Origin of the sequence: Idiomarina abyssalis (assembly GCF_900116625.1) — a bacterium.
GTDB classification, from domain to species: Bacteria; Pseudomonadota; Gammaproteobacteria; order Enterobacterales; family Alteromonadaceae; genus Idiomarina; species Idiomarina abyssalis.
On record NZ_FPBE01000005.1, the window covers coordinates 56,807 to 114,477 of the forward strand.

Here is a 57,671-nt window from a genome sequence, read left to right on the forward strand (position 1 = left end):
GAAAAAAACCGCCAACGCGACTTCCAGCACGGAAGCCCCAAAGCCTACATAATCATTGGCGTTATTCTTACCATTTTGTTTGTACTTGGTTTAGTTGGCCTCGTCAATATTGTGATGGCGAACGTAGCCTGACGTAAATAACACCAGGCTACGGCATGACACTTCATTTACGCAGCTTTAATGCCGCTATGTCTTAGCAACGGCTCGACGCTGGGTTCGCGACCACGAAATTCCTGAAATAAGTCAGCAGCTTTACGACTGCCGCCGCGCTCCAGAATAACTTGCAGGAAGTCGCGCCCGGTTGCGGCACTGAAAATGCCTTCTTCTTCAAAGCGTGCGAATGCATCTGACGACAATACTTCCGCCCATTTGTAGCTGTAGTACCCCGCAGCATAACCACCGGCAAAGATATGACCAAAGCTGTGCTGGAACCGATTGTACTCCGGCGGAATACGTACAGAGGTCTGCTCGCGAACTTCACTCAAAATTTCGCTAATATGCGCGCCTTTGCTTTCATCAAACTCGTGGTGAATGCGCATATCAAATAACGAGAACTCTAACTGACGCATCATTTGCATCGCCGACTGGTAGTTACGTGCCGCCAGCATTTTATCCAGCAGTTCCTGTGGTAATGGTTCGCCGGTTTCATAATGACCAGAAATAAGCGCCAGTGCCTCCGGCTCCCAACACCAGTTCTCTAAAAACTGACTTGGCAGCTCTACGGCATCCCATTCAACACCGTTAATACCAGAAAGCCCTGCCGTATCGACCTGTGTCAGCATATGGTGCAGACCATGGCCAAACTCGTGGAATAACGTCAGTACTTCGTCGTGAGTAAAGAGCGCAGGCTTACCACCCACTGGTTTACTGAAGTTACAGGTTAAAAACGCCACAGGGTTTTGTAGCTCACCGTCGGCATGAACCCGACGCCCAACAAAGTCCGCCATCCAGGCGCCGCCGCGTTTACCCTGGCGGGCATACAAGTCTAAATAAAAGCTGCCACGCAAGTGACCATCGGCGTCATGAATGCGGAAAAAGCGCACATTCTCATGCCAGGTTTTCACGTCTTTCTGCTCACTCACCGTCATGCCGAACAAGCGCTTAACCACTTCAAACAGACCATTTAACACTTGTTGTTCCGGGAAGTACGGGCGCAGTAACTCATCGGAAATGGAGTAGCGTTGTTGCTTCAGTTGCTCACTGAAATACGGCACGTCCCAGGCTTCCATTTTCTCAACGCCCTGCTCTTTGGCAAAGGCTTCCACCTCAGCGTATTCTTCTTTTGCCTGCGACATCGACTTGTCAGCTAAGTCTTTCACAAAGCCCAATACCTGCTCTGGTGACTCTGCCATTTTTGTTGCTAGCGACATTTCGGCGTAGTCATTAAAGCCAAGCAACTTAGCCATTTCATGGCGCAAAGCCAGGGTCTCATCCATCACTGCCGAGTTATCGAACTTACCACCGTTAGGCCCAGTTTCTGACGCTCGGGTTACAAATGCCTGATACATGTCCTTGCGAAGCTCCCGGTCTTCGGCATACAGCATCACTGGCAAGTAACTGGGGATATCCAGGGTAAATAACCAACCTTCTTTTTCCTGATCGGCCGCTGTTTCTTTCGCCGCTTCTTTAATGCTGTCAGGCAGTCCGGCTAAGCGACTTTCGTCCGTAATTAAGCAAGTCCAGGCGTGAGTCGCATCCAGCAAGTTGTTGCTGAACGTCGACGACAAGTCAGATAGGCGAGAAGAAATTTCAGCGTAGCGTTTCTTTTTGTCCGCGGGTAAATCGACACCCGACAAACGAAAGTCACGCAAGGTATCGTTAATGAGCTTCTGCTGAGCTTCGGTCAGTTCGGCAAATTCATCACTGTTACGCAGCGTTTCGTAGGCATCAAACAAGCCTTTGTGCTGACCAACATAAGTTGCATAGTCAGACAGCAACGGCAGGCAGCTGTCATGGGCTTCACGCAACTCAGGCGTGCTGACAACCGAGTTTAAATGCGACACCGGCGCCCACACGTGCTCTAACTTTTCATCAGCGTCGGTTAAAGGCTCAATTAAGCCGTTCCAGCTGAAATCTCCTCTCGCAAGCACGTCATCAATCGTCTGCCGGGCATGCTCTATGCACTCTTTCAAAGCTGGCTGAATGTGCTCAGGTTTAATTTGCTCAAAGTCAGGAAGCTGGCTCTTTTCTAATAACGGATTACGGCTCATTGTTACCTCAATTTTTTCAAAATGCTTACAGTGGATATTGGGGCTTTAGGCTAGTCTTCAACCACGCTTATGTGGTTTCCTGCGTTTTTTACGGTATTATCAAATCGTTAATAAATCAGAATAAAGGTAAATGTCATGTCTGACACCTCTTTTCGCTCTTTGCGTTTAATGGCAGCAGTTACGGCCATTATCACCTTAAGTGCCTGTAGTAACCTGGGTGGCACACAACCAGACGATGAATCTAAACCGGCTGAAGTTACCGGCACTAGCCAGCTCACACCTGAAAAGATCTTTGCCAGCGACACCTTTAGCATTGATCGCCCCGCCCCTACGCGTTGGCTGGAAGACGGCTCAGGTTACACCACCCTGGAACAATCTGATTCAGCCGATGGTCGCGATATTGTGCGCTATCATCCGGAGACTAACGAACGCACCGTGTTAGTCAGCGCCGAGCAGCTTACGCCACAGGGTAGAGATAAAGCACTGCATATTGCTGACTACGTCTGGTCCGACGATGGCGACAAAGTATTAATTTTCACCAATACCAAACGCTCATGGCGTACTCACACTTTAGGCGACTACTGGGTACTAGACCGCAGCAACAACGAACTGCGAAAGCTCGGCGGTAATGCTCCCGAGTCGACCCTTCAGTTTGCCAAGTTTAACCCGCAGGGCACCAAAGTCGCCTATGTGATGCAGAACAACATTTACGTGCAGAACCTTCGCAGCTTTACAATTAATGCCCTGACCAGTGACGGTAACGAAACCATTGTAAACGGCACCTTCGACTGGGTGAATGAAGAGGAATTCTTCCTGCGTGACGGTTTCCGCTGGAGCCCCAATGGCAAGCACATTGCTTACTGGCAGCTGGACACAGAGGGTACGCCGGTATTCACCATGATTAATAACACCGACGAGCTGTACCCTACGCTTAAAGAGTTTCCTTACCCGAAAGTGGGTGAAACCAACGCTGCCATGCGCATTGGCGTTATGCCAGCCAGCGGCGGTAAAACTCAGTGGATGGATATTCCAGGTGATCCGCGTCAACATTACCTGGTGCGTATGAACTGGGCCGGGAACAGCGAGCAGCTGTTAATTCAGCAACTGACTCGCAAACAACACATTAACCGCGCCTTTATCAGTGACATTGAAACGGGTCGGAGTCAGGAGCTGTTACGGGAAAATACCGACTCGTGGGCCGAGTATGTAGACGACATTCACTTTTTAAATGATGGTCGCGAATTTACCTGGCTAAGCGAGCGCAGTGGTTACCGCCATATTTACCGTGTGCAACGCGACTCGGGCAGAACCACCGCCGTTACCCGCGGTAACTGGGACGTTGTTGAAGTGCTGCGTGTCAACGAAGATAACGGTTGGGTCTACTTTATTGCGTCACCTGAAACACCGTTAGAGCGTTATTTGTTCCGCGCCAGCCTAGACGGCAGTGGTCGCTTAGAACGTCTGACGCCAGATATGGAAGGTACTCACAGCTACAGTATTTCGCAAGACGCCAAATACGCAGAGCACACCTTTCACTCTGTGAATCAGGTGCCTGTAACCAAGATGATTTCTTTGCCAGACCATAAGGTTATTCGTACGGTCGTCGATAACACTGACGCCCAAAAAGCGGTCGAAAACGTCGAGAAACAACCGGTTGAGTTTTTCCGTGTTGAGGCGCGCGACGGCCTTGAACTGGATGGCTACATCATGAAGCCAACCGACTTTGACTCGAGCAAAGAATATCCTATTTTGTTCTACGTTTACGGCGAACCCTGGGGACAGACTGTGGCCAATAAATGGGGTGGCTCGTTGTATTTGTGGCACACCATGCTGACACAACAGGGCTATATTGTTGCCTCCATTGATAACCGGGGCACTAAGTCACCACGCGGCTTTGACTGGCGCCGTTCTATCTACAAAAACCTGGGCGTTGTCACCGTACGCGACCAGTACGACGCACTGCAACAAATGCTGGAACGCTGGGACTTTATTGATGAAAGCCGTGTTGGTATTTGGGGACACAGTGGCGGTGGTTCACAAACCCTGAATGCGCTTTTCCGTTATCCGGACGCCTACAACATGGGCATGGCGCTGGCACCAGTACCCGACTTAACCTTGTACGACACCATTTATCAGGAGCGTTACTCCGGGTTATTGCCGGAATCAGCAGAGCGCTACAAAGAGACCTCGGCAATTACACACGCCGAGAATCTGGAAGGTGACTTATTGTTAGTGCATGGTACAGGCGACGACAACGTCCACTTCCAGGGCAGTGAGCGCTTAGTTAACGAACTGATTAAACACGGTAAGCAATTTGAATTTTTTGCTTACCCGAACCGCTCGCATGGTATTTACGAGGGTGAAGGCACCACTTTGCACCTGCGCACCATGATGACCGAGTTCGTCAAAGAAAACTTACCGGCAGGTGGTCGTTAAGAACAGTGCTGTAAACTGATCTTTCGATTGCCACTATCGGTATTAAAAACATGACAACCCCGTGTCTTTATTTGCAAGATACGGGGTTTTTATTCAAGATATGCGCAGTTTTTGAATTAAGCACAGGAGTTAAGCAGTATGAGCAGACATTATGACTATCTGGCGATAGGTGCCGGCAGTGGCGGTATTGCCTCAGCCAACCGTGCCGCCATTCGTGGTGCAAAGGCCGCCGTTATTGAAGCAAAATTCGTTGGCGGTACCTGCGTAAACGTGGGTTGTGTACCTAAGAAAGTCATGTGGTATGGCGCTCATATTGCAGAAGCTATCAAGTATTCGCCGTCCTATGGCTTCGACCTTGAACAAAAAGGTTTTGACTGGGCAACCATGGTTCATAATCGCGAAGCGTACATAGAGCGCATTCATGGCGGTTATCACCGTGGTTTCCAAAGCAACGGCGTTGAATTTATTGAAGGCTTTGCCAAGTTTGTCGACCACAAAACCGTTGAAGTTAACGGTGAAGAAATTACTGCGGACCATATTACCATTGCCACCGGCGGACGCCCGATGATCCCTGAAATTCCGGGCGCTGAACATGGTATCGACTCTGACGGCTTTTTCGCATTAACAGAGCAACCTAAAAAAGCGGCTGTCGTTGGCGCTGGTTATATTGCCGTTGAAATTGCCGGTGTGTTCCACGCGTTAGGAACGGACACACACTTACTGGTACGTCGTGATAGACCACTGCGCACCTTCGATAAAGACATTACTGATGGTTTGCTGGAACGCATGAAGCAGGATGGTCCTGAACTTCATACAGAAACCACCGTTCGTGAAGTGATTAAGCAGGACGATGGTACCTTAACGTTGCACTTTGAAGGCGGCAAAACCATGGACGGCGTAGACTGTCTGGTGTGGGCTATAGGCCGCGTGCCGTCCACTGACAACATCAACCTGGAATGCACCGGTGTTGAACTGGATAACGAAGGCTTCATTAATGTCGATAAATTCCAGAATACAAACGTACAGGGCATTTACGCTGTTGGCGATAACACCGGTGCAGCCGCGCTCACACCTGTTGCCATAAAAGCTGGACGCCTACTCGCAGAACGCTTATTTAACAACATGCCGAACGCACACATGGACTTTGAAAACATTCCAACCGTTGTATTCAGCCATCCAACCATTGGCACTGTTGGTTTAAGCGAAGAAGACGCAAAACTGAAATTCGGTGAAGACAACATTACCGTGTATAAGTCTTCGTTCGCGGCTATGTACAATGCCGTCACTCCGCACCGCGCCCTCAGCTACTTTAAGCTGGTTTGCCACGGTAAAGAGGAAAAAGTGGTTGGCATTCACGGCATTGGCGAAGGCATGGATGAAATTTTACAAGGCTTCGCCGTTGCTCTGAAAATGGGGGCTACAAAGGCTGACTTAGACTCGACTGTAGCTCTGCACCCGACCAGCGCTGAGGAGTTTGTCACGCTTCGCTAGTCTGCGACTCTAAGCCTTCTGAATGAATCAGGGGGCTTTCCAACCGGCGGCTATTATTGCCATACCGGTTAAAGTAAAAGCAGCACCCACAGCATCGTACATAGACAGCGACGCCCCTTCCACAGCCTTTAACCAGAGCAGTGCAGTAACCACATACACACCTCCATAAGCTGCATAAACGCGACCACTTTCCGCCGGATGCAAAGTAAGAAGCCAGGCAAACAGCGCCAAACTAATTGCCGCAGGTATCAATAACCATGCGCTTCCATCTTTTTTCAACCACAGGTAAGGTAAGTAGCAGCCTATAATTTCAGCAATAGCGGTTATAAAAAACAGTCCGAGCGTTTTGGCTATTAATAAAAGGGACATATTCAAAACCTTAATTTAGCGGGAGAATGACATTATGCAGTCTACTATAAGTGAGCTAACTCTTCGGGGCTCACTATTTTTGAGTTTTCTGTTAGCAACTATTGCCTCACCTTTAAGCTTCGCAGAGGACAAGAATAGACTGCAACAGTCATGCACCTATAACGAAAAAGCAATGATGGAACTGTCTCCTCGCGAGTTTGATCAGAACTTTGAAAACGGTTGGCGAGTAGTTGCTAAAAATAATGACTGCCTTGAAGTCGCAGCCAATCTCATCCGTACCTACTATACAACCAATGAAGTTTCTGCTGGCGCTAAGAGAACCTTTGTTTGGCACGAAGGGCAACTTCGAGCGGAAATAGGGCAATACCGCCAAGCTATTCAACTTATGGAACAAGCTGAGAAACCAGTACAAAGGGATATTTCAGGCTGGAATCATTATGTCGCCGCGACCATTGCTTTTTTGCAGTCAGACATGGAAAAACTAAGAATACACCGAGAAAAACTCGCTGCGGTTCCGAAGCCGGAAAACTTTAATCCGAAAGACGCTGACGGAAACCCTATCGAAATAGACTGGCCACTTAACTTAAATATTGTGGATAAGTTTATCAGTTGTTTCGGCCAGACTTATGCTGAAGTTTACAGTGGATGCACACAAGAGAAACAACCTTAAACGAAAAGCTTTATGCATTATTTACTGCAGTACCAGATCTCTGATGACTATCTGGAAAAAAGAGCGGCTAAGCCGCTCAACATCTACATATCATCCGGAATATCGGGTTCTACAAGCTGTGCTAATTGGCTTAATGTCTCCTGCCAGCCTAGATAGCAAGCTTCACTGGGAATTACGCTCGGAATACCCTCCTGAACAACGTTTAAGTCTGTCCCGCATGACACACTGTTAAGTTCAACCGTGGTTATCATAGTGCCTGACAGATCCGGGGCATCAAACTTATCGGTATAGCGCAGCTTTTTATTCGGCACTAACTCGAGATACTCACCACCAAACGCATGGCTACTCCCCGTAGAAAAGTTCGTAAATGACATTTTGTAAGTGCCACCAACACGAGCGTCTAGTCTCTCAATATTTGCCGTGAAGCCGTGTGGTGGTAGCCATTTGGCCAGAGCATCAGAATTTAAAAACGCTTTATAAATGCGCTCCGCCGGTGCCTTAATAACTCGATGTAAGCGAATCGTATTCGACATAGCTTTCCTCCATTAAATAAATGAGTAGATGGCTTCAACTAATCGAATAGGTGATTTGAATTTCGACAGAAAATTCCAAATTAACCGTTTTACTCTCACAATCTGTTACAAATTAGTCAACAAATAATTAACAGGGCCGCTTCAATTACACCATTACTCCTAGGTATGATGTGGCTATAACTTGTTAAAGGAAAATATTGTATGAAAAAGTTACTACTCGCAACCGCTATTAGCTCCGCCTTATTAGCCGCAGGCTGCAGTCAACCAGCGACCGAAACCAGCACACAGCAAAGTGCTATTGCCGGGGAAGTTATTAAAAGCCCAAACGATCAGCGTGAGTATCGTGTATTAACTCTGGATAACAATATTGAAATTATGTTGGTGTCTGATCCTAATACGGATAAGTCTGCCGCATCGTTAAGTGTTGGTGTCGGCTTACTGCAGGACCCTGAAACACAACAGGGCATGGCGCACTATCTGGAGCATATGCTGTTCCTGGGCACCGAGAAATACCCGGACACTAATGGCTACAGCGAATTTATGAGTAATAACGGTGGTAGTCAGAATGCTTACACCTGGCTGGATATCACCAACTACATGTTTAAAGTCAATAACGATGCCTACAATGAGGGCCTGGATCGCTTCTCGGACTTTTTCAAAGCTCCTAAGTTGTATCCAGAGTATGTCGACAAAGAACGTAATGCAGTTAATGCCGAGTGGTCTATGCGCCGTGAGATGGACTTTTTTGGTCAGTTCAAACTGGGCCGACTGCTTTTGGGCAAACACCCGTCTAACCGCTTCCTTATCGGTAATCTGGACAGCTTAAGCGACAAAGAAGGCAGCGAGCTTCATCAGGAAACTGTGGATTTTTATAACCGTTTTTATTCTTCTAATATCATGAAAGTTGCCATGATAAGCAACCGTTCGTTAGAAGAAATGGAAGAGCTGGCTCGCAAGCATTTTGCCAGCATTGAAGATGACGGTATTGAAGAGCCTGAGGTTACTGCCCAAATTAACTTCGACGATGTGGGCAAAAAACGCATTCACTATGTGCCGAATGAAGATGTTAAACAGCTGAAGCTTGAGTTCATTATTAACGACAACCAGGACCAGTTCGCGGTTAAACCAAACCGCTATGTCAGCTATTTGCTTGGCTCTGAAATGCCGGGCACACCAGCACAGCAACTGAAAGACGCCGGTCTTATTGCCAATTTGAACGCATCGGCACAGCCTACTTTCTACGGCAACTACGGCGTTCTGGCAATTGACGTTGAGCTAACCAATGCCGGTATGAAGCAGCGTGAAGAAATTGTTGCTCTCATTATGAAGTACATTGATAAAGTTCGTGCTGAAGGCGTTGATGAGAAGTACTTTAACGAAATTAAAACCAGCCTGAGCAATCGCTTCCGTTTCTTAGAAAAAGGTGACGAATTCAGTTACGTTTCTAACCTGGCTGAAGCCATGCAAAATTTCCCGGCTGAATACGCTATCAGTGCACCTTACGAGTATCAGGAGTTTGACCCCGAAGCCATACGCTCTGTTTTGTCTCAGCTAACTCCGGAGCATTTGCGTGTTTGGTATATCAGCCAGGATGAACCGCACGACAGTCAGCTCGACTTTTACGAAGGTAAATACAAAGTTGTCGATATACCGCAAGAGGAAATCGCAAGCTGGGACCAAGAGCCAAAAATGGCGATTAATCTGCCTAAGGTGAATACACTTTTACCTGAAAACTTTGCCATTAAACAAAATGACGCTTTTGATAAACCCCAGGTGGTTATTGAAGAAGACGGCATTCAGGTGTGGCAATACCCAAGTCAGTTATATAACGACCAGCCACGTGGCGTGTTCAACATTCAAATTAATAATTCCGCCCCGCTTGAAAGTGCAAAAGCGAATGTTTTAACCGCTCTATGGCGCGACTTATACAATATGAATGTTAGCGCGCTTGATACCGAAGCAAATATTGCCGGTATGAACCTAAACCTTAGCGACAGCACCGGTCTGACGCTGACGGTATCGGGTTTCACCGATAAACAGCCTCAGCTACTTGAGCGAGCTATTGATAACTTAAGCTTTACGGTTGAGCAGCAAGCCTTTAAGCAAGCAGTTGACCGTTATATAAGAGAACTTAACAACAAAGGTCAGCAATTCCCTATTTACCAAAGCTTCGATGCATACGGGCAGCTGATCCGCGAGGGCGGGTTTAATCAGGACGAGTTAGTTGAAACAGCAGGTTCTGTAAGTGCAGAAGACTTATCGAACTACATGAATACCATGCTGAGTAATAATGCTATTCGCATTTTCGCTTTTGGTAACTACGACGAAGCAGGGCTTAATGAGTCGGTTAAACGCATCAAGGACAGCTTACCGAAGAATCGGGAAGTAAAAGACTTTGAGCAGGCTCAGTTCTGGGAACCTCAACCAGAGCAATCTATTGTGCTGCGCCGTGACTTAGAAGTTGCTGATGTTGCACTGGTTGATGCACACATTCATCCACAGCCCGGTTTTGAGTCGTTAGCTGCCGGTACGGTATTACAAAGTCACTTCCGTACCGTTGCTTTTGATACGCTGCGTACAGAAGAACAGTTAGCCTACGCAGTTGGCGCCTTTGCCCCAAGCTTAGACCAGTACGCTGGCTTTGGGTTATACATCCAAACTCCGGTGAAAAATGTTGCCGATATGCAGGAACGCTTTGACAGCTTCAAGCAAGAATACTGGGAAGACTTGCAGGGTATGACTGAGGAAGAGTTCAATCAACTTAAGCAAAGCACGCTCATTACCTTGAACGAGACACCAAAGAACCTTAACGAGGAGGTGTCTCCGCTTCTGGCCGATTTGAGACTGCAACGCTTTGAGTTTGATAGCAAAGAGCAACTGATTAAGGCTGTTGAGGGTGTCACATTGGAAAACGCAAAAGCCTTCTATCAGGAAACTCTGTTAAACCCGGATGCTGCTCGTATTTCGGTACAACTACGAGGCACTAAATTTGCTGATGAACCATACGCAGATTTACCGAATCAAACGGTAATTTCTGATCTGGCGGAATTCCAGCAGGAGATGAAAAAGCAGTAATTAACCAATGAGGCAATAAAATGAAGACCTTTATTAAGTGGTTTATTTACTCAACTATTATGGTGGCAGCTTTCTGCCACCATGCTTTACAAGCTGAAGAGTATCAGGAGGAACTGGAAGGCGTATGGCGCGGAGAGCTTGTCCTTCAAGAAGGTGTTAGCATTACGCTTGGTATTAATGTCGATAACGGCCAGCTAACTCTCGATAGCCCGAATCAGGGCATGTTTGACCACCAACCCACGAAGTTTTCAGTTAAGGATAATAAGATAGAGTTCACCGATACAAGCCTAAGTGCCAGTTATCAGGGTGCTCTGAATGATGGTCAGTTAGAGGGCACATTCACACAGGGTAAAGAACGCAGTATTACCATGCATAAGCTAACTCAGGAAGACAAAGCCCGCCTTACCTACGAAGCAACCTAAAAAGGTGACTTGCCCGTCAGTGAAAACTCGAGTTTACCCTTACAAGTGAATATTGCCGTTGTGCACGACGGGTATATTGCGACTTTAGACAGTCCGGCTCAGCAAAGCTTTGGTATACCTTTGACTGACGTTCATATTGATAACAACACACTCAGCTTTAAGTCGCCGATGATTCAGGCGAGCTTTAACGGGAAAAAGACAACAGAAGGCTACGAAGGAACTTTCAAACAGGGGCAGGAATTTCCTCTCACCTTCAAAAAAGCCGGTTCGGATGAGAAACAGGCCAGCACCCCGACACCCGAGTTGGGCGAGCACGGTGCAGCGGTTGCCATCATTGACCAAGATGAAATCAAAACGCAGTTTTATGGCGAGCATGACCATAATACACAATACGAAATTGGCTCGGTCACAAAAACCATGGTGGCTTATTTACTGGCCCATGCAGTAGTTAATGAGTCTACAACCCTTGATACCCCGGTCAACGAGTTTTGGCCGCAAGCACCCGATACAGTGACTCTGGGACAGCTTGCCACACACCACAGTGGGCTGCCCCGCCTTCCTGAAAACTTATTAAGCAAGGCCGACCAGACAGACCCTTACGCTCATTATGGTCAGTCAGAATTGGAAAGTGCCTTGGCTGAGATAGAGCCCGGTGCCAACAATTACGAATATTCCAACTTCGGGTATGGCTTACTTGCAGAGTCGCTCGCTAAGAGTGCAGAAAAAGCTTTTCCTGAGCTGTTAAATGACGTTGTGTTTGAACCTTTCAGTATGCCGGATACTTATGTGGCAACCCGTAAAGAAAATACTTCAGGCTCCCTGTCAAAAGGACATAATGTTCTGGGTGACGTAGTACCTCACTGGCATTTTCAGTCTCTGGCCGGCGCCGGAGCAGTTGTTTCTACACTGAGTGATATGGCCAACTACACCAAAGCACTCATGCGAAAAAGCGCAGAAGACGATGCCACTGTCGAGCAATTACTTGCCCCTCAGAAAACCATTGAAGGCTGCTGCCAGCAGGCTTTAGGCTGGCTTATTAGCGAAGACAAAAACGGTAAAGCTTACGCCTGGCACAACGGGCAAACAGCCGGGTTCAGCAGTTTTGTTGGCTTTTACCTCGATGGCTCAAGGGCTGTCGTTATGCTAAACGCACAATCGATACCGGTAAATGATGAAGCCATTAAACGACTGACCCAGAATGCAGGAAGCCAATAAATTCAGACCACACCTTGCTCTATCATGGCGTCAGCAACTTTACGGAAACCCGCAATGTTTGCACCAAGAACCAAGTTAGACGGATGCCCGAAATCTTCTGCAGTGCGTTTTGCATCCTGATAGATATTCCGCATAATGTCTTTGAGCTTTTCGTCCACTTCTTCAAAGTCCCAGCGCAGCATACTGGCATTTTGCACCATTTCTAACTGACTTGTTGCAACACCGCCGGCATTAGCAGCTTTCCCGGGGCCGTATGCGGCACCACTTTCAATAAAGAGATCAACGGCGGCCTGAGTTGAAGGCATGTTCGCGCCTTCTACAATGCATTTACAGCCATTTTCCAAAAGTGACTGAGCGTCTTTTTCGGTCAGCTCGTTCTGAGTTGCACAAGGGAAAGCTAAGTCGGCTTGGTAACGCCAAACCGTATGACCGTCTTTAGGGTAATCGTCCCGAGGCGTATATTCCGCGTTATTATGAGTTTCAAGGTACTCTTCCAGCCTCCCCTTTTGTTCCTCTTTAATGCGCTTAACCAGGTCAAGATCAATACCTTGCTCATGATAAATTGTACCGCTGGAATCACTGCAGCTTACGGGCTTGGCTCCTAAGTCATACAGCTTTTCCATAGCGTATATAGCAACGTTGCCAGAGCCAGAAATTAAACAGCGCTTACCTTCCAGCGAGTCGCCTTTGTCATCCATCATGCACTGCGCAAAATAAACTGCACCGTATCCGGTGGCTTCTTTACGGGCATGTGAACCGCCCCATAGCAGACTTTTACCTGTAAGCACGCCGTCAAAGCGGTTTGCCAAACGCTTATACTGACCAAATAAGTAACCAATTTCGCGCGAGCCCACGCCAATATCCCCGGCAGGCACATCCGTATTGGGCCCAATATGACGGTAAAGCTCGCTCATGAAAGACTGGCAAAACCGCATAATTTCAGCGTCGGACTTTCCTTTCGGGTTAAAGTTGGCACCACCTTTACCGCCACCAATGGGTAGCCCGGTTAATGCGTTCTTAAAAATTTGCTCAAACCCAAGGAATTTAATAATGCCGGCATTGACGCTTGGGTGAAAACGTAAACCACCTTTGTAGGGGCCTAGCGCCGAGTTAAACTCAATTCGATAGCCTTTATTCACCTGAATATTGCCGTCATCATCCATCCAGGGAACCCGAAACATAATCTGCCGTTCAGGTTCAACCAAGCGTTCAATAATAGAATGCTCACGATATTTAGGCCGCTCTTCCAGAAGCGGTTCTATCGACTCCAGCACATCTTCTACCGCCTGGTAGAACTCAACTTGAGCGGGGCTCGTTTGTTTTAATTTTTCAATGGTTTCTTTTATGTAGCTCATTGACCTACCTGTTATTGTGTACAGCGCATGATTTACGATTTGTACCTACTAATAACGTATACCAGTGAGTTTAGATCGCCACTATTTTAAGACAACCCGGTTACGCCCCGCTTTTTTAGCAGAATACAGGTTCTCATCGGCGCGCTTTAAAATACTATCCGGTGTATCTCCGGGTTCTTTTAAAGTGGCTCCTAAACTGATCGTTATTTTTACGGTTTTTGCAGCATCTTTTTTTCCGCGAGCGTCCTTACCTTTGCGTTTACTGTCAGGTCGCGAGGGTTCCCGTAATTTAAGCGGATAATTCGCCACTTTGCTGCGCACACTTTCTAATGTACTTTTCAATTTGTCCGGGTCGCTGTGAGAAAAAACCAGAGTGAACTCTTCGCCACCATAACGATACGCTTTAAAACCCCGATGATCTTTCAAAATACTGCCAAGCAACCTTAATACCTGATCACCAACCTCATGCCCGTAACGATCATTAAACTTCTTAAAGTAATCGACATCGAGCATGCACACCGCACTGCGCCTGCGTAAATGCTGCAATTGACTGACCAGTGCTCTGCGTTGCGGTAATCCAGTCAACTCGTCAATGTAAGCCAACTTCAACATCTGATCGGCCAATGCCGATAGTAGGCCAATTACCGCCGCGACCGAGGCCCAGGTTGACGCATCCCGATGGTCAACAACCAGCAGAAAAACCATCAGTGCCAGCCATGAAGCCCACTGGCTCCAGGCAAAGGACGATGAGCCTTTATACAATAGGAAAGTTGCCCAACTTCCTCCCATTGCAACAATCCAAAGAAGCAAACCAACAGCAAGTCCAGTGTCTTCCCAGTCAGGCAGAGTCAGCAGTTCAACTGGGCTCAGGGTTGCAACTGAGTTAGCAACCGGCCCCAAAAGCAAAGCTAAGGGTAAAATTCCCACAACAATAAATAGAAGAACACCCTTTAGCGTCAGTAAGGTTGGCTGTTTTATAAAGGCTAATAACAGGGCACTGACCGATAACCAAACAGGAAACGCCTGATACAGTTGTGACACTTCTTTTTGCGCCAGTGGTTGCTGCAACCCCAGTTGAATCGTTGCATAACTACCTCCAACCCAGGCGCACCAATAAAACCAGTGCCATTGCCGGAAAAAGGCGGCCAGTAAAAACACAATACCCAGGCCCGCAGAAACGGCACCCGGCACCGGCAGCTGAATTTGCGTCAACCATTCAGGATAAAGCCAGGCAACCAAGGCCCAGAGAATTGCCGGTAATGCTGCAATAAATCCCAAATTCAACTCCCCGCAAGTAACCGATCTAAATGGTCAGCAAAATTTTTGCGATCAACGTTGGTTAAAGGCGGAGGGCCTCCCGACTGAATGCCGCTGCTTCGCATGGTGTCCATAAAGTCGCGTATATTGAGACGCTGACGAATATTGTCCGGCGTAAATAGTTCGCCTCGGGAGCTCAGAGCTTTTGCACCTTTCTCGATAACTTCTGCCGCCAGAGGAATATCGCTGGTTATCACCAGGTCGCCGGCTTCACAGCGACGGACAATTTCATGATCAGCCACATCAAAACCACTGCCTACCTGAACCATATGGATAAACTTCGATTTTGGTGTCTGAATACGCTGGTTTGCGATTAAATAAAGGTGTAGCTGCTTACGCTGCGCCGCTCGAAACAGAATCTCTCTTATAGCCAGTGGGCAGGCATCGGCATCAATAAATAAAGTCATTACTAATAATCCATGAGTCTATATTAGAGTAAATGGTTCTAAGTCTATTACCTTGTAATGCGTTTACTAAGCTACTATTATTTAGTTGTTACGAATAAAGGTTATCAACAATGACTCCAGGAGTAACTTTATGACATTACGTATTGGCGATACTGCACCAGACTTTACCATTGATACCACTCAGGGTTCGATAAAATTTCATGACTGGGCGAAAGGTTCCTGGGTATTCTTTTTCAGTCACCCGGCTGACTACACACCTGTTTGCACCACCGAAATGGGAAGAACAGCACAACTGGCCCCGGAATTTGAAAAGCGCAATGTCAAACCGCTGGGACTCTCCACTGACACTGTTGAAGCGCACAAAGGCTGGATTGAGGATGTAAACGACACTCAAAGCACCGTCTTAGAGTTTCCTATTGTAGCGGATAAAGAGCGTAAAGTTGCCGAACTCTACGACATGATCCACCCAAACGAGAGCGCAACCGCTACTGTACGTTCAGTTTTCATCATCGACCCCAACCAGAAGGTTCGGCTTATCATGACTTATCCCATGACGGTAGGTCGTAACTTTAATGAAATTTTACGTGTTATTGATGCGCTGCAAACGACCGATCGCGAAGAAGTTGCCTGTCCGGCGGACTGGGTTCCTGGCGACTCAGTTATCATTCGCCCGACAGTAAGCGATGAAGACGCAAAACAGAAGTTTCCGCAAGGTTGGAAAACGCTGCGCCCATACTTACGTCTGACCGATATCAAATAGCTTTAACTTTCGTTTTCGAGAGACTGCTGGCGTTCTGCCCACACGAGTAGTTCGCCCAGCGGTTTCGGTTTACAGAATAAAAAGCCCTGCATTAATGGACACCCGTGTTCGACCAGATAGCGGTATTCGTTTTCAGTTTCGACACCCTCAGCAACCGTTTGTATGCCAAGGTGCTCGACCATATTTAAGATGCCACCCGTTATTGCAGCGTTATGTCTGTTATGGTCAATATTCTCAATAAAACTGCGATCAATCTTCAGTTTATTTACGGGCAGGACATTCAGGTAACGCAAACTGGCAAACCCGCTTCCAAAATCGTCAATAGCAACATCAAGGCCTAAATCGCGCAGGTGTTGTAAAAGTTCAGCAATACGCTGAGTGTCGTTAACCAGCACATTCTCTGTTATTTCAACGGTAATTTCACCCGGCTTTATATTAAATTCTTCGAGCACAGACTTGGTTTTACTAATAAAGTCGTCACGATAAAACTGAATGGGCGAAAAATTCACAGAAACAGTGTTAATACCGTAACGTTTCAGCTCACTTAAGTCTTGGCAGGCCTGTCTAAGAACCCATTCACTAATTTGGATGATCTGACCTGTACGCTCAGCAATCGGAATAAAGTCCGCTGGAGAAACGTAGCCTTTGGTTGGGTGGTGCCAGCGAATCAACGCTTCAGCCCCTGAAATTTGCCCTGTACTGGTCATGATGGGTTGATAAAACAGCTCAAATTGCTTCTTGGCCAGCGCTTCCTGAATTTGTGTCCGCAGAGCAACCTTGTAGCCCAGCCCCTCATCAAGCTTTTCGGAGTACCAACAAACTGCATTACCGCCGCGCTTCTTCGCTTCATACATTGCTACATCGGCGCGCTGAGTCAGTTCCATGGGATGCTTATATTGAATATCGTTTGCGGCAACGCCAATGGCTGCCGACAAGGAAACTTCAATCTCATCGATACGAAATGGTTCGTCGAAAATAGCTAATACTTCGGTACATAAAACATTAATCTGCTCTGCTGCCCCCATGCTTTGGATAACAGCAACAAATTCATCTCCGCCAAAGCGGCAAATCAGGTTAGGTTCACGGATTACCTGCTGCAGACGCTGCGCAGTTTCAATTAACACCTCGTCACCAAGGTAGTGCCCTAAACTGTCATTTATCGGTTTAAACCCGTCCAAATCAATAAACAACACAAAAACGGCTTGGTTCGTGTCATTGGATACTAACTGTTGTAGTCGCTCTTCCATTGCACTTCGGTTGGCTAACTGCGTTAGACTGTCATGTGAGGCATAAAAAGCTAAAGCATCCTCTCTTTGGACTCGTTCCGTAATATCGCTTTGTAACCCAATAAAATGCGTTACTTTGTTATCCGGGCCCTTAACCGGTGCTATTAAGAGCTCATTCCAAAACATGCTTCCATCTTTGCGGTAGTTCCGAATAACACTTTTTATTTCCCGTTTTTCCTGCAAAGCTTTTCGAATCTCATTAATTACCTTTGGATCCGTGTCTGGGCCTTGCAGTATGTTGCAACTTATCCCTTTCATTTCGGTAAGAGAGTAACCGCTCATTTTCTCAAAAGCGGGGTTCACATAAAGAACCGGGAAACCTTTTTTATTGGCTTCGCTAATAACGACGCCATTAACACTGGCATGCACGCTACTTCGAAAAACTTTAAGTTTTGCCTCATTCGCGCGATGCTCAGTAACCTCTTTAGCGACACCATGCACCCCGGTAACTTCGCCATCAATAATAATTGGGATATTGGTTATTGATAAGTCATGCAGTTGCCCCATTCTGTCCGCAACTTTAATTTCGTAAGATTGAGGGGTGCCCTTTTTTGCTGTTTCAAAGTACGTTAGCGTTCTTTCCCGCTCGGTTTCCGGAACCGCCAGCTCGTAATGCTGCCCCAGCAACTCTTCCTCACTAAGAAGTAAAAGCTCGCAACCTGCACGATTAACGCTGGTGAAGTTTCCGTTTAAATCCAATGTGAAAACTGAATCGGGGTTGTATGTAAATAAAGAGCGTTGATGTTGCTCTAAACGAACCTGCGCTTTTCGTTGCTCTTCTTGCTCGAGGATTAAGGCAACTAAGTCGCGGTTACGTACAATCAGTTCCAGCTCATCCCCGGTTGGCACTCTCGGCTGGGCAAAGTAGATAGCGAAAGTTCCTATAACTTCACCCTCTGCAGCCCCAAAAATGGGGTGAGACCAACAAGCAGCTAAGCCGTACTGATTAATTAACGGCATGAACGCCTCAAAGCGCTTATCCTTCCTCATATCGGGAGCCAGAACGGGTTCACCGATGGCGGCTGCGGTACCGCAGCCGCCTGAACCATCAGCAATTTCTAATCCGTTTAACGCGTTAGATAAGGAACGAGGTAAAGAAGCCGAGGCGGCCGTTGATAAGGTTTTATCGTCTTTATTTGCCACCATGATAGAACACATGGCGCCATCAATCTGGGATTCAATTAAGTGACAAATACCCAGCAACCGGCTCTCAATATCCCGCTGCTGGGCCAGGGCATTAAACGTATTATAATGAGCCTGAATTAACTGATTTAATCCCTGATACTTCTTATCCGCTCTTTTACGGACCACGCTGACAAAAACTGTCGCAGTAATCAGGAGCAGCACGACTCCTGTCGCTATTTGACTGTAACTGAGTAAGTTATCTTGCATTAGTCCGCTGCATAATTGTTCCTGGCTTATTTAATTCGCTGCACTCTAAGCCGACGATTTGAATCTTCTCGACCGAAGAAAAAGGAGTTCAACGCACCGCGCTCAATGTAATAGGTATCATCATCGTCCCAGGAAAAATAACCCCGGCTATCGATTTGCTTCCAAACCTGACCATTAGTCAGCTCAATTTGCCATTTCTTATAAGGGTCTTGCTTTTTGCTGGCAACTTCTACTTCTAACCTTTCAAGCGTATTATTTTGACTACCTTTGTGCTCCATACCAAAGTTCTGCTCTGCGGCATTGTCGCTCCGCTTGCCCCGTTGCTTAGCCTTAGCTTTCATCTCTTCGGCCTTGCTTTGTCCTCGGGCTTTCATCTCTTCCGCTTTAGCTCTACCTTTAGCTTTTTCGTCCTGAGGTTCACCTTGCTGACGCTTGGCTAGGTTGTCATAGCACACCAAGCGCTCCAGTGAGTCTTCAATCGCCGAGCATTCCTTCATTGTTTCCTGTTGCGCTCCGGCCGTACCGGCAATAATGAATAACGTTGCGCCTAGTAGTTTTCTATACATACATCCGTCCTGCTCTAATTTTTAATAACGTAAAGTAAGAGTATCGCCTTTCTGCATTAACTCAAATTCTTTCAATGCACTCATGCCCAAAAGTATGACATCGCCGTCCATCCCGGGTGTAATTGAAGCAGCAACATTGCTCAACTGAATATCACCCAGCTGCAAACGATCAATTTCTGTACGGTATGTTATAACACGTCCATTGGCGGTTTGGGACATTCCCTGACGCCCCTTACGAAGTCCGAGCTTTTGCGCTAAACCTTCGGGAATAGCGACCAGGGTAGCTCCGGTATCTAATAAAAATGTCACCGACTGCCCGTTAACCTTTCCCCGGGCTACGTAATGGCCCATACGGTTTTGCTCCAGCACCACTGTGACCTGCCCATTGCCTACATGACTTTGAACCTGAGAGTTAGGGTTAAATTGTTGCTGCAGTTTGTCTTCGAAAAACCAAACTAGCATGGCAAGAGCAAGCCCCCATGCAATAAACATGAAAGGCTTACCGAATGAATTCGTTCGAGCCACTTTTATCCTTTTACTAATTTTCCGTCACTGTCTTCAACTTTGACATTGACATTAATACCGTTACGGACACTCTGAGTGACCACACAAAAGTCCTCAAACTGCTCCAAAGCTCTTTCAAGATGACTCAGCGTTGCCGAGGCATTTCCCAATTTTATATCGACGTCCATACTGACAATACGCCAACGACCATCAACTCTGTCAAGATGCCCTTTAACTTTGGCACTTACTTTACCCGGTTCGTCTTTAAACTTACGCAAAGCAAACATTAAGCTAGCGGCTAGACAGTTAGCCACTGACGCAGCCAAAATACGAGAGGGATTTGGACCCTGACCTTCTCCTAGCGGCTCTGGCTCATCTGAAACAAGCTCACCATAACTACCAAAGTCGACAAGAAACTTATAATTATCAACCAGTTCCATTGAAACAGAAAATTCTTTTTCCATGCTTCTCTCCTCAGTTATCGTAGGGCAAGCCTTGCTTCTTAACTTCATCAGCTCTTTGCTGGCGCAGTTCAGAAACGTCTTCTACTGACCACCCCTGCAAGTTGCTTTCGATAAGCTGTGCCAGCGCATTAATATGCTCACTTTCGGCATTTAGTGCCGATATATATTCGTACCGTTCACCACCGCTTTCCATAAAGTATTCACGATTCTCCTGGCCAATTTCTTCAACCGTCTCTAAACAGTCAGAAGAGAACCCCGGACAAAATACCTGAACAGACTTAATGCCTTTTCCGGGAAGCGCTTTCATCGTCATATCAGTATATGGCTGCAGCCACTCCTCGCGACCAAAACGTGACTGGAATGTGGTCAGGTATTCTTCCTCACCAAGTCCCAGACGCTCAGCCAGTAAACGCGAGGTTTTGTAGCACTCACAGTGGTAAGGGTCGCCATTTTTCAAATAGCGTAACGGAATACCATGGTAGGAAAAAAGCAATTTATCTGTGCGTCCGTATTGTTCCCAGTGCCTCTCAATACGCTCTGCTGCTGCTTCAATAAACGGCGGAAAGTCATGGTAATGAGTAATAAAGCGAAGCTCAGGTAACCAGCGTCGTTTAGTAAAATCTTTTGCCAGAGCATCAAAAGTCGAGGCTGTAGTAGACGCTGAATACTGCGGATACAAAGGCAGAACCAGTAATTTCCGTACCCCTTTTTGCATCATATTCTCGACCACATCACCCAACGCCGGATTCCCATAGCGCATGGCAAAGTCGACGACAATATTGTCGCCCCAGGTTTCCTTCAGTTTTTTCTCAATAGCAGCGGCTTGATCCTGAGTATGAAAAAGCAACGGCGAGCCGCGTTCTGTCCAAACAGTTTCATAAGCCTCGGCTGAACGTTTCGGACGAAATCGAAGGATCACGCCGTTTAATATGAAGTACCAAAGCAGGCGAGGAACCTCAACCACCCTTGGGTCAGACAGGAACTCTTTTAAATAAGGCTTGAGCGCGCCCTTCGTTGGAGCTTCAGGAGTGCCCAAGTTAGTCACCAGCACCCCTATTTTATCTGCCTGTCCATGAGAAAAAGCAGGGCTTCCTCGATATTTCATTTTCAGTTACCTTTTAACAATACGCTTAATGCAAAGTTTACGTAAGTTTTAACGGCTTCGATCCCTATTTGCAAAGAAATAACGCTACACTAAACCGATAAATACTATCGAAATTAATAAATTGACGCACCAATGACAGAAAACACAAAGACGCAGCAATGGTATCAGAAACTTGCCAGTTCCCCTCATGCTCTGGTACTTCTCTTTTTTCTTTCTGCTATGGAAGCAACCTTACTCCCCATTGCTTTAGAGTTAGTACTCGTACCTTACATGGTGCTTGAGCGCAAACGCATCTGGCTAGTAGCCTCGGTTGCTTTAGCTGGCTTCATGGCAGGTGCCGTTGGCGGTTACTACATTGGCTTTGCGCTGTTCGACACTGCGGGCGAATGGTTTATTAGCTACTTGTCCATTCAGGACTATTATCAAGAGTTTCAGGAAACACTAAAAGAAGACGGCTTTGTCGCGATTTTCTTAGTTGGTGTGACTCCGGTCCCCTTCCAGGTTGCCATGCTGGCTGCCGGAGCTGGCGACTACCCACTTTCTCTGTTTTTATTCGCCGCAGGTGCAGCGCGCGCTTTAAGATATTATGTATTAGCGCTTATCGTTTTGTGGTTAGGGCCTTATACTGAGCGCTTATGGGGTAAGTACGCAGGTCCTGTCGGCTGGTCAATTCTGATTCTGGCAGGAACTATGTTATTACTGACGCAATTTCTGTAAGCATTTAGGGTACTAATGTTTTTACTTATTGTTTTTGCCATCATTGCGGTGGGTGTTTCGTTCGTTTGTTCGGTTTTAGAAGCGGCTCTTTTATCGGTTACGCCGAGTTATGTTGCACAATTAAAAGAGAGCAGGCCTAAAACCCATCAGCAATTACGCAAGCTAAAAGACTCTATTGATAAACCTCTCGCGGCTATACTAACACTCAATACGATAGCCCATACAGCCGGAGCAGCCGGTGTTGGCGCTCAAGTCGGAGTGGTTTTTGGTGATGGCTACCTGGGTGTCGCTTCAGCCGTTATGACGCTGCTTATTTTGGTGTTATCTGAAATCATTCCTAAGACTATCGGAGCCAAGTTCTGGCGACCCATTGCACCTTCGCTTCCTCCCATACTTAACTTTATGATTTTATCACTTAAGCCTTTTATCTGGCTCTCTGATCAAATTACAAAACGTATTGGCAGCGGTGAAGCGGACATTGATGTTCGCTCGGAAATTAAGGCCATGGCAACTATTGGTCACGAAGAAAAAGCTTTAGACGATGACGAGCGCCGGGTAATTTTAAACATTCTTGATTTACATGAAATTCGCGTGCGTCAAGTAATGACACCTCGCACAGTCTGCGAGTCGATTAACCCGAGTTTAAGTATGCTGGAAGTCAGCGAGAAGATCCGCAAGTTACCTTTTTCACGCTACCCTGTTATTGACAGCGAAGAGGAACCTCAGGGCATCATTTTCCGAAGTGATGTTTTAGATGCTGACGAGTCAGACGCATTAAGTGACATTGTCCGCCCCGTGGAAATAGTAACAGAAACTGTGAGCGTGGAAGCACTAATGAGTCATCTCATCAAAGAGCGCCAGCATCTTGCTTTGGTTTACGACGAACACGGCAGTTGGCTCGGGCTCATTACTCTGGAAGATATTATCGAAACCATACTGGGCACGCCCATAATGGATGAAACCGATAACATTGCCAGCTTACGCCGCTATGCTCGCCAACGCTGGGACAAAAGGCTCAAGCGCGACCCAAAGCAGGCGAAGAGCCAGCAAGGTAATGATTAACCGAAACAATTGGTCAAAGCGTTGGTTGGTGATTTTTTTCAACCAATGCAGACCAACCCAGGTACCAACAAAGCCAGCGGCAATCATTGCCAGCACCAACGGCAGCCAATCCTGAAAGACAAAGCCTGCCATGCCAAAAACTAACGCTTTAGGGGCATGCTGCATGGTCATCACCGCAGAAAATGTCGCGACGGTTTGCAACCTTTCACTAAAACGAGCTTTTACAAAGGCCGCTACCAGCGGCCCTGACGCCCCGACAAATAGCGAGATAAAACCGGTTACCAAACCTCCGCCAACTAAGCCTGCCCGGCCGCGGAAGCTTTGCGGCAATTTAGGTCCCCAGGTCAGCCAGATTAAAAATAACGCGATGGTAATTTGCAAAAAATGCGTGGGAAGCTGAACCAGTAATAAACTACCAATAAAGGTTCCCAGCAAACCAAAAGGGACAAACCAAGCAACGGTAGGCCAGTGAATGTGCTTCCATGACAACCCGGTACGGCCCACATTAGACCCCATTTGCACCAATCCGTGTACCGGTATCACTGCGCTCCCCGGCAAGACCAATGCCATCATACCTATCAATACTGCACCACCACCTGCACCAGCTACAGCTGTCAGTAGTGAGGTTGCGGCCGACAAAAGAACTAAACCAAAAAACAAAGCGTCGCTTACCATGGCTTTACTGCTCCCAGGAAACCTGATTTGCGCTGATCAGGATCAAAACGGTATAATCCGCGCGATTTTAAATAGGGCTCCGGATTTACGTTCCGGACCGCTGAAAAAGGTAACATGATATGTATATTTGTGCGGCATTGTACAAGTTTGTTGAGCTCAATGACTATAAAGAGCTGCGGGAACCGCTGTATCAAACGCTTATTGCAAACGATGTAAAAGGCACTCTTTTGTTAGCCCGCGAGGGTATTAATGGCACTATCTGTGGTACTCGCGAAGGTATTGATAACGTGCTCGATTACTTGCGTTCGGACGAACGTTTTGCGGATATTGAACACAAAGAGTCCCCCAGCGACGGTCAGGCTTTTTACCGCACCAAGGTTAAGCTTAAAAAAGAAATTGTAACGTTAGGCGTTGACTGGGTTGACCCCAAAAGCTCTGTTGGCACTTACGTTGACCCCGACAAGTGGAATGACTTAATTGCCGACCCGGAAGTTCTGGTTATTGATACTCGTAATGAATACGAATATGCCGTAGGTACGTTCGAAGGTGCTGTTAACCCCAAAACCGATACCTTCCGTGAGTTTCCTGATTACGTTAAAGAGCACCTGAATCCGGAAAAACACAAAAAAGTAGCTATGTTCTGCACTGGTGGTATTCGTTGTGAAAAGTCCACTGCCTATTTGAAGGAACAAGGGTTTGACGAGGTTTATCATCTGAAAGGCGGAATTCTTAAGTACCTGGAAATGATGCCAGAAGAGAAAAGCAGCTGGAATGGCGAATGTTTTGTCTTCGACCAACGGGTCACCGTCAAACATGGCCTGGAGCCGGGTGAATACGACCAATGTTACGCCTGCCGTATGCCAATAACCAAAGAAGAAATGCAGTCTGAGCACTACCAGAAGGGCGTCAGCTGCCCGCATTGCTTTGATAAAACCACAGCCGAACAGAAAGAACGTTTTGCAGAACGCGAACGTCAAATTCAGTTGGCGAAAGCCCGCGGCGAGAAGCACATTCGCGACGGTAAAGTCGAAAGCCTCAGTTGATCTAACTCACTGCAATTCCGTAACCTTTATGTAAGCTATAGCTGACAGTTATCGATTTTAACTGTCGGCTTTATCGGTTTTCATCGCTTTCTTTAACTCTATGATTCAACTATGGTTAAAGCATAACGATGACAAAGGAGGGTTTATGAAACAGTTAAGCGTTATTGGTTTAGATCAGAAAAAAGCAGAGAAGCTTGGCGACAAGTTGAATGAGTTGCTCTCAAACTACCAAGTTTTTTACATGAATGTTCGCGGCTTCCATTGGAACATTAAAGGCGAACGTTTTTTTGAGCTGCACGCTAAGTTCGAAGAAACCTACGATGATTTACTGCTCAAAATTGATGAAATTGCAGAACGTATTCTGACTCTGGGTCAACGCCCTCAGCATGCTTACTCGACCTATATCAAGAACAGCGAAATAGAAGAAGTAAAAGACGTTCACGAAGGCCGTGCCTGTGTAGCTAATATTCTGGACAGCTATCAGACTACAATTCGCCTGCAGCGTGAAATTCTTGAAATTTCTGACGAAGCTGGTGATGAAGGTACTAATGCACTAATGAGTGACTACATTAAAGAGCAAGAAAAAACAGCCTGGATGCTGACCTCTTATTTAGGTAACTAAACTGTCAGCCTGGCCAAATAAAAAACGCCCCTTTTCCAGGGGCGTTTTCGTTTCTATTGGTAGACAATGCAACACCTAGAACGTGTAGTTCAGACGCGCATAGTAATAACCGCCATTGATACCAAACGGGAAGGTTTCCCAACCGTATTTAAAGCCGGCATCAGAGAATGGCGAGCCTGCACTGCCCCACTCATCCGGGTAAGTATCAAATAAGTTATTGGCACCAACTCGTACGTTCAGGTTACTGGTAAAGTCGTAACCAACAGAAAGGTCCGTTAACCACTTGCCGTCCCACTCATGACGAACACCAGTAAAAGCCTGGCCTTCAACGGGTCCAAAATAATTTAGAGCTAAGTTGACGTTCCAGGCATCTCGAGTCCAGTCACCACTTAATGTTGCTTTTTCACTCGGTTGTCCTTCTTCAAGGCGCAAAATTTGAGTATCGTTAAAAATTTGCTCGCCCGGAATTAACGACGAAACCGAATTCACCTGCTCAACATCGGTGTTCATAAAACTCATGGCCGCAGTCAAGTTCAGGTTACCGTCAAACAACTCAGTAGGATAAGACGCGATAACATCTAAACCTGTTGTTTTAGTATCAACAGAGTTGGTAAAAAACTGCGCCGCACCCAGGTTGTTCTCCTCCAAAATTTCACCAAATTCAGCGCCAACAGAGGCTGTTAACGACTCGGACAACACAATGCGGTCATCTATATTAATTTGGTAAAAGTCCATGGTCAGGTCAAAACCGTTATTAAAGCGCTTAATAAGACCTAAACTGATACTTTCTGATGTTTCTTCTTCAAGTGCGTTAATACCAAACTGCCGCGCAACCTCGTCATCGTTAGCAATGGTTCCGGTTTCAACCAATGTTCCGTTAACAATGTTCGTTAAAACCTGGCTGTAATAAATTTGCTGAACACCTGGTGCACGGAAACCTGTTGCGACTGTTCCTCGAACAGAAAAGTCGTTATCGATGTCATAACGTGCAGAAAGCTTACCGGAAATGTTGTCACCAGCAATATCGTAGTCTTCATAACGCAAGGCGCCGGCTAACAAAAAGTCTGGAGTCACATAATACTCTGCATCGACATAAGCACCATAACTGTCACGAGTTGCATCCACGGCCTGGCTTGGGCTAAAGCCCGGGAAGCCTTGTATACCAGCCTCTGCACCAGCTCCCGATGGGGTTACGATTTCCACACTGGGATCATTGGTCCGGCCATAAGCCCAGGAAACAGGGTCACCCGGATTTATCTCATAACCATCCTGGCGCATTTCCAGGCCGAAAGCTAAATAAAGCAGTTCATTGTCTATATCAACGGTTCCGTTAAAGTCTAAGTTGAACGTAGTTTGCTCAAACACTAACTCACCGTCAAAGGCTGACGTAGGGGTTTCACCGTAAATGCCGCCATCTGGGTGAGGTTCGTAGTACCAACTGACATTCGCTGAGTTCGACGAATTAAAGCCGAATTCATTTTTACCGTAGACAACGCTCGCGTCCCATAACCAGGCATTCGGCAGATCACCTCGAATACCAACCGCCAGAGACTGGTCATCCGCCTCGGTTTCTAGTTTTGGTAAGAAGCCGTCCGGATAAATGGCTTCAATTGTTCTGGGGTGTCCTCTGCCACGGAAAAAGCCCGAAGACCCACCATCGCGAGTTGAAACACCACCGAAGGCATAAAGTTCTGTGGTGTTACCCAGGTTATAACCGGAGTTAAACCAGGCGTATAAATTTTCAGAGTCTGCGTCACCAATATGCAGGCGAACCACAGGGTCGCCACTCGGCGACGACCAATCACCGATCAATGAGGCTTCAGCTGGTGCCGCACGATTTGTCATACCACGGTCACGGTATTCTAACGTTCCGTTGAAAAAGCCTTTATCAAACTCTTTACCAAAGTTGATACCAACGGTATTAACTTCGCCATCGCCTTCATAAGTTTGTCCAACTTCCGCTGAAATACTTCCGCCGTCAGAACTTTTCAGCGTAATGTTAATAACCCCAGCTATCGCATCAGAACCGTACTGAGCGGCGGCTCCATCGCGAAGAATTTCAACACGCTCAACCGCTGTAATAGGAATCGCGTTAATATCGTAACCAGCAGAGCCTTTACCAATCGTTTCCTGTACGTTCACAAGAGCTTGTTGGTGGCGACGCTTACCGTTAACCAGCACCAATACCTGGTCAGGGTTAAGTCCCCGCAAAGTAGCCGGACGAATAATATCGGAGCCATCAGAGATAGTGGTACTGGAGAAGTTAAAAGACGGTGCACTCATTTGCAGAGCTTTACCTAATTCCGTTGCACCGGTATTCACCAGTTGCTCAGCGGAAATAATATCGATAGGCGATGCCGACTCAGTTGCGGTGCGGCCGTTCACTCGAGAACCCAGAGTAACAATGCGCTCCATCGATTCGTCTGACTCTGCATTAACGTCTGCCTGCTGTGCAAAACCGGTATTCGGAATTGCTAACGCGGCAGACAGTGAAAGGGCTAAATAACCCAGCTTGAAAGATGCTCTGCTCATAGTTCCGCCTTACTTTTGTTATTTTCGTTTTAAACGCGATTAGCCCTTTAACAATTACCGACATTTTTCTGGTTTGGGAATATATCAGATGACATAGATCAAAATTTCGTAAGGAAACTTGAAGATCTTGTTCACTGCTTTATATTGATAAGTTGTTAACACAACAAAAGGAAGACTTTATGACTCGTATCGTAGGTATTGTTCTATTAGTTGTTGGTGCTATTTTACTGTATTTTTCTTATGAAGCTTCTCAGTCTCTGGCTTCTGAAATGTCTGAAATGGCGACAAATGAGCCAACTGACAACACCATTTGGTATTTAATTGGTGGGGTTGCCGCTGTGATTGTTGGCCTCTACGCGGTAATTCGCGGAAAATAACGGATTCGGTTAGCCAGGCGTATCAACCTGATACGTCTGGCAATCGCAATGCACTAAAGGTTGCAATAACGCCTATAGCAGCCAGCACCCACAGTACCGCAGCTACGCCGTAAGCAGCATCAACCCAGCCCAACAATAAACCCGCTAAAAGCACAACACCCATTACTGTGTTAGATACGGCGGTCAATTGCGCTCTATTATCCTGAGTTGCCATATCCACCAAGTAAGTTTTTCGCCCAACCCTGGCACCATGGTGAGCCACCGCTGAACTGAACAGCAAAGCAGCTGCCACCCATTGCATACCTAACGCATCAGGAGCCCAATAATAAAGTGCCAAAGCTATCCCCATAACCAGGGTCGACATAACGGAAGCGGCAGCCATAACATGATGACTGGCTGAGTCAGACCAACGCCCCCAAAAACGCCCTGCCAGTAAACCAGCAAGCCCACTGGCCAGCATTAAGCTGCCTAAGCTTGTTAACTCGGCTTCTCCTTCTCGCTGTATTAAAACCACAATGTAAGGAATGGCGAAAGCAGCCGCTACCAATAACGCACGTGATACTACAAAGTGACCAAACTGACGATTCTGCCAAAGCAGCGACATTGATTTTACTGCTTCGGTCAACGCATTGCCGCCGCCTTCTGTTGCCCCCGCAACTTCAGGGATCCCTGCATAAAGCAGTGCAGCAACCACCCATAACGCGACTCCCGCCCCTAGAAGAGCAACAAACAGAGGCCGCTGACCATCCATCTCCGGAGCAAAAATGATGACGAGTGCAGTGAGTAAGGTCAGCAGCCCGGCAGCCGAAGCCGCGACACCCGACATGCGCCCTCTGCGGGTTTTAGACACCGTTTTTCCAGTCACATCTTTGTTGGCCACCGAACAAATGCCTCGCGACAAACTGAACAGCGCCAGCAATATGACGACCGACCAGCCCAGCATATCGCCATCTAAGGTAGCTACTGCAAACAACATGGCCAACAGGGACAGTGCCTGACCGATACTACCGGCAACCCAGAACCATTTGCGTACCTGTTGTTCACGAAGCTTTTGAGCAACAAAAAGCTGAGGTAATAGAGCTAATGATTCGCGTAGTGGTACCAGCGCACTAATGAATATAGCAGGGGCTCCGAGCGAACTCAGCATCCACGGCAGTACCAGACGGGCGCTGACGAGGCTATCGCCCAACTTTGTTAACATTAACGATAGCAACATTAAAACAAACGAACGAGGCTGCTCATTACAGGCTGATTCAGGAATGTCTTTACATACACGGGCATCTTCGTCTTCCGCTAAATAGCCGTACACGCGTTCGGTCAATTTTTTATCCGTCATGGCAATGTGTTCACATTAAGAGGTATGTCGGAACAAATGCTGCCACACTTTGTTCAGCCATTCCACAAACTCACACCATTGTGACAAACGTTGCCGATCAACCTGGTAGTGAGTTCGTTTTTCATAATCAGAAATTAAACGCTCAACCATTTCGCTATTTAACTGATTAATTTTTATGGTACTGGCAATATCAAACAGCGGATTCCCTATGCCCGCATATTCCCAGTCGATGACTCTCATTGGGTCGGTCATCAATATGTGGTTCATCGATAAGTCGTTATGACACAACACAGGAAAACTGAGCCAGTCATCAAGAACTGAGGCAATGGGTTTTAGCTGCTGTCGCATAACAGTTACAGAGGGTGCGTCAAAAGCTTGCAGTTGCTGCAAGTAATGCTCAATCCGCTCCGCCATTGACCAGGGTGGAACATCAACGCGCACGGAGTGAATTTTGGCCAGTGTCTCAGCCAGCACTGTGGCTTTAATTAACGGAGATAAAGTGACCTGCTCTAGCGAAGGGGCTTTGTAATAAGGTTGCAATAGCCAACCTTGCCCAGTGTGGTAATCCAATACTTCCGGCGCTAAAGAAAGCTTGGCCAGCTGCTGCTGAAGCGATACTTCCCGCTCTCTGTCAACCGCAAATACTTCTTCATTCCGCCAACGTTTCAATACGTAGTCGTCAGTGCCCGTTATTAAGCGTAAGGCCTGATTGGACTGCCCGGACGCTAAAAGCTTTATTTCTTCTGGCTTATCTATCACCCAATTTCGCCCACGGACTTTAACTGGGTGTCATGGCGCCAACGCCACATGGCGTAAACAACCAGAATAAGATAAACAACAAAAAGCAAAGCAGTAGCAACAAAGCCTTTGCTGGCGTACAAATAAACGTAAACACTGTCTATGACCAACCAGTACCACCAGGTTTCATACGCCTTCTTGGTTACCAACCAAGTAGCTAACAAACTGAAGACCGTTGTATAAGTGTCTAGCCACACTGCGTCCGCGTCTGTGTAGACCGACAACAAATAAGCAATTAAAGCGGCCAGGGGAACTAACCACGCCCATTGTATAAGGTGCCATCGCAGCGGATACTTTGCACCGTCAGGGCTCTCTTTTGCGGCGCTTTGCTGACGTTGCCATTGCCACCAGCCATATCCGGCCAAAGCAATGTATATAGTCTGCAGCAAAGACTCCATATACAACCGGCCCTGCCAAAACAATACGGCGTAAATAGTACAGCTGACCGCGGCAGCAGCCCAACACCATTGTCGTTGATGCGCGGCCAGTACGAGATAGCCAAGCGCCAGAACTAAAGCGGTCAGTTCCCAGGGGGAACTGACCATTAGCTGTTCAAGCCAGAACTCGAGCGAAGACTCAAGCATTCTCCGGCCTTAAATCCTTATTAATAAACTTACAAACCAGAACATTCGAAGGCACATTTTGAAAAAGCAGTTCCATTTCTTCACCTAAAATACGCATAACGTCCTGCATCTCACCAAAGACTTGGGTGCTCATCGTATTGGTCAGAACCGTTAACTCTGAATGCTGGTTTAAGCGCTCAATAAAGTCTTTTATGGTATCCAGATAGTTGTCAGCTAAAGGATACAACGACATTTCCACTGAAACTTGCATGTTACCCTCCTTTAAAACGACTTACTGACAGTAACCCCAAAGCGACGAGGTTCACCATACTGCACGTAAGTTTCGGGGATGTACTCTTTACGTGGGTCATTACCAAAATAGAAGCCACGAATTTCATAGTCTTCATCTGTTAAATTACGACCCCAGAAACTGATACGCCAGTCTTGATAATGATAGTTCAACGCAAGGTGCAATACTGCCATGCTATCGGCTTTTTGGTTGTGCGAATCGGAGAAATAGAATTCATCTTTGCCGTCGGTCTGAATCACCCACTGGAAGTTCTCGCCGACCCAGCCCTCAAGGCCAATATTAAACTGGTAGTTAGGTGCTTGCGCCTGTTCACGGCCGGTCATGTCCGTACCGTCTTCCGTGACAAAACCGTCAATTTCGGTTTTTAACCAACTGGCGGAAGCAAAAACAGCCAACCAGTCAGTCAACTGATTTCGAATTTCTGCTTCCAGGCCATAACCCGTGCCTTCCGCTGCATTTTCGATATAACCGACAAAAGACTGATCGCGATTCACCCAACCTTTTAGCTGAACATCGTCGCGCCAGTGGTAAAACGCGCTAACCCGCGACGTTAAACGGCCATCGGGGCTACTACCTTTAACACCTAACTCAGTACTCCAGAGAATTTCGGGCGCGAAAGTTGCTCGCTCTAATAGATAGTTTTCTAATTCTTCCAGTCCCTGATCTTCAGCTTTACCGAGGGCTTCCCCGTTAACACCTCCGGCTTTATAACCGCGAGCTACTGTTGCGTACAGGTAACTCTCATCGGAAGCTTGGTAGCGCAGACTGAAATTCCCGCCAACCATTGTGTCTTCAGGTTCTGCCGTGACGCCCCGACTGTCCAGGTAGTCATTGTCATAACGCTCAACCCGCAAACCGGTAATGGTACTAACACGGTCAGTCCAATGCTGGGTCAACTCGCCGTACAGAGCACCGTGCTTGCTGTCATAATCGCTTTCAAAAATGGCCGGCACGCCTAAGTCCCAATTAAAGTAATCGCGGGTTAACTGTACCGACTTATCGTAGTAATACAGGCCCAGGACCCATTCACTGTCAATGCCAAAAAGAGCTTCAGGATCATCTGAAAGCCAGCGAACTTCGGCTGTTTTGTCGTCACGTTCACGGAAGTACGCGTCAAAAGAAGAATACTCCCAGCCCGGAGCGATACCTTCGTAAGTCCAGTCTTCATCGTAGGCATAACCCGTGTCGGCATCTAGCTGGTTAACGGACATTTCCAGTCGGCTGTTATCAAAGCCCAGGTAACTCAACTGCAAACGCAGCGCCTGACTTTCTAAACGGTCAAAACCCGGCTCATCAGACAGAGTCTCGCGCGTGTTATCCAGACTGAAAGCGTCGTAACCATTATCAACATCGTTATAGTGCAGAACCGTCTGCAGCAACCAGTCTTTGCTAAGCTCAGTATCCAGCAGGAAGCGGGCACTTAACTCATCGCGCTGTTCAGTGTCTTCCTTATCCAGGTAAGTATTTTCCATATATCCGTCTTGCTGAAACTGGCTGACTGAGAAACGCGCGTTACCTAATGCCCCCAGGCTACCGCCCATGGCTAAACCACCCATGGCTTCAGAATAATTTCCCGCCGATAACTGAAACTCACCGTTGAAATCGCTGCTCGGTGCCGTGCTATCAAGCAACAATAAGCCGGCCATCGCATTCACTCCAAAGCGACCACTTTGCGGACCACGGAAAACTTCGACCTGATTAATATCGAAAAGCGATGCGGCACTGCCTAGTCCGCTGTAATCAATGCCATCAATCAATAAGCCGACAGACGGTGTCACCGGATCAACAAACTGAGAACGCTCGCCAATACCACGGATTTGAATGAAACGAGCCGTGGAGGTACCACCTGAGAAGTTTACGTTAGCGAAGCTATTCAGAGTGTCCTGTAAATGCTGAGAGTGACGCTGCTGCATGGCGTCTTTATCAATAATAGAAACACTGCTGGTGGTTTCATTTAAGGTACGGCGGTGAAAGTCACCACTCACTTCAATAATTTCTATGTCTTGCGTATCTTGAGTGTCTTCTGCAACATCAGCAAATACAGGTGACGTGAATAGCGCAGTAGTTATGCTGGCTGCCAGGTATGAATGGATTATTTTCATGGATCATTTCCTCAAAACAAAGTCAGAAACGATCCGGTAAGGCTGTATTAGACGGGTTTTCTACCATCCCTACGCCAGTATTAACCGGATCAGGTTTTAAGGGTTCGCTAATGCATCTCAGCCGTTGCCGGCACCCCTTGGTAAAGCGGCGTCAGTATAACGCAGCTTATTCGTTAAACAAATTTACTTTCAGTACAATTAAATGAAGGACAGGGCATCGCCGTAAAGATTATCTAACGGCACGCCTTTAGCCACAAAGTCGTCGCGGATAACGCGCACCATCTCAAAACGTCCAGCCATGTAAACTTCACAGTCCGACAAGTTTTTCTGTCTCGCCATAACCGCATGATGTACTAAGCCAATTGAATAAGGCCAGTCACCCGAAGCGTCTTCAACCACCGGATGGTAATCGAAATTCTCGTACTGCTCTGCCAGGCTCTCCAGCTTGTCATGCAAATACAGGTCGCTTAGGCTTTTTGCCCCCCAATAAAGGCTTAGTGATCGCTCTGGTGACAAGCGTAAATGATGCTGCAAAATGGAGTAAGCATAAGAAAACCCTGTACCACCGGCAATTAAAACCGCAGGCTGGGTACTTTCCTGACGATAAAAGGCACTACCATCCGGCGCATCAATCTCTAGTTCCCCGGCGGCGCGCACTTTATCCAAAACTTCCATTGCGTAACTGTTGTCCGGCGTAGCGCCAACATGAAGTAACCACTCACTTTTATCTGAAGGGCATGAAGCAATGCTAAAAGGCCGTTTGTCTCTTTCACCCATGACTACCATCAGATATTGGCCTGCTTTAAATTCAACCGGTTGCGGCAGTTGCAAACGCACTTCCCAAACAGCGTCTGCTAACTGGCGCGAAATATCGGCTTTACAGGTCATTTGTTGACTCATTCACGACTCCATAATGTTCAGTTCGTCCCAAAGCTGGTCGACACGTTGCTTAACATCGTCACTCATGACGATAGGCTCGCCCCATTCGCGGTCAGTTTCGCCTTGCCACTTATTGGTTGCATCCATACCCATTTTTGATCCAAGACCAGACACCGGTGACGCAAAGTCTAAGTAGTCAATTGGCGTGTTCTCAACCAAGGTAGTGTCGCGTGCCGGATCCATTCGGGTCGTCATGGCCCAAATCACGTCTTTCCAGTCTCGCGCATTCACATCGTCGTCGCACACAATCACAAACTTGGTGTACATAAACTGACGAAGGAACGACCAGACTCCCATCATCACGCGCTTGGCGTGGCCCGGGTACTGCTTTTTCATAGTGACTACGGCTAAACGGTACGAACAGCCTTCCGGTGGCAAATAAAAATCGACAATTTCAGGAAACTGTTTTTGCAGCAACGGAATAAAAACTTCATTTAAAGCAACGCCCAGCACGGCAGGTTCGTCCGGCGGACGTCCGGTATAAGTGCTGTGATAAATTGGGTCTTTACGATGAGTCACATGAGTCACGGTGAATACCGGGAACTCATCCACTTCGTTGTAATACCCGGTATGGTCGCCATAAGGCCCTTCCGGCGCCATTTCGCCCGGCTCGATGTAACCTTCAAGAATGATTTCTGCATGCGCCGGTACTTGTAGTTCATTACTGATGCATTGCGTCACTTCGGTTTTGCTGTCGCGCAGCAGCCCGGCAAAAGCATATTCAGACAAGCTGTCCGGCACCGGTGTTACTGCACCTAAAATGGTCGCAGGATCAGCACCTAAGGCTACCGACACAGGGAATTTTTCACCCGGATGCTGCTGACACCACTCCTGGAAATCCAACGCGCCGCCGCGATGCGACAACCAGCGCATAATAAGCTTATTCGGCCCCAAAAGTTGCTGGCGATAAATGCCTAAGTTCTGGCGCTCTTTATGTGGCCCTCGAGTTACCGTAAGACCCCAGGTCACTAACGGCGCTACATCACCCGGCCAACAATGCTGAATCGGCAACTTAGTTAAGTCAACGCCATCGCCACTCATGACCACTTGCTGACACGGCGCCTTTTTAATGCTTTTCGGCGACATACTCAGCACTTTTTTGTACTTAGGCAGTAAATTCAGTGCGTCACGAAAGCCTTTAGGTGGCTCCGGCTCTTTTAAAAACGCCAGTAACTTACCGACATCCCGTAAAGCGGTCACCGACTCCTGCCCCATACCTAAAGCCACCCGCTCTGGCGTACCAAACAGGTTAGCTAATACCGGCATATCGTGGCCTTTCACGTTTTCAAACAATAAGGCAGGGCCTTCGGCTTTTAAGGTGCGGTCTGATATTTCGGTAATTTCGAGGTAGGGGTCGATTTCTTGTTGGATGCGTTTAAGTTCACCGCGCTCCTCCAGGAGCGCGATGAAATCACGCAAATCTTGATATTTCATACGCCGCTTAGCTGTTGCGTTGACGTTTCATCGATTCGAAGAATTCGTCATTGGTTTTGGTCATCTGCAGACGGTCAATCAAGAACTCCATGGCTTCAACTTCGCCCATTGGATGCATGATTTTGCGCAGGATCCACATTTTCTGCAGCTCGTCCGGAGTCGTTAACAACTCTTCACGACGCGTACCTGAACGGTTGAAATCAATTGCCGGGAACACACGACGTTCAGCCAGCTTACGATTCAGGTGCAGCTCCATGTTACCGGTACCTTTAAACTCTTCGTAGATGACTTCGTCCATCTTCGAACCGGTATCAATTAGAGCCGTTGCGATAATGGTTAAACTACCACCTTCTTCCACGTTACGAGCCGCACCAAAGAAACGCTTCGGCTTATGCAATGCGTTAGCGTCCACACCACCGGTTAACACTTTACCGGAACTTGGAATAACGGTGTTATAAGCACGGGCTAAACGAGTAATTGAATCCAGCAGAATCACCACGTCTTTTTTGTGCTCAACCAGGCGTTTCGCTTTTTCGATAACCATTTCCGCTACCTGAACGTGACGGCTGGCAGGTTCATCAAAGGTTGAGGCAACCACCTCACCATGCACCAGGCGATGCATTTCGGTAACTTCTTCCGGACGCTCATCAATCAATAGAACGATCAGTTCAGCATCCGGGTGGTTCGCCGCAATTGAGGTCGCAATATTCTGCAATAGTAAGGTTTTACCCGCTTTTGGTGGCGCAACAATAAGACCGCGCTGGCCTTTACCGATAGGGGCAGATAAGTCCAGTACCCGTGCAGTGATATCTTCTTTACTGCCGTTACCACGCTCTAGATGAAAACGCTCTTCCGCGTGCAGCGGTGTTAAGTTTTCAAATAAGATTTTATTGCGGGAGTTTTCAGGCTTGTCGAAGTTAACTTCGCGAATTTTCAGCAGGGCAAAATAACGTTCACTGTCTTTCGGTGGGCGAATTTTCCCGCCGATAGTGTCACCCGTGCGCAGGTTAAAGCGACGAATCTGGCTTGGGGAGACGTAAATATCGTCCGGACCAGCCAGGTAAGACGAGTCGGCTGAACGCAAGAAGCCGAAGCCATCCTGCAGAATTTCCAGCACACCGCCACCGTGAATGTCTTCACCACTTTTAGCATGCGCTTTTAAAATAGCGAAAATGATGTCTTGCTTGCGCAAGCGGGCCATATTCTCAAGGCCCATTGAGTCCGCGAGCTGAACTAGCTCGTTTACGGGTTTGTCTTTAAGTTCTGTTAGATTCATAGGAGGGTTTTCGAGTTATCGATTGAACACAAAGCCTTTTTTAATTTGACTCTAGAAAGTAAAACAATTGGAACTTTCGGAATTCGCGAAGTGCGAAACCAGAAACAGAAGTTTCATTTTAAAACAGGCTAACCGGTGGAGTTGGTGAACCCGTATGAACAGTTAATGAGCAGAAGTTATCACCAAAAAAGCAATCCGTCCAGTTTTCTCAACAAAAACGGCGCATAACGCGCCGCTTTTTGACAATCATTAAATATGCTGCTCAAGGAACTCGGTTAACTGAGCACGTGATAATGCGCCCACTTTGGTTCCAACAACTTCACCGCCTTTAAACAACAATAACGTTGGAATGCCACGAATGTTGTACTTAGGTGGTGTTTGTTCATTATGGTCGACATTCAGCTTGCCGATAACCAATTTGTCAGCGTATTCGCTGGCAATGTCATCAAGAATAGGCGCTACCATTTTACATGGTCCACACCACTCAGCCCAAAAGTCGACTAATACGGGTTTATCGGAATTAATGACATCAGCATCAAAACTGTCATCACTTAGCTGAACTATTGCGTCACTCATGGTACTCTCCGCTACTTTCTTCGCGTGGAAATATTAGAATAGTATTATTTCTGTTTTTGAATACAAGCGCAAACTGATATGCTTATAACTTATGACTAAAACACATCTTACAGAAACTCGCTTTGCTGATTTGGCGCTTCACCCCAAAATCCAGCAAGCAATATCCAGTGCCGGATTCGAGTATTGTACTCCAATTCAGGCGTTAAGTCTGCCTGTTGCTCTCTCTGAGCGTGATGTTGCCGGCCAAGCCCAGACAGGTACAGGAAAGACCTTGGCATTTCTGCTGGCTACTTTCAACCGCTTAATGCAGAACGAATCGTCCGAAAAAACAGAATCGGGGCCGCGCGCACTCATTATGGCTCCTACTCGCGAACTGGCTATTCAGATAGCGCACGACGCCGATGCTCTTATTGAGCACTGTGGTTTGAAAATGGGCGTTATCTATGGCGGCGAAGGTTACGAAGGCCAAAAAGAGCAGCTAGCTTCACAACCCGACATACTGGTTGGTACCACAGGGCGACTTATCGATTTTTATAAGCAAGGTCTGTTCAGTCTCAACGACATTGAGGTTGTGGTTCTGGATGAAGCCGATCGCATGTTTGACCTTGGCTTTATCGATGACATTCGTTATTTGTTGCAGAAAATGCCGGAACCGGCCAAGCGCTTGAACCTGCTGTTTTCAGCCACGTTGTCTTATCGTGTTCAGGAACTGGCTTACGAGCACATGAATGCCCCAACAAAGCTCGAAGTTGAGCCGTCGCAAAAAACGGCAACGCGAGTAACGGAGGAGCTGTTCTATCCTTCTAAGCCAGAGAAATTTCCGCTATTGCTTACGCTTATTGAGGAAGACTGGCCGGATAAAGCTATTGTTTTCGCAAATACCAAACATGGTTGTGAGAAAGTACACGGTTGGCTGGTTGCGAATGAACACCGCGCAGGTCTGCTCACCGGCGATGTCCCGCAGAAAAAGCGCTTACGCATTCTGGAAGACTTTGCCGAAGGTAAACTCGACTTTTTAGTCGCAACCGATGTTGCGGCCCGCGGTCTGCATATTCCCGAAGTGACGCATGTGTATAACTTCGATCTGCCTGACGACTGCGAAGACTATGTGCACCGTATAGGCCGTACCGGACGTGCCGGCGCCAGTGGTGCAGCTATCAGCCTGGCGTGCGAAGAGTACGTCTACAACTTACCGGCTATTGAAGACTATATTGGTCATACAATTGCGGTAACCAAATACGACCCTGATGCTTTATTGTCAGACTTAAGACGCCCTCGTCCTGTACAGCGTCGCCGTCGCCACAACTCCGGCGGCGGAGGCAAGGGTAAGCCTCGTGGTCGTCGCTCAGGACCACCGCGCAACGCGTCGTAATATGCCTGCAAAAAAGCGCAAACTCGCTGCCATCGACATGGGATCCAACAGTTTTCATTTGTTGATGGCAGAAGTTTCCATGACAGGGTTCTTCCCTAAACCCCGCATTTTAGCGCGTCATAAGCAAAAGGTTCGTTTAGCTGACGGACTCGATGAGAATGACAGCATCGACGACCCGGCTATTTCACGCGGTGCACATTGCCTGAATTTGTTTGCGAAAGAGCTTGAACGCTTTCAGCCACATGCCGTTAAAGCAGTGGCCACCGCTGCTTTGCGTAAAGCCAGTAATCAAGCACAGCTTCTTGAGAAATTTGAAGCTGTACTGGGCTCTCCCATTGAAATCATTACCGGTGAACGCGAAGCCGAATTGATCTATGCCGGCGTTTGCAGTGCTTCACAATGCAAAGACAAGGTCCTGGTTATTGATATTGGCGGCGCCAGCACGGAAGTTATTGCAGGTAACGGCTCCCGGGCCAATATTCTCAACAGTCTCGATATGGGCTGTGTGGTTTTTCAAAATCGCTTCTTTAAACAGGGGCGCATTGACAGCGAAAGCATTGAGCAAGCATCAAAAACCGCCGAGCAGTTACTTGCTTCCTATGTTGATGATTACCAAAAGCATGGCTGGTTAAGAGTACTGGGAGCGTCAGGTACCTTTCGTGCAATCAGTGAAATTGCGACTGCAGAAGGCCTGCAGGTACTAAGCCGGGATTGGTTAGGTCAACTGATTCAGCGCTGTATTGAACAGGGACAAGTGGAACGCCTTAATTTTGCCGGCTTAAGGGATGACCGTCGTGCTGTTCTAGTTGGTGGAATCACCATACTGTTTGCCGTGCTAAAAACACTCAATGTCGATAAATTTGAGGTTACTACAGGCGCGCTGCGCGAGGGGCTACTCGCACAGCTTGCCGATGAAATCACAGCTTAACGTTTCTTCTCAGCTAAGTGTTGGGCAACCGTTTTTGCAAAATAAGTGAGAATGCCGTCGGCACCTGCACGCTTAAAGCTTAACAGACTCTCTTCAATAACATCCTGACCTAACCAACCGTTAGTAATGGCAGCCTGCAGCATGGCGTATTCACCGCTCACCTGGTAAGCGAAAGTTGGGACACCAAAGTTGTCTTTAACCCGGCGCACAATATCCAAATAAGGCATACCCGGTTTTACCATAACCATGTCAGCGCCTTCCTGAATATCCAATGCTATTTCCTTTAGGGCTTCATCTGAGTTTGCAGGGTCCATCTGATAGGTCTTTTTATTGCCACCCTTCAGGTTACCTGCAGAGCCGACAGCATCGCGGAACGGACCGTAGAACGCACTGGCATATTTAGCTGAATACGCCATAATTTGAGTATTAATAAAGCCTTCAGATTCCAGCGCGCTTCGAATAGCACCAATGCGGCCGTCCATCATATCCGACGGCGCCACAACGTCAGCGCCTGCGCGCGCATGAGACAAGGCCTGCTTGACTAAAATGTCGGTAGTAATATCGTTCTGTACATAGCCGCTGCCGTCGATAATGCCGTCCTGGCCATGAGTCGTGAACGGATCCAGAGCAACATCGGTCATAACACCCAGTTCAGGAAACTGCGCTTTTATCGCTTTAACCGCGCGCTGTGCTAATCCGTTATCGTCATATGCAGCCTCTGCCATTTCCGACTTTGCCGATGCCGGCGTAACGGGAAATAATGCCACCATAGGAACACCCAGACCGACCAGCTCTTCACATTCCTGAAGCAGTAAGTCGATACTGACGCGCTCAACACCTGGCATGGAGCTGACTTGTTCGCGCTGGTTTTCACCTTCCAGTACAAACATCGGATAAATGAGATCATCAACACTTAACTGATTTTCCGCCACAAGCCGCCGGCTAAACTCATGACGGCGTAAGCGTCGCAGTCTTCTGCCCGGAAAAGCACCCTGGTTTATCATCTTTGACTCCTGATTAGTTACTGCACCGCAACTCGGTCGCGACCGTCATGTTTCGCGGCGTACAATGCGTCATCTGCGGCTTTAAAGAGTTCATCAACGTTATCAAAAATACGTGCACTGGTGGAGATAACGCCAACACTCAAGGTAATTTTAAGCAAGCCGGCATTGGTTTCAAACTCAGTTTCACGAACTTGCTCAAGCAATTGTTTTGCAAAAATCTCAGCTTCCTGTAAGTCGGTTTCAGGAAGAATGATGGCAAACTCTTCTCCGCCGTAACGGCACACAATATCAGCAGCACGCTTTGCATGTTTCTGCATTAAACTTGCCAGCTGCTGCAAGATTTGGTCACCTGCCAAATGCCCATGGGTGTCATTAACGGGCTTAAAGTGATCAACGTCAATCATTAATAACGCCAATGGCAACTCACGGCGTAACGTTCGTCTTAGTTCTCTATCAAGATGCTGCTGAAAGTAACGGCGATTATAAAGCCCCGTTAATGGGTCTTCAGTGTTCTTTTGCTCCAGCTCGGTATTTACATCCTGCAATTCTCTTAAAGCGACTTGCAGCTCAAATGTACGTTCATCAACGCTTTCTGCAAGCTCACGGTTATAGCGTTTCTCGGCCAGCAGCCGCTCTTTGCGTTGTTCGCTGTAACGTACAGCCAGAACCCAGGACAGCAGCAGGATCTCAATACCGGAGCCTATCATAATGGCATGGCGTTGAATGAACATGCTGTCAATAACGCCAAGGTATCCCAGCGAGTTAGCAACAACCGAGACCAGTAAACTGCACCAGGCCAGCGTGAAAATACGGGCGTAGACAAAGCCTTTACGCCACATGTAGGCGCCGACAAGTAACAGGAATAGACAACCCGGCACAGCCAGACTCAGCAGCACGTGGATACTGATTCGATAACTGGCAAAAATTGCAATTAACAGACTGATAGCGGACAAAGACGCCATGACCATGAGGCCGCGGCCCCATGTGTACCGATAACGCTTAAGTTCAAGCAGCTGATAAGCAAATAAGGCAGCCGTTAAAAAGGTTAAACTCCCGAATATGGGAATCCCTTTATCTTGCAAATACAGGGAATTAGGCCAAAGGTAATGGAAACCCAGACCCTCCAGCGACAACATAAGGCCGGCAAAAAATAAGGTATAAAGTGAGTAAACGCCAAACTCCGGTTCCCGTGAAGCGATAAAACCAAACAAGTTATATACCGCCATACAAAGCAAAACACCAAAGTAGATCCCTTCGGCTATCCGTCGGTTCATTTGCGTTTCAAAGAAACCAATTTCAGTTCGCACTGCAATAGGCAGACGCATAGAGCTTTGAGTATTGGTTTTTATGTAAATCTCACCGTTGGTATTTTCAGGTAATGGGACAGCAAACTCTGAAGTGGGTATCGGCCTCTCACCGAACGGTGCCGTGTCACCCATCTGGTAAGTTCTGACCCCTTCGGGCTGAATGATATAAATGGTCAGCTCGTCGAGTAACGGGTAGGCAATGTGCAGAATGCGATCGTAAGGTTTATTTTCAAGTTGAAAACGAAACCAATATTCGTCACTGGTATAACCAAAGGATGCCCGATCAGTCTCCAGTTTTGACCATTGGCTGGCTGACAAATTCCGGGCTGTTTCCAGGTCGAGCTTTTGCTCGCTGTGAGTATATTCAATGGCAAGTTCCGACTGGCTTGTCGGTAACAGTTGCGCCTGAGCTGTGGACACCAGGAGAACCAGCAGAACGAAAGCTGTCACTAACCATTTCAACACATTCAGCGAGAATGCTTTAGTCACGTTGTTCTCCCGGCCCGAAAAAGCGCTCAGTGTTTGCGTAGGTTAACTCTGCTAACTTTTGCGTTGATATCTGCAGATGCTTTGCCAGCGTTTCACCGATAACAGGTAACAATGCGGGCTCGTTCATTTTAGGACGCGGTTTAATGCCTCTGGGCAATAAAAACGGCGCATCCGTTTCCAAAACTAGTCTGTCGAGTGGCAAATTAGGCACCGCCGCTAGTAACTCCTGATTACGCCGCTCATCACACAGCCAACCGGTAATACCAAACCAGTGACCGCGCTCGGCATAGCGTTTCAGTTCATCGGCACCGCCTGTAAAGCAATGCGTTAAACATAAGGTGTTATCAGCACAGTATTGGTTAAGTAGCTCAATTTGTCGGTCAATGGCGTCACGTTCATGCAAATAAAGCGGCAGGTTGAGCTCATTAGCCAGTTCAATTTGCGCAACAAATACAGCTTCCTGCTCGGGCCTGGGAGAATAGTTGCGATTAAAATCGAGTCCGCACTCTCCTATAGCAACGACGCCAGGGTGCTGGGCTAACTCTTTTAACTTTTGTTTGTAGTCCGCAGGCGCTTCACCGGCATCATGAGGGTGAATACCTACAGTCATCACCAATTGCTCAGGAAACTGCTGACACAATTTAATGGCCTGTTCAGCCTCATCAATAGAGGTTGATATGATCAGTTGTTTCCGCACCTCTGCTTGCTGAGCCCTCAGCATGACGCCATCCAGGTCCTTCAGCAGTCGTTTATTGGTTAGGTTTACGCCCGCATCAAACCACATCGTCCTCTTCCTTTTTACCCGGCGTATACCAACGGCTGACTTGCAAGCCTAACTCGAACAACATCCACATAGGTATTGCCAGCAAAGTTTGAGAAATAACATCCGGAGGTGTTAACAACATTCCGATAGCAAAGGCCCCGACAATAATATAAGGCCGTTTTTTCGCCAGCGACTCCCGACTGCAGGTTCCCGTCCAAATAAGCAGCATAATGGCAACTGGTGTTTCAAACGCAATACCAAACGCGACGAAGATAGCTAAAACAAAGTCGAGGTAACGGGATATGTCTGTAGCTACTGTGACACCCTCCGGTGCTGCGCCGGTAAAAAACGCCATAGCAACAGGTAAAACCACAAAGTAAGCAAAAGCAATGCCGGCATAGAAAAGTAACGTGCTGGTGGCCAAAAGCGGAATCACTAAGCGCTTCTCGCGTCCATACAAGCCCGGCGCAATAAACCCCCACACTTGCCATAATAAATAAGGAACCGCCAGCGCCAGGGCTACCACCAGAGTTAATTTAAAGGGCGTGAAAAAAGGGGCGGCGACGTCTGTCGCTATCATTTGCGTGCCGAGCGGCATATTACTGAGCAAAGGTTGTGCAACAAAGTGGTAAATGTCATTGGCAAAGTAAGCCAGTGAAGCAAACACCAACAAAATTACCAGTATAGAGCGCAGTAACCGGTTTCTCAGTTCAAGTAAGTGGTCTAATAAAGGCGAGTCACTCATTCCGCACCTTTATCCGTGTCCGTTTTTGGCTTGTTGTCAGTTTCCGGCTTGTCTTTTGAATAAGGTCGCTGAACATCGGCTGCCGCGTTCCTTAGCTCAACCAGCGAGCGCTGCAGCTCCGGGCTTAAATTTTCCAAATCCTGACTTTCAGCTTGTTTCAAATGCTCGTGCAATTCTTTTATGCGCAGCTCATTATCGAGCTCACTTTGCACTTTTTGGGAGTATTGCCTGATACCAGATAAGGTTCTCTGAAAGCCGCGAATAGCTGACGGCAGGCGCTCGGGACCGAGCACCAGCAAGCCGACTATCGCTATAAGCAATAACTCCCAAAAACCAATATCGAACATCTACGACTTCCCGGTTTTATCCGAATCTGACTTGTCGTCATGCTCTTCTTTGTGTTGCAGAGAGTCGTCGTCTTTATCTTTGCCATCCGCTTCATCGCCCATGGACTTTTTAAAGCCCTTTACCGCATTTCCCAGGTCGGAACCCAGATTGCGAAGACGCTTGGTGCCGAACAGCAAGACAACAATGACTAACAGTATGAGGAGCTGCCAAGGTGATATACCCATTTTATTTCCTATCGTTTACGTTAAATAAGTTCACTATTTGTCGTTTTAGGCCGGGTGCGCCAGGCCATAATTCCCAGAATAACAGTGACGACTCCGGAGCCAATAGTAACCTCAGATAACTCGGACTGGTTCCAGAGTAATGTCGTACAAATTAAACCGCTGCCGGTTAATACCGTCCAGAACAGGGAGGTTGAAGCCTGCTTCTGAGTTAAAAGCTGTTGCCTGCGCAGCTGCCGTTCTCGTTCATCAATATTGTGTTGCTGGCGTAAGTTTTCATACAGCATCATTGGCATTTCAGGCAATTTCTCAGCCCAGTACGGCGCGTTCTCTTTCACCGAACGGACAATAGCACGCCAGCCCAGTTGCTCATTCATCCAACGCTCGAGGAATGGTTTAGCGGTTTTCCATAAGTCCAGTTCCGGGTATAGCTGGCGACCCAAACCTTCAATGTACAATAAGGTTTTTTGCAGTAAAACCAGTTGCGGCTGCACTTCCATCTCGAAACGTCGCGCCGTATTAAATAAGTTGATCAGCACGTGTCCGAAGGATATTTCCGCCAGTGGCTTCTCAAAAATAGGCTCACAAACCGTTCTTATGGCAGACTCAAACTCTTCAATATTGGTGTGCTTGGGTACCCAGCCTGAGTCAACATGAAGCTCCGCAACTTTGCGGTAATCACGGTTAAAAAAGGCCAGAAAGTTTTCGGCTAAATAGCGCTTATCGTCGCGGTTAAGGGTTCCGACAATACCGAAATCAATACCGATATAACGCGGGTTTCTGGGGTCATCTTTCGCCACAAAAATATTACCCGGGTGCATGTCCGCATGAAAAAAGCTGTCGCGGAATACCTGGGTGAAAAAGACTTCAACGCCCCGTTCAGCGAGCTTTTTCATATCGACACCACGAGCTTGCAGAGTCGCAATGTCGCTTACCGGAATACCGTCAATGCGCTCCATAACCATCACGTTATGGCGACTGTAGTCACTGTAAACCACCGGAATATAAAGCATGTCTGAGTTTTCAAAGTTGCGCTTTAACTGTATTGCATTACCCGCTTCGCGCATTAAGTCCAGCTCATCGAGCAAGGTTTTCCGATATTCTTTAACCACCTCTTTCGGCTTTAAGCGCCGCCCATCCGGTAAATGGTTTGCAGCTACCGACGCCAGAGTTTCCATTAGCTCCAAATCGGCATTAATAGTCTCGCGGATATCCGGACGAATGACCTTTATAACAATATCCGTTAACTCGCCGTCTCTTTTCTTCAGTTTACCGGTATGCACCTGAGCAATTGACGCCGACGCCAAAGGGGTTGTGTCAAAATCAGCAAAGCAGTCACTAATACTCTGTAAACCTAAGGACTTTTCGATAATACGCTGCGCTGCATGACCGTCGAAAGGAGGGACTTTGTCCTGCAGACGTGCCAGTTCAATCGCAATATCAGGCGGTAATAGATCGCGGCGGGTGGAGAGCATTTGACCAAACTTAACCCACACCGGACCAAGCTCTTCGAGCGCCAGCCTTAACCGCACACCCGCAGGCTTGTCTTTGTGCTTATTGGGTAACCAAAACAACGCATGACGTCCTAAACGAATGGTCCAGGGCAACCAGCGTGCAGGGATAAGATCATCTAACCCATAGCTCAGTAGTGTTTTGGTAATTTTATAAAAGCGACGCGTCCGCATCATTAACCCTTCTTCTCACGACACTGACGTTCAAGGCGCTCAATTTGAGCCCGCAGCTGTTGTAAATCGGTTTTAAACTGGTCAAATTCAGCTCTTACCGGTAATAGTTTTTTCTCTTCAGTTAGCACACCATGGACCCAGCGCTGCTGCTGTTGCCATTGTGTTTTTACTTGCTCGCGGCTGCGACGCCAAAGCTTACCCAACCAGTGTGCAGGCACGTCGCCTATGGTCTTCGCCAGTTCCGCTTCCCAGTCGACGTTTAATGACTTAAACAAGCTCACCACCTGTTGCGCCAGCATAGGGTCACCGTCAATATCCAGTAAATCCGCTTTGATCAGTCGCGTCAGGTTGGCTGTATCCTGCAGCTCGGGCAGTACACCCATTTCTGTTGCTATTCGGCAGTCTACATCGCTCTCATCCGACGTACTGAGCTGCACACCGTGGGTGTCCACACTCACGGTAATTTCAAAAGGCAGCTCTTTCAGATGAAAGCGCAGACGCTTTCCGTCCAGACGCTGCAAACGCTCCACCGACTCCGGGTCACGGTGCAACAGATTATTCGCTACCTTTTCAACCAACAAAGTTGGAATAAGCGGTAATAGCGTCATCAGAATTTATACCCTCGGTGCAGTGCAACCACGCCGCCAGTCATATTCTGGTAATCGACTTTTTCGTACCCGGCAGTGCTCATCATCGACTTCAGTGTTTCCTGATCAGGGTGCATGCGAATGGATTCCGCCAAGTATTGGTAGCTGTCAGAGTCGTTAGCAACAACCTGTCCCATTTTGGGTAAAATGTTGAACGAATAGAAGTCGTACACCTGGTTCAACGTAGCCGATACCGGTTTAGAAAACTCAAGAATTAATACACGTCCGCCAGGTTTGAGTACCCGCAGCATAGAGCGCAGAGCTTTGTCTTTGTCGGTGACATTGCGCAAGCCAAAAGCAATAGTAATAACGTCAAAGGTATTGTCATCAAACGGAAGCTCTTCCGCATCAGCCTGCACATAACGTACATTGCCAATAACGCCACTGTCGCGCAATTTATCACGGCCTACTTTCAGCATAGCGTCGTTAATATCGGCCAGTACAACTTCGCCCTCAGCCCCGACACGGCGTGAAAACTGCGCGGTTAAGTCGCCGGTTCCACCGGCAATATCCAACACTTTCATACCGCGGCGAACACCACTGCAGTCAATGGTGTAACGTTTCCATAAACGGTGAATGCCAAACGACATTAAGTCGTTCATGACATCGTATTTTGCCGCTACCGATTGAAAGACATCAGCGACCAGGCTTTTCTTCTGACTGCGGGCAACTTTTTGGTACCCAAAGTCAATGGATTCTTCGTTTTTATCGTTCATTTAACTATCCCGAACTGATTTTGTACTAGTGTACTTGATGATCACACCTGAGCATAGTGGTCACGACGCGGTAACCAGCGCTCAATTAACGCTTCAGCGCTTTGTGGGTAGTGCTCTAATACGTGCTGAGCAATATTTTGGGCTTCTGGTATTAACGCTTCATCGCGCTCTAAATCAGCCACTTTCAATTCGGCCAGGCCGGTCTGCCGGTGCCCCAGCAATTCACCCGGCCCGCGAATTTCTAAGTCTCGCTGTGCAATCACGAAACCGTCGTTACTTTCCCGTAAAACGCCCAGTCGCTGCTGCGCCGTTTGTGACAACGGACTGTGATACAGCAGCACGCAGTGACTGGCTACCGAGCCACGACCAACTCGTCCGCGCAACTGGTGCAACTGAGCCAGGCCCAGCCGCTCCGGGTTCTCAATGATCATCAGCGACGCATTAGGAACATCCACCCCAACCTCTATGACAGTCGTTGCGACCAATAAGTCAATGTCACCCGCTTTAAACGCCTGCATCACCTGTTCTTTCTGCTCGTGCTTAAGCCTGCCATGCACCAGGCCAATACTTAAACCTGGCAGCTGCTCCTGCAAGTCATTGGCGGTGTCTTCTGCTGCCTGACATTCAAGTACATCGGACTCTTCAATAAGCGTACAGACCCAATACGCCTGACGGCCTTCAGTGGCACAGACCTCCCGCACACGCTCCACAATTTGTTCCCGCCGGGTATCCGGAATGGCCACCGTCGTGACCGGTGTGCGGCCTGGTGGTAGCTCATCAATTACCGAAGTGGCCAGGTCGGCATAGGCCGTCATAGCTAAAGTTCGCGGGATGGGTGTTGCGGTCATAATCAATTGATGAGGATGCACACCAGCCTGAACGCCTTTTTCGCGTAATTTTAACCGTTGATGCACACCAAAACGGTGCTGCTCGTCAATAATCACCAATGCCAGGCTCTGATATTCAACATCCGCCTGGAACAGCGCATGGGTTCCAACCAGTAACTGGATCTCACCTTGTTTTAACTGTGCCAGTAACTCCTGACGGGACTTACCCTTTGATTTACCGCTCAACCAGGCGACATTAATGCCCAGCGGCATTAACCACTGACTAAAGGTAATAGCGTGCTGCTCAGATAAAAGCTCGGTTGGTGCCATTAAAGCCACCTGGTATCCCGCTTCAATCGCGGCCAGGGCACTGAGCGCCGCAACCAGAGTTTTGCCCGAACCAACATCGCCCTGCACGAGACGCATCATTGGTTGGCCTCGGGCCATATCGCTGGTAATTTCTTTCACCACTCTTGCCTGCGCGCCAGTGGGTGAAAACGGCAACTGCTTTAAAAATGCCTCTTGTAACGCACCATTGCCTTTTATGGTAAAGCCCGCCTGAGCCTGTCGGGACTGGCGTAACTGCAGCAAACTTAATTGATGCGCAATAAGTTCTTCCGACGCCAGTCGCTGCTGCGCCGGATGCTCGCCTTGCTCCAACTGATGCAAAGGAACATCTACCGGCGGTCTGTGCAGAGTTAAAATCGCTTGTTCGAGAGAAAGTTGATGGGGCCTTAATTTTTCCGGCAGAAGCTCGGGCAAAGAGCCAGGCTGAAGATACGTCAGTGCCTGCTCAATGATCTTACGCAATAGCCCTTGAGTCACACCTTCTGTCATTGGGTAGACTGGTGTCAGGGTTTCCTGCATATTCAATGGCTCACCGGCTTTGACCACCCGGTATTCCGGGTGGATCATCTCCCAGCCGGTCATGCCGCGGCGCACTTCACCAAAAGCTAATAAATGCGTGCCTTGAGCAAACTGTTTCAACTGCGCTGCGCTGAACTGAAAAAAGCGCAGACTGATACTGCCGGTTTCATCGCTGGCCTGACAAATCAGCATGCGCTTACGGCCGTACTTAATATCGGCATGCCGCACCGTGACCAAAACATTGGTTGCCACACCAGCACGCAAATTTGCAACGTCGGTCACTTGGGTACGGTCTTCGTATCGCAGCGGCAGGTGCAACAGTGCATCGCTGACAGAGGCTAAGCCCAGCTTGCGCAGCTTAACCGCAACCTTTTCGCCCACACCTTTAAGTACCGTCAGTGGAATGTGCTGCAGTCCTTTTACCGCCACCTTTACTCCTTATCTTGCACGCATCGCCAGCCACCAGGCTTCGTTCGCGACAATTTGTCCATTTTCATCCAACTCCGGATAAGGCATATTCTTACGCTTGCATGCCTTGGCATAAATCGGATGACCGCCTTCAAACAGCACTCGGTGTCGTTCTTCGGCACTCACGTGCGTTTTATCGTACAAACCAGCCAGTTCACGCTGACGTTGCGCTTCATACAACATCACTGCGCCAGCTACAGAAACATTCAGTGACTGTACCATGCCCACCATAGGAATCATCACATGATGATCAGCAATATCCAGCGCCTCATCGGTTACGCCATATTTTTCCTGACCCAGTAAAATAGCGGTCGGCTTGGTGTAATCGACCTCACGGAAGTCTACAGAGTGTTCTGACAAGTGAGTCACCACCACCTGCATACCTTGTCCCTGAGTTGCCTCCAACGCTTCACCAATGGTTTTATGATTGTGAATTTTTACCCAATTCTGGCTTCCTAAAGCAGTTCCGCCGGACAACCTCGCCTTTTTGGTCAGCCATATCGCGTGCATTTCATGGACGCCTATCGCATCTGCCGAGCGAACCACCGCAGATAAATTATGGTTTTTATGCACGTTCTCCATGACAACGGTCAGGTCTGGCTGGCGTTTGTCCAGCATCTGGTTAATTCGTTGATATCGTTCAGGACTCATTGCTTTTTTATAAAAATAGGACTAGATATAAGCAGTATACCCGAGAGAATCGGTCAGAACTAACCCTATGCTTCATCAAGGAAGACAAGAATAATAATGTCGTACTCCTATATTGCCCGGCAACCGATACTCACCAGAGATCAAAAAGTCTATGGTTATGAGCTGCTTTTCCGCGACAGCAACTCCAACAGTTTTCCTAATATTGACCCAAATGAGGCAACCTCCAAATTGCTTCTGGAGCAGCACTTACTGGGTGATATTCAGACGCTGTGCATGGGAAAGCAGGCGTTTATTAATTTCCATGCCCGCACTTTGTTAAACGACTTCCCTTCTTTTTTAAATGCCCGAACGGTATGGGTGGAGCTGCTGGAGACTGTTGGCGTTGATGCACCTTTACTTGAAGCCTGCAGCAGCACTACGTCGAAAGGCTACCGCATTGCGTTAGACGATCACGACTTTGACGGGCAGTGGGATCCGGTTATTCCGATGATCAACATGGTGAAAGTTGATATTCAGGAGCAGGGCTTAAACCTCGAAAGTAAAATTCGGTTCTTCAAAGAAAAGGGAATTCCTCTTTTAGCCGAACGGGTTGAGACTCACGACGAGTTTGAGCGCTGCCTGGAGTTAGGGTTCGACTATTTCCAGGGATTCTTCTTTGAGAAACCACAAGTTGTGCAGCAAAAGTCACTGTCACCTAACCGCATTAGTATGCTCACCTTGTTATCTGAGGTTCATAAAAAAGAACTCGACTTAAATACCATAAGGCAGATCATCGAGCAGGACTTGTCGCTGACATACAGCTTACTGAAACTGGTGAACAGCGCGCTTTACGGCGGCCGTAAGAAAATAGAAAACATTCAGCACGCTTTAGTCTATTTAGGCGACGCCGAAATTCGCCGCTTTGTTACCTTGGTGGTGTTAGCCAATGTCTCGGCAGGGCAACCTGAAGAGCTGACCATTAAGTCAGTGACCCGGGCTCGTTTTATGGAGTTAGTCACGGTCGAAATTCTCAATGAAAAACACCGCTCCAGTGCTTTCCTAGCCGGTATGCTTTCGTTACTGGATATTATACTGGGGGTATCGATGGATGATGTTCTCAAACAACTGCCACTTTCTTCAGAAATAACAAAGGCGCTGAAAACTCGCGAAGGCGTATGGGGCTATCTACTTCAAATGACGGAGCTCTATGAGCGCGGCGAGTGGGATGCTCTGGATAAGCACCCTTTAAAACAAAAATTAAACGGCACCGATATTGGGCAGCTTTATATCGATGCCAGCCAATGGTGCCGTTTAGCGCTATTTTGAACCTTAACCTATAAGCTTACGCGATACCTCATAGATGTCCGTTCGACGGTCTTTTTTATTCGTTACCGACCCTTCGTGATGCAAATAACGCAGCTCATCCAGGTTTAAGTCAGAAAACATCAGCATTTCGGTGTTCGGTGTCGTTTCCGACATAATTGCGTCATGCGGGAAAGCAAAGTCAGACGGTGAGAACACAGCTGACTGTGCATATTGCACGTCCAGACTTTCTACTTCAGGTAAGTTACCCACACTGCCACAAATCACCACATAGCATTCGTTCTCTACCGCGCGAGCCTGAGCGCAATGGCGTACGCGCAAATAGGCATTGCGGGTGTCCGTCCAGAACGGCACAAACAGAATTTCCAAACCCTCATCGGCCATTATGCGGCCAAGCTCAGGAAACTCGACGTCATAGCAAATCAAAATACCAATGCGTCCGGCGTCGGTATCAAAAACTTTGACTTCGTTGCCGCCTTCAATAACCCAGTCGCGTTTTTCGTGTGGCGTAATATGCAACTTATACTGCTCTTCCACCGAGCCATCGCGACGGCATAAATACGACACGTTATAAATTGTATCGCCATCCTGAAGCGGCATAGAGCCAGTAATGATATTGACGTTGTAACTGACCGCCATTTGCGACATTTCACGCTTAAACAGATCGGTGTACCCAGCCAGAAAACGAATCGCATCCATTTGCTGGCTCTGGTCAGTCAGCCCCATTAACGGTGCGTTGAAAAACTCCGGAAAGACAGCAAAGTCACTTTGATAACCCGACAAAGCATCAACAAAGTATTCCACCTGCTTCAGCAGCTCTTCTACCGACTCAACCGAGCGCATTTGCCACTGCACGGCCCCCACGCGTACGTTTTGAATACGGGTGGTGAGAATGTTATCCGATGGCTCGTACAGAAAGTTATTCCATTCCAGCAAAGTCGCAAAGCCGCGCGACTTCTCGTCCTCGGGTAAATACTTACCCAGCAGGCGTTTTACGCTAAAGTCGTTGGCCAGCTGAAAAGTCAGAATGGGATCATAAATTTCACGGCGCTGCACCTTATCCAAATATTGGCTTGGCGTCAGTTCGTTAGAGTACTTATAGTAATTGACGATACGACCGCCTGCCAGAATAGCCCTCAGGTTCGCCTGTCGACAAAGCTCTTTACGCGCATCGTACAAACGGCGGCCCAGTCTGTAACCCCGGTATTCAGGGTGAATTAAAACATCCAGGCCATAGAGCGCATCGCCTTTCTTATTATTAAGAATGGCTTCTCTGTGACCAATTAAGTCGTCGTAGGTGTGGGGGTTAGAGAACTTGGTGTACTCAACTTTTACGGTCAAGGCGACCCCGACAATGCGTCCATTGTCCTCCAGACAAAACTGGCCTTCCGAGAAATCTTTTATCAGCTTTTCTATCGTAAACTGACTCCAGGAGCCGCCTATATCTTTATAGACCGCATCCATTAACGCTTTCAACTGTTCGTAATCTTCCAGGCGCAAATTTCGTATTTGCAAATGCAGTTCATCCGGGCTCATTATCTCTATCCTGATCTAAAACAACTTTACCGACAGTCTACACGTAATTGGAATAAGGTTGCATCAGGATAATTAGCTGTATAAACTTCTGGACGTCCAAATAAAAATAAAAGGCTGACACATGACAGATGCTTCGCCACAACCGGCTAGCGCTAAGGCGCTGTTACCTCTAGCGTTATTCTTAGTTTTGTTCTTAGGAACAGGGCTGTATTTTCAAAGCGAAGGCGTAGAGTACGCGTTTTATCAACTGCCCAGCCCGGTGGCTATTTTACCGGCAATAGTGCTGGGTATACTGCTCAGCAAACAGGCTTTTGAAGAACGTATTGAAACCTTCGTCGGTGGTGTCGGCGACAACAACATCATTACCATGTGTTTAATCTACTTATTGGCCGGTGCCTTTTCCACGGTCGCAGAAGCAACCGGCGGTGTAGATGCCATGGTGGCTTTAGGTTTAAACATTATCCCTCCATCATTTCTGCTACCCGGGCTATTCATCATAGCGGGCGTTATCTCCACAGCTATGGGCACCTCAATGGGTACCTTGGCGGCACTGGCGCCGGTCGTTCTGGGTATTGGTGAAGCAACCGATATCAGTCTGCCATTGCTGGCCGGAGTGCTGGTTAGCGGCGCGATGTTTGGTGACAACTTATCCATCATCTCTGACACTACCATTGCAGCAACTCGCACACAGGGCTGTACCATGCGCGATAAATTCCGCGCTAACTTAAAAATCGCGATACCGGCGGCTATTTTCACCGTTATTTGGCTGATCACTTACGATACCAGTCAGGTGCCTCTGGAGATCCCGGAAGCTAACCTCTGGCTGTCACTGCCTTACTTCGCCATTATTGTACTGGCGGTAATGGGGCTTAACGTTTTTGCCGTATTAGGCCTTGGTATTGTCTTAGCCGCTGCTTTTGGCATGTTCACGGTCGACTATGAATGGGTTGCTTTCAGTCAGGATATTTACGAAGGCTTTGGCAGCATGCAGGAAATTTTCCTGCTGTCGTTACTCATTGGTGGCTTATCAGCGCTAATCCGTCAGCAGGGCGGGCTGGCTTTCTTAGCCGCTTTTGTCGAACGTGCAGCCAACAAAGTGAGTAAACACAAGCAACGAGCCTCCGCCATTGGCGTTGCCGCACTGACCGCGCTGACCAATTTCTGTGTTGCCAACAACACCGTCAGTATTCTGTTAGCCGGTGAAGTCAGCAAGCGTTTGGCCAAAGTGGGTAACTTAGCACCACGACAAAGCGCCAGCTTATTAGATATTTTTGCTTGTGTTGTACAAGGTGCGTTGCCGTATGGGGCGCAAGCACTGCTAATGGGGGCCAGCTTTAAAATATCCCCACTGTCAGTCAGTTTGCATACCGGTTATTGCTTTATTCTGGCAGCAGTGGCTATTGCCATTATCATCTGGCGCCGACCTCTGGAGGACAGAGAGCCGACACCAGAGTCAGCCTAAATTAGTTGGTGCTGGGCAGTTCCATAATGCCGTCAATTTCAATCTGCGCGCCTTTCGGTAATTGTTTTACGCCGATAGCCGCGCGAGCTGGATACGGCTGTCTGAAATGTTTTGCCATCACTTCGTTCACAATAGCGAACTGACCCAGGTCGGTCAGGTAAATCTGAACCTTGATCATATCCTGTAATTCACCACCGGATGCTTCACAAACTGCAGTCAGGTTTTTAAACACCTGCTCCGCCTGAGCCGTGAAGTCTTCACTGACAAGCTCCATAGTTTCAGGAACCAGCGGAATTTGCCCGGAAAGATAAACGGTCGTGCCAATTTTTACTGCTTGCGAATAAGTGCCGATGGCAGCAGGCGCTTTATCCGTTGAAATAATTACTTTAGACATATTACTTCCTTAAGCGCGTCACGCGCTGAACATCCGGCATTTTACGAATGTGACGTATCACATCCGCTAAGTGCTTACGGTTTTTTATGGTTAAAGCCACATCAATGAAATAAATGTTGGCGTCAATTTCTTCGGTCTGCAGACCATCAATATTACAACCCGTGGTGGCAATTGACGAGGTTAACTTGGCCAGCACACCCTGATTGTTAACAATTTCAATGCGAATCTCAGAAATAAACTCGGCGTCGGGTTTGTTATCCCACTCAACCGGGAAGTAACGACCGGGATCGTCTTCATGTCCGCGAACGTTTTTACACTCACGACGATGAATAACCAAACCTTTACCCGGGCTGACATGGGCAATAATATCATCGCCAGGAATAGGTCGGCAGCACTTCGCGAAGCTTACCAGAAGACCTTCAGCTCCTTTAATCGAGAGGCTTTTTTGCGATGCATTATCATCTTTTATCGGTTGTAAATCGCCCAGTAAACGCTTCGCAATGGCAATCGACATCATGTTACCTAAGCCAATTTGCTTCAGCAGGTTCTCACGGGTATCCATTTTTGTTTCCTGCAGCACCCGGTTAAATTCCGACTCTGGTATCTCGTCGTAACTCACCTGGCCTAAGGCGGAACGCAGCAAACGCTCACCTAGCTGTTGCGCTTCGTCAGCTTCCTGACTTTTCAGGTACTGACGAATTTTAGCGCGGGCCTTGCCCGTTACCACAAAGTTGAGCCAGGCAATATTGGGCCGAGAATTCGGTGCGGTTTTTATCTCAACCGTTTGTCCGGTTTCCAGCGGCTTGCTTAACGAATAAGTACGATGATTAACTCTCGCTCCAATACAGGTGTTACCAACATCGGTATGAACCGCGTAAGCAAAGTCTACCGCTGTTGCCCCCTGAGGCAACTCGGTAATACGCCCGTCAGGGCTGAATACGTATATTTCATCGGGGAACAGGTCAGATTTGACGCTTTCAATAAACTCAAAAGAGTTACCGGCACTTTGCTGCAGCTCTAACAGACTCTGCATCCACTTACGGGCGCGCACCTGAGCGGTAGTACTGGAGTCATCAGATTTTTTGTACATCCAATGTGCCGCGACACCCCTGTCGGCCATAAGATCCATTTCTTCGGTGCGGATCTGAATTTCTACTGGTACCCCGTGTGGTCCTTTTAAAGAGGTATGCAGCGACTGATAGCCATTTGACTTAGGAATTGCAATGTAATCTTTAAACCGCGTCTCAATGGGTTTATACAAATTGTGCAGCGCGCCAAGAACCCGGTAGCAGGTATCCACACTGTCGACAATGACGCGGAAAGCATAGATATCCATAACCTGTTCAAACTTAACTTCTTTGGCCTGCATTTTGCGGTAAATACTGTGCAGATGCTTTTCACGGCCGGACACCCGCGCTTTAATATTATTGCCTTCAAGCCGGGAGTTGATTTCGCTCTGTACACGCTCAGTAAACTCGCGTCGATTACCCCGTGCCCGTTTAACTTCCGATTCCAGCAACTTCCCACGCCAGGGATACAGCGCCCAAAAGCCCAATTGCTCCAGCTCGTTTTTAATATCGTGCATACCCAGACGGTGCGCTAACGGCGCATAAATTTCTAAGGTTTCGCGGGCAATGCGACGACGTTTATCGGGGCGGAGGTGCTGAATAGTGCGCATGTTATGGGTGCGGTCAGCCAGTTTAATCAGAATAACCCGAATATCCTGCACCATCGCCATAATCATCTTGCGATAGTTTTCGGCCTGAGCTTCTTCTTTAGAGTTAAACTGAAGTTTATCCAGTTTAGAAACCCCCTCGACCAGACTGGCAACCGTTGCGCCAAAGCGCTCGGCCAGGTCTTCCCGGCTGGTTTCAGTATCTTCAATCACGTCATGCAGTAAGGCAGCCATGAGTGTTTCACAATCCAGCTTCATATCCGCAAGCAAACTGGCTACGGCAACCGGGTGAGTAATATAAGGTTCACCACTGCTACGTTTTTGC

General features: G+C 47.7%; 53 protein-coding genes and 1 riboswitch (2 of these 54 running past the window's edge). Of the genes, 17 read left to right on the plus strand and 36 right to left on the minus strand.

What is annotated here, in order from left to right; genetic code table 11:
- Positions 1-132: the 3' portion of a DUF2970 domain-containing protein gene (locus tag BM359_RS09780; protein WP_054490200.1), read on the plus strand. 90 nt of this gene lie to the left of the window's left edge; the window shows 132 of its 222 coding nt (coding positions 91-222); its start codon lies off the left edge, out of view; the stop codon is at positions 130-132.
- Between the two features lie 35 nt (positions 133-167).
- Here BM359_RS09780 and prlC read toward each other — a convergent pair whose 3' ends face one another.
- On the minus strand, positions 168-2,210 hold the full coding sequence (gene prlC, locus BM359_RS09785) for an oligopeptidase A (RefSeq protein ID WP_054490197.1): 2,043 nt from the start codon (positions 2,208-2,210) through the stop codon (positions 168-170).
- 135 nt (positions 2,211-2,345) lie between these two features.
- Between prlC and BM359_RS09790 the strand changes: the two genes are divergently transcribed.
- Complete coding sequence (locus tag BM359_RS09790; protein ID WP_054490195.1) at positions 2,346-4,646, plus strand: S9 family peptidase; 2,301 nt, start codon at positions 2,346-2,348, stop codon at positions 4,644-4,646.
- Between the two features lie 138 nt (positions 4,647-4,784).
- Positions 4,785-6,137, plus strand: coding sequence for a glutathione-disulfide reductase (gene gorA / locus BM359_RS09795; protein WP_054490193.1), 1,353 nt, complete (start codon positions 4,785-4,787; stop codon positions 6,135-6,137).
- Between the two features lie 27 nt (positions 6,138-6,164).
- Here gorA and BM359_RS09800 read toward each other — a convergent pair whose 3' ends face one another.
- Entirely contained in the window at positions 6,165-6,506 is a 342-nt protein-coding gene (locus BM359_RS09800) for a YnfA family protein (RefSeq protein ID WP_054490191.1), read from the minus strand.
- Between the two features lie 34 nt (positions 6,507-6,540).
- Here BM359_RS09800 and BM359_RS09805 point away from each other — a divergent pair, with 34 nt between their 5' ends.
- Positions 6,541-7,176, plus strand: coding sequence for a hypothetical protein (locus tag BM359_RS09805; protein ID WP_054490189.1), 636 nt, complete (start codon positions 6,541-6,543; stop codon positions 7,174-7,176).
- 83 nt (positions 7,177-7,259) lie between these two features.
- On the opposite strand, the gene BM359_RS09810 is transcribed toward BM359_RS09805, so the two are convergent.
- Entirely contained in the window at positions 7,260-7,709 is a 450-nt protein-coding gene (locus BM359_RS09810) for an SRPBCC family protein (RefSeq protein ID WP_054490187.1), read from the minus strand.
- Positions 7,710-7,910: 201 nt separating this feature from the next.
- On the opposite strand from BM359_RS09810, the gene BM359_RS09815 reads away from it, so the two are divergent.
- Genes BM359_RS09815 through BM359_RS09825 form a run of 3 tightly spaced genes read left to right on the plus strand, consistent with a single transcriptional unit; the run spans position 7,911 to position 12,421 of the window.
- Positions 7,911-10,784, plus strand: a complete 2,874-nt coding sequence (locus tag BM359_RS09815) for an insulinase family protein (protein ID WP_054490185.1) — start codon at positions 7,911-7,913, stop codon at positions 10,782-10,784.
- Positions 10,785-10,804: 20 nt separating this feature from the next.
- Positions 10,805-11,206 carry a hypothetical protein gene (locus tag BM359_RS09820; protein ID WP_054490183.1) on the plus strand — a complete coding sequence of 134 codons (402 nt, stop codon included), beginning with the start codon at positions 10,805-10,807 and terminating at the stop codon, positions 11,204-11,206.
- 9 nt (positions 11,207-11,215) lie between these two features.
- On the plus strand, positions 11,216-12,421 hold the full coding sequence (locus tag BM359_RS09825) for a serine hydrolase domain-containing protein (RefSeq protein WP_054490182.1): 1,206 nt from the start codon (positions 11,216-11,218) through the stop codon (positions 12,419-12,421).
- A gap of 2 nt (positions 12,422-12,423) precedes the next feature.
- Here the strand turns inward: BM359_RS09825 and gdhA are convergent, their stop codons facing one another.
- The 3 genes from gdhA to BM359_RS09840 all read right to left on the minus strand — a co-directional run bounded on the left by gdhA (position 12,424) and on the right by BM359_RS09840 (position 15,500).
- Positions 12,424-13,776 (minus strand): NADP-specific glutamate dehydrogenase, encoded by a 1,353-nt coding sequence (gdhA, locus tag BM359_RS09830; protein WP_054490180.1) that lies wholly within the window; start codon positions 13,774-13,776, stop codon positions 12,424-12,426.
- Positions 13,777-13,857: 81 nt separating this feature from the next.
- Complete coding sequence (locus BM359_RS09835) at positions 13,858-15,054, minus strand: GGDEF domain-containing protein (RefSeq protein WP_054490178.1); 1,197 nt, start codon at positions 15,052-15,054, stop codon at positions 13,858-13,860.
- A gap of 2 nt (positions 15,055-15,056) precedes the next feature.
- Positions 15,057-15,500 carry a YaiI/YqxD family protein gene (locus BM359_RS09840; protein ID WP_054490176.1) on the minus strand — a complete coding sequence of 148 codons (444 nt, stop codon included), beginning with the start codon at positions 15,498-15,500 and terminating at the stop codon, positions 15,057-15,059.
- A gap of 130 nt (positions 15,501-15,630) precedes the next feature.
- Here BM359_RS09840 and BM359_RS09845 point away from each other — a divergent pair, with 130 nt between their 5' ends.
- Complete coding sequence (locus BM359_RS09845) at positions 15,631-16,260, plus strand: peroxiredoxin (RefSeq protein ID WP_054490174.1); 630 nt, start codon at positions 15,631-15,633, stop codon at positions 16,258-16,260.
- 2 nt (positions 16,261-16,262) lie between these two features.
- Here BM359_RS09845 and BM359_RS09850 read toward each other — a convergent pair whose 3' ends face one another.
- Genes BM359_RS09850 through hemH form a run of 5 tightly spaced genes read right to left on the minus strand, consistent with a single transcriptional unit; the run spans position 16,263 to position 21,577 of the window.
- The gene (locus BM359_RS09850; protein WP_054490171.1) at positions 16,263-18,938 is read right to left on the minus strand and encodes an EAL domain-containing protein; all 2,676 of its coding nucleotides are present in this window, start codon (positions 18,936-18,938) and stop codon (positions 16,263-16,265) included.
- A 26-nt stretch (positions 18,939-18,964) separates the two neighbouring features.
- Positions 18,965-19,504 carry a hypothetical protein gene (locus tag BM359_RS09855; protein ID WP_054490169.1) on the minus strand — a complete coding sequence of 180 codons (540 nt, stop codon included), beginning with the start codon at positions 19,502-19,504 and terminating at the stop codon, positions 18,965-18,967.
- 21 nt (positions 19,505-19,525) lie between these two features.
- Positions 19,526-20,029 carry a retropepsin-like aspartic protease family protein gene (locus BM359_RS09860; protein ID WP_054490167.1) on the minus strand — a complete coding sequence of 168 codons (504 nt, stop codon included), beginning with the start codon at positions 20,027-20,029 and terminating at the stop codon, positions 19,526-19,528.
- A gap of 2 nt (positions 20,030-20,031) precedes the next feature.
- Positions 20,032-20,472 carry an OsmC family protein gene (locus BM359_RS09865; protein WP_054490165.1) on the minus strand — a complete coding sequence of 147 codons (441 nt, stop codon included), beginning with the start codon at positions 20,470-20,472 and terminating at the stop codon, positions 20,032-20,034.
- A gap of 10 nt (positions 20,473-20,482) precedes the next feature.
- Complete coding sequence (hemH, locus tag BM359_RS09870) at positions 20,483-21,577, minus strand: ferrochelatase (protein ID WP_054490162.1); 1,095 nt, start codon at positions 21,575-21,577, stop codon at positions 20,483-20,485.
- Between the two features lie 132 nt (positions 21,578-21,709).
- Between hemH and BM359_RS09875 the strand changes: the two genes are divergently transcribed.
- Complete coding sequence (locus BM359_RS09875; protein ID WP_054490160.1) at positions 21,710-22,294, plus strand: YqaA family protein; 585 nt, start codon at positions 21,710-21,712, stop codon at positions 22,292-22,294.
- Between the two features lie 15 nt (positions 22,295-22,309).
- A complete protein-coding gene (locus tag BM359_RS09880; RefSeq protein WP_054490158.1) occupies positions 22,310-23,356 on the plus strand; it encodes a CNNM domain-containing protein in 1,047 nt (348 codons plus the stop codon).
- On the opposite strand, the gene BM359_RS09885 is transcribed toward BM359_RS09880, so the two are convergent.
- The gene (locus tag BM359_RS09885) at positions 23,273-24,031 is read right to left on the minus strand and encodes a sulfite exporter TauE/SafE family protein (protein ID WP_054490156.1); all 759 of its coding nucleotides are present in this window, start codon (positions 24,029-24,031) and stop codon (positions 23,273-23,275) included. The genes BM359_RS09880 and BM359_RS09885 overlap by 84 nt on opposite strands.
- Before the next feature lie 119 nt (positions 24,032-24,150).
- Here BM359_RS09885 and trhO point away from each other — a divergent pair, with 119 nt between their 5' ends.
- Positions 24,151-25,074, plus strand: coding sequence for an oxygen-dependent tRNA uridine(34) hydroxylase TrhO (gene trhO, locus BM359_RS09890; protein ID WP_054490154.1), 924 nt, complete (start codon positions 24,151-24,153; stop codon positions 25,072-25,074).
- A 145-nt stretch (positions 25,075-25,219) separates the two neighbouring features.
- Positions 25,220-25,696 carry a Dps family protein gene (locus BM359_RS09895; RefSeq protein ID WP_054490152.1) on the plus strand — a complete coding sequence of 159 codons (477 nt, stop codon included), beginning with the start codon at positions 25,220-25,222 and terminating at the stop codon, positions 25,694-25,696.
- Between the two features lie 75 nt (positions 25,697-25,771).
- Here BM359_RS09895 and BM359_RS09900 read toward each other — a convergent pair whose 3' ends face one another.
- Positions 25,772-28,228: a TonB-dependent receptor plug domain-containing protein gene (locus tag BM359_RS09900; RefSeq protein ID WP_054490150.1), complete on the minus strand. Its 2,457-nt coding sequence runs from the start codon at positions 28,226-28,228 to the stop codon at positions 25,772-25,774.
- 179 nt (positions 28,229-28,407) lie between these two features.
- On the opposite strand from BM359_RS09900, the gene BM359_RS09905 reads away from it, so the two are divergent.
- Positions 28,408-28,605 carry a DUF3185 family protein gene (locus BM359_RS09905; RefSeq protein ID WP_054490148.1) on the plus strand — a complete coding sequence of 66 codons (198 nt, stop codon included), beginning with the start codon at positions 28,408-28,410 and terminating at the stop codon, positions 28,603-28,605.
- A 22-nt stretch (positions 28,606-28,627) separates the two neighbouring features.
- Here BM359_RS09905 and BM359_RS09910 read toward each other — a convergent pair whose 3' ends face one another.
- The 9 genes from BM359_RS09910 to trxA form a co-directional block, all read right to left on the minus strand.
- Positions 28,628-29,941 (minus strand): MFS transporter, encoded by a 1,314-nt coding sequence (locus BM359_RS09910; protein ID WP_054490146.1) that lies wholly within the window; start codon positions 29,939-29,941, stop codon positions 28,628-28,630.
- Between the two features lie 15 nt (positions 29,942-29,956).
- A complete protein-coding gene (locus BM359_RS09915; protein ID WP_054490144.1) occupies positions 29,957-30,700 on the minus strand; it encodes a phosphotransferase in 744 nt (247 codons plus the stop codon).
- Entirely contained in the window at positions 30,697-31,323 is a 627-nt protein-coding gene (pnuC, locus tag BM359_RS09920) for a nicotinamide riboside transporter PnuC (protein WP_054490142.1), read from the minus strand. The genes BM359_RS09915 and pnuC overlap by 4 nt, the downstream gene beginning before the upstream one ends.
- Positions 31,316-31,573: a YkoF family thiamine/hydroxymethylpyrimidine-binding protein gene (locus tag BM359_RS09925; RefSeq protein ID WP_054490141.1), complete on the minus strand. Its 258-nt coding sequence runs from the start codon at positions 31,571-31,573 to the stop codon at positions 31,316-31,318. The genes pnuC and BM359_RS09925 overlap by 8 nt, the downstream gene beginning before the upstream one ends.
- 11 nt (positions 31,574-31,584) lie before the next feature.
- Positions 31,585-33,714 carry a TonB-dependent receptor gene (locus tag BM359_RS09930; protein ID WP_054490139.1) on the minus strand — a complete coding sequence of 710 codons (2,130 nt, stop codon included), beginning with the start codon at positions 33,712-33,714 and terminating at the stop codon, positions 31,585-31,587.
- A 49-nt stretch (positions 33,715-33,763) separates the two neighbouring features.
- A riboswitch (TPP riboswitch) is annotated at positions 33,764-33,862 on the minus strand.
- A gap of 50 nt (positions 33,863-33,912) precedes the next feature.
- On the minus strand, positions 33,913-34,614 hold the full coding sequence (gene fre, locus BM359_RS09935; RefSeq protein ID WP_054490136.1) for an NAD(P)H-flavin reductase: 702 nt from the start codon (positions 34,612-34,614) through the stop codon (positions 33,913-33,915).
- Positions 34,615-36,087: a 4-hydroxy-3-polyprenylbenzoate decarboxylase gene (gene ubiD / locus BM359_RS09940; protein WP_054490134.1), complete on the minus strand. Its 1,473-nt coding sequence runs from the start codon at positions 36,085-36,087 to the stop codon at positions 34,615-34,617.
- Positions 36,088-36,094: 7 nt separating this feature from the next.
- Entirely contained in the window at positions 36,095-37,363 is a 1,269-nt protein-coding gene (rho, locus tag BM359_RS09945) for a transcription termination factor Rho (protein WP_011235587.1), read from the minus strand.
- A 249-nt stretch (positions 37,364-37,612) separates the two neighbouring features.
- The gene (trxA, locus tag BM359_RS09950; RefSeq protein WP_054490132.1) at positions 37,613-37,939 is read right to left on the minus strand and encodes a thioredoxin TrxA; all 327 of its coding nucleotides are present in this window, start codon (positions 37,937-37,939) and stop codon (positions 37,613-37,615) included.
- A 91-nt stretch (positions 37,940-38,030) separates the two neighbouring features.
- Between trxA and rhlB the strand changes: the two genes are divergently transcribed.
- Positions 38,031-39,311, plus strand: a complete 1,281-nt coding sequence (gene rhlB / locus BM359_RS09955) for an ATP-dependent RNA helicase RhlB (RefSeq protein ID WP_054490129.1) — start codon at positions 38,031-38,033, stop codon at positions 39,309-39,311.
- On the plus strand, positions 39,274-40,239 hold the full coding sequence (locus BM359_RS09960) for a Ppx/GppA family phosphatase (RefSeq protein ID WP_234972490.1): 966 nt from the start codon (positions 39,274-39,276) through the stop codon (positions 40,237-40,239). The genes rhlB and BM359_RS09960 overlap by 38 nt, the downstream gene beginning before the upstream one ends.
- Here the strand turns inward: BM359_RS09960 and hemB are convergent.
- Genes hemB through trmH form a run of 11 tightly spaced genes read right to left on the minus strand, consistent with a single transcriptional unit; the run spans position 40,236 to position 50,977 of the window.
- Positions 40,236-41,243 carry a porphobilinogen synthase gene (gene hemB / locus BM359_RS09965; RefSeq protein WP_054490125.1) on the minus strand — a complete coding sequence of 336 codons (1,008 nt, stop codon included), beginning with the start codon at positions 41,241-41,243 and terminating at the stop codon, positions 40,236-40,238. The genes BM359_RS09960 and hemB overlap by 4 nt on opposite strands.
- Before the next feature lie 17 nt (positions 41,244-41,260).
- A complete protein-coding gene (locus tag BM359_RS09970) occupies positions 41,261-43,039 on the minus strand; it encodes a sensor domain-containing diguanylate cyclase (RefSeq protein WP_054490124.1) in 1,779 nt (592 codons plus the stop codon).
- A complete protein-coding gene (locus BM359_RS09975) occupies positions 43,032-43,823 on the minus strand; it encodes a TatD family hydrolase (protein ID WP_054490122.1) in 792 nt (263 codons plus the stop codon). Before BM359_RS09975 ends, BM359_RS09970 begins: the two co-directional genes overlap by 8 nt.
- Positions 43,813-44,547: a twin-arginine translocase subunit TatC gene (gene tatC, locus BM359_RS09980; protein WP_054490121.1), complete on the minus strand. Its 735-nt coding sequence runs from the start codon at positions 44,545-44,547 to the stop codon at positions 43,813-43,815. Before tatC ends, BM359_RS09975 begins: the two co-directional genes overlap by 11 nt.
- Positions 44,544-44,894: a Sec-independent protein translocase protein TatB gene (gene tatB, locus BM359_RS09985; protein ID WP_054490119.1), complete on the minus strand. Its 351-nt coding sequence runs from the start codon at positions 44,892-44,894 to the stop codon at positions 44,544-44,546. The genes tatC and tatB overlap by 4 nt, the downstream gene beginning before the upstream one ends.
- Positions 44,895-45,119: a twin-arginine translocase TatA/TatE family subunit gene (gene tatA / locus BM359_RS09990; protein WP_054490117.1), complete on the minus strand. Its 225-nt coding sequence runs from the start codon at positions 45,117-45,119 to the stop codon at positions 44,895-44,897.
- Between the two features lie 20 nt (positions 45,120-45,139).
- Positions 45,140-46,801, minus strand: a complete 1,662-nt coding sequence (ubiB, locus tag BM359_RS09995) for a ubiquinone biosynthesis regulatory protein kinase UbiB (RefSeq protein WP_174507669.1) — start codon at positions 46,799-46,801, stop codon at positions 45,140-45,142.
- 2 nt (positions 46,802-46,803) lie between these two features.
- Positions 46,804-47,409: a ubiquinone biosynthesis accessory factor UbiJ gene (locus BM359_RS10000; RefSeq protein ID WP_054490112.1), complete on the minus strand. Its 606-nt coding sequence runs from the start codon at positions 47,407-47,409 to the stop codon at positions 46,804-46,806.
- Entirely contained in the window at positions 47,409-48,164 is a 756-nt protein-coding gene (gene ubiE, locus BM359_RS10005) for a bifunctional demethylmenaquinone methyltransferase/2-methoxy-6-polyprenyl-1,4-benzoquinol methylase UbiE (RefSeq protein WP_054490110.1), read from the minus strand. Before ubiE ends, BM359_RS10000 begins: the two co-directional genes overlap by 1 nt.
- 41 nt (positions 48,165-48,205) lie before the next feature.
- Positions 48,206-50,287, minus strand: a complete 2,082-nt coding sequence (gene recG, locus BM359_RS10010; protein ID WP_054490108.1) for an ATP-dependent DNA helicase RecG — start codon at positions 50,285-50,287, stop codon at positions 48,206-48,208.
- A 9-nt stretch (positions 50,288-50,296) separates the two neighbouring features.
- Positions 50,297-50,977 carry a tRNA (guanosine(18)-2'-O)-methyltransferase TrmH gene (trmH, locus tag BM359_RS10015; RefSeq protein ID WP_054490106.1) on the minus strand — a complete coding sequence of 227 codons (681 nt, stop codon included), beginning with the start codon at positions 50,975-50,977 and terminating at the stop codon, positions 50,297-50,299.
- A gap of 96 nt (positions 50,978-51,073) precedes the next feature.
- On the opposite strand from trmH, the gene BM359_RS10020 reads away from it, so the two are divergent.
- Entirely contained in the window at positions 51,074-52,282 is a 1,209-nt protein-coding gene (locus BM359_RS10020) for an EAL and HDOD domain-containing protein (protein ID WP_054490104.1), read from the plus strand.
- Between the two features lie 3 nt (positions 52,283-52,285).
- On the opposite strand, the gene BM359_RS10025 is transcribed toward BM359_RS10020, so the two are convergent.
- A complete protein-coding gene (locus BM359_RS10025; RefSeq protein WP_054490101.1) occupies positions 52,286-53,815 on the minus strand; it encodes a bifunctional GNAT family N-acetyltransferase/carbon-nitrogen hydrolase family protein in 1,530 nt (509 codons plus the stop codon).
- Between the two features lie 121 nt (positions 53,816-53,936).
- Here BM359_RS10025 and BM359_RS10030 point away from each other — a divergent pair, with 121 nt between their 5' ends.
- Positions 53,937-55,277 carry a Na+/H+ antiporter NhaC family protein gene (locus tag BM359_RS10030; RefSeq protein WP_054490099.1) on the plus strand — a complete coding sequence of 447 codons (1,341 nt, stop codon included), beginning with the start codon at positions 53,937-53,939 and terminating at the stop codon, positions 55,275-55,277.
- Position 55,278: 1 nt separating this feature from the next.
- Here BM359_RS10030 and BM359_RS10035 read toward each other — a convergent pair whose 3' ends face one another.
- Both BM359_RS10035 and spoT read right to left on the minus strand, forming a co-directional pair.
- Positions 55,279-55,671 carry a RidA family protein gene (locus tag BM359_RS10035; protein WP_054490097.1) on the minus strand — a complete coding sequence of 131 codons (393 nt, stop codon included), beginning with the start codon at positions 55,669-55,671 and terminating at the stop codon, positions 55,279-55,281.
- 1 nt (position 55,672) lies between these two features.
- On the minus strand, positions 55,673-57,671 hold the 3' portion of the coding sequence (gene spoT / locus BM359_RS10040) for a bifunctional GTP diphosphokinase/guanosine-3',5'-bis pyrophosphate 3'-pyrophosphohydrolase (protein WP_054490095.1). Its footprint extends 107 nt past the window's final position; 1,999 of the gene's 2,106 nt are visible here — the last part of the coding sequence; its start codon lies off the right edge, out of view; its stop codon occupies positions 55,673-55,675.

What these genes read in the sequence shown, in the direction of transcription:
- BM359_RS09865 (WP_054490165.1), bottom strand. Translation starts at nt 20,472, where the DNA reads ATGGAAAAAGAATTTTCTGTTTCAATGGAACTGGTTGATAATTATAAG.
- BM359_RS09930 (WP_054490139.1), bottom strand. Translation starts at nt 33,714, where the DNA reads ATGAAAATAATCCATTCATACCTGGCAGCCAGCATAACTACTGCGCTA.
- BM359_RS09815 (WP_054490185.1), top strand. Translation starts at nt 7,911, where the DNA reads ATGAAAAAGTTACTACTCGCAACCGCTATTAGCTCCGCCTTATTAGCC.
- BM359_RS09895 (WP_054490152.1), top strand. Translation starts at nt 25,220, where the DNA reads ATGAAACAGTTAAGCGTTATTGGTTTAGATCAGAAAAAAGCAGAGAAG.
- ubiE (WP_054490110.1), bottom strand. Translation starts at nt 48,164, where the DNA reads ATGAACGATAAAAACGAAGAATCCATTGACTTTGGGTACCAAAAAGTT.
- BM359_RS10020 (WP_054490104.1), top strand. Translation starts at nt 51,074, where the DNA reads ATGTCGTACTCCTATATTGCCCGGCAACCGATACTCACCAGAGATCAA.
- BM359_RS09875 (WP_054490160.1), top strand. Translation starts at nt 21,710, where the DNA reads ATGACAGAAAACACAAAGACGCAGCAATGGTATCAGAAACTTGCCAGT.
- BM359_RS10000 (WP_054490112.1), bottom strand. Translation starts at nt 47,409, where the DNA reads ATGACGCTATTACCGCTTATTCCAACTTTGTTGGTTGAAAAGGTAGCG.
- gdhA (WP_054490180.1), bottom strand. Translation starts at nt 13,776, where the DNA reads ATGAGCTACATAAAAGAAACCATTGAAAAATTAAAACAAACGAGCCCC.
- BM359_RS09975 (WP_054490122.1), bottom strand. Translation starts at nt 43,823, where the DNA reads ATGTGGTTTGATGCGGGCGTAAACCTAACCAATAAACGACTGCTGAAG.
- BM359_RS09840 (WP_054490176.1), bottom strand. Translation starts at nt 15,500, where the DNA reads ATGACTTTATTTATTGATGCCGATGCCTGCCCACTGGCTATAAGAGAG.
- BM359_RS09885 (WP_054490156.1), bottom strand. Translation starts at nt 24,031, where the DNA reads ATGGTAAGCGACGCTTTGTTTTTTGGTTTAGTTCTTTTGTCGGCCGCA.
- BM359_RS09820 (WP_054490183.1), top strand. Translation starts at nt 10,805, where the DNA reads ATGAAGACCTTTATTAAGTGGTTTATTTACTCAACTATTATGGTGGCA.
- rho (WP_011235587.1), bottom strand. Translation starts at nt 37,363, where the DNA reads ATGAATCTAACAGAACTTAAAGACAAACCCGTAAACGAGCTAGTTCAG.
- BM359_RS09810 (WP_054490187.1), bottom strand. Translation starts at nt 7,709, where the DNA reads ATGTCGAATACGATTCGCTTACATCGAGTTATTAAGGCACCGGCGGAG.
- BM359_RS10025 (WP_054490101.1), bottom strand. Translation starts at nt 53,815, where the DNA reads ATGAGCCCGGATGAACTGCATTTGCAAATACGAAATTTGCGCCTGGAA.
- tatA (WP_054490117.1), bottom strand. Translation starts at nt 45,119, where the DNA reads ATGGGTATATCACCTTGGCAGCTCCTCATACTGTTAGTCATTGTTGTC.
- BM359_RS09900 (WP_054490150.1), bottom strand. Translation starts at nt 28,228, where the DNA reads ATGAGCAGAGCATCTTTCAAGCTGGGTTATTTAGCCCTTTCACTGTCT.
- BM359_RS09790 (WP_054490195.1), top strand. Translation starts at nt 2,346, where the DNA reads ATGTCTGACACCTCTTTTCGCTCTTTGCGTTTAATGGCAGCAGTTACG.
- ubiB (WP_174507669.1), bottom strand. Translation starts at nt 46,801, where the DNA reads ATGCGGACGCGTCGCTTTTATAAAATTACCAAAACACTACTGAGCTAT.
- pnuC (WP_054490142.1), bottom strand. Translation starts at nt 31,323, where the DNA reads ATGCTTGAGTCTTCGCTCGAGTTCTGGCTTGAACAGCTAATGGTCAGT.
- BM359_RS10035 (WP_054490097.1), bottom strand. Translation starts at nt 55,671, where the DNA reads ATGTCTAAAGTAATTATTTCAACGGATAAAGCGCCTGCTGCCATCGGC.
- BM359_RS09855 (WP_054490169.1), bottom strand. Translation starts at nt 19,504, where the DNA reads ATGTATAGAAAACTACTAGGCGCAACGTTATTCATTATTGCCGGTACG.
- fre (WP_054490136.1), bottom strand. Translation starts at nt 34,614, where the DNA reads ATGAGTCAACAAATGACCTGTAAAGCCGATATTTCGCGCCAGTTAGCA.
- tatC (WP_054490121.1), bottom strand. Translation starts at nt 44,547, where the DNA reads ATGAGTGACTCGCCTTTATTAGACCACTTACTTGAACTGAGAAACCGG.
- trmH (WP_054490106.1), bottom strand. Translation starts at nt 50,977, where the DNA reads ATGAGTCCTGAACGATATCAACGAATTAACCAGATGCTGGACAAACGC.
- BM359_RS09805 (WP_054490189.1), top strand. Translation starts at nt 6,541, where the DNA reads ATGCAGTCTACTATAAGTGAGCTAACTCTTCGGGGCTCACTATTTTTG.
- prlC (WP_054490197.1), bottom strand. Translation starts at nt 2,210, where the DNA reads ATGAGCCGTAATCCGTTATTAGAAAAGAGCCAGCTTCCTGACTTTGAG.
- BM359_RS10030 (WP_054490099.1), top strand. Translation starts at nt 53,937, where the DNA reads ATGACAGATGCTTCGCCACAACCGGCTAGCGCTAAGGCGCTGTTACCT.
- BM359_RS09910 (WP_054490146.1), bottom strand. Translation starts at nt 29,941, where the DNA reads ATGACGGATAAAAAATTGACCGAACGCGTGTACGGCTATTTAGCGGAA.
- BM359_RS09845 (WP_054490174.1), top strand. Translation starts at nt 15,631, where the DNA reads ATGACATTACGTATTGGCGATACTGCACCAGACTTTACCATTGATACC.
- BM359_RS09905 (WP_054490148.1), top strand. Translation starts at nt 28,408, where the DNA reads ATGACTCGTATCGTAGGTATTGTTCTATTAGTTGTTGGTGCTATTTTA.
- trxA (WP_054490132.1), bottom strand. Translation starts at nt 37,939, where the DNA reads ATGAGTGACGCAATAGTTCAGCTAAGTGATGACAGTTTTGATGCTGAT.
- tatB (WP_054490119.1), bottom strand. Translation starts at nt 44,894, where the DNA reads ATGTTCGATATTGGTTTTTGGGAGTTATTGCTTATAGCGATAGTCGGC.
- hemH (WP_054490162.1), bottom strand. Translation starts at nt 21,577, where the DNA reads ATGAAATATCGAGGAAGCCCTGCTTTTTCTCATGGACAGGCAGATAAA.
- hemB (WP_054490125.1), bottom strand. Translation starts at nt 41,243, where the DNA reads ATGATAAACCAGGGTGCTTTTCCGGGCAGAAGACTGCGACGCTTACGC.
- trhO (WP_054490154.1), top strand. Translation starts at nt 24,151, where the DNA reads ATGTATATTTGTGCGGCATTGTACAAGTTTGTTGAGCTCAATGACTAT.
- BM359_RS09800 (WP_054490191.1), bottom strand. Translation starts at nt 6,506, where the DNA reads ATGTCCCTTTTATTAATAGCCAAAACGCTCGGACTGTTTTTTATAACC.
- BM359_RS09850 (WP_054490171.1), bottom strand. Translation starts at nt 18,938, where the DNA reads ATGCAAGATAACTTACTCAGTTACAGTCAAATAGCGACAGGAGTCGTG.
- BM359_RS09925 (WP_054490141.1), bottom strand. Translation starts at nt 31,573, where the DNA reads ATGCAAGTTTCAGTGGAAATGTCGTTGTATCCTTTAGCTGACAACTAT.
- ubiD (WP_054490134.1), bottom strand. Translation starts at nt 36,087, where the DNA reads ATGAAATATCAAGATTTGCGTGATTTCATCGCGCTCCTGGAGGAGCGC.
- rhlB (WP_054490129.1), top strand. Translation starts at nt 38,031, where the DNA reads ATGACTAAAACACATCTTACAGAAACTCGCTTTGCTGATTTGGCGCTT.
- gorA (WP_054490193.1), top strand. Translation starts at nt 4,785, where the DNA reads ATGAGCAGACATTATGACTATCTGGCGATAGGTGCCGGCAGTGGCGGT.
- BM359_RS09880 (WP_054490158.1), top strand. Translation starts at nt 22,310, where the DNA reads ATGTTTTTACTTATTGTTTTTGCCATCATTGCGGTGGGTGTTTCGTTC.